This is a genomic window from Anaerolineales bacterium, from assembly GCA_016928575.1.
GTDB lineage: Bacteria > Chloroflexota > Anaerolineae > Anaerolineales > RBG-16-64-43 > JAFGKK01.
The window spans coordinates 57,672-114,507 of the sequence record JAFGKK010000015.1 but is presented as its reverse complement, the minus strand read 5'-3'; the positions used below and the strand labels follow the sequence as shown (position 1 = coordinate 114,507).

Sequence of the window (56,836 nt, the reverse complement as noted above, 5' to 3'; positions counted from 1 at the left end):
GTCCGTTGGTCGTCTGAACATCCGTGGATCGGCAGCGCGCCCGTCCGGCCACGCCGGCGCGCAGGACAACGGATCCGGAGATCTGCGCCCGGCGCCGATCGACGATCGTCCGCGCCGCACAGCGGGTGAGACGCCGACGGCGGAAACCCGACTCGGCCAATACGAAAAACGGGAACGCCCGTCGTTGCTTGCGGTCTTTCGCAGGCGCCGGCCAGGGGACGATCAGCACGGATCCGGCGGCGACGCCGGCGCCGCGTTCGGTTTCCGCGATCCGGGAGGAGACCGCGACGGAAGCCGTCGCCGGAAACCCGACATCGCGGGATTCGGATGCAAAGGAAAAGCAGGCGGAGGAATCACCGACGCACATTTCGGAAAACATCCCCGGGCGGTGACGGAGGATCGCCGGGAAATCAATCGTGGTTCCGCGGCGGATACGGATCGCTTCCGACACTACCAACCCCGGCCAGCGATTAATTCCTCTTTCGCCATGGCGGCGATCTGTCGTCCGACCATCGGTTCGCCGAGATCGCGGCTGACTTCGGCGAGGATCTTGGGATCGCGGAAGTGGGTAACCGCCTTGACGATCGCCGCGGCGCGTTTGGCCGGATCGCCGGATTTAAAGATCCCGGAACCGACGAACACCCCGTCCATCCCGAGCTGCATCATCAACGCGGCGTCCGCCGGGGTGGCCACACCGCCGGCGGCGAAATTCACCACCGGCAGCCGGCCGAGCTGCTTGGTTTCCTTCACCAGCTCGAAAGGTGCGCCGATCGATTTGGCGAAGGCCATCAACTCTTCGTCCGGAAGGTTTTGCAGGCGGCGGATTTCGCCCCACACGGCTCTCGCGTGGCGGACCGCTTCGACGATGTCGCCGGTGCCGGCTTCGCCCTTGGTGCGGATCATCGCCGCCCCCTCTCCGATGCGCCGCAAGGCTTCCCCCAAATTCCGGCAGCCGCAGACAAAGGGCACCTTAAACTCGTGCTTGAAGATGTGGTGCTCTTCGTCGGCCGGCGTGAGGACTTCGGATTCGTCGATGTAGTCCACGCCGATGGCTTCCAGCACTTGCGCTTCCACGAAATGGCCGATCCGGCATTTCGCCATCACCGGGATCGACACCGCTTCCATGATCTGCAGGATCAATCCTGGATCGCTCATGCGGGCGACGCCGCCGTCGGCGCGGATGTCGGCCGGAACGCGTTCGAGCGCCATGACCGAGCATGCGCCGGCGACTTCGGCGATTTTCGCGTGCTCGGGAGTGACCACGTCCATGATCACTCCCCCCTTAAGCATTTGGGCCAATCCCTTCTTAACGGTGAAGGATCCGGTTGTTTTTTGAGTTTCCATGGGGCACCTCCGACTGCAATCGACAACAATATTCTACCATGCAGGAATCCGTCATCCCCGGCCGGGTGTGATTATAATGAAAGGATGCTTCCCGATCTGGCTTTGGGCGACGTCGTCCAACTGCGGAAACCACACCCCTGCGGAAGCCGGGAATGGGAGGTGGTCCGCTTGGGGGCCGACATCGGCATTCAATGCCAAGGATGCGGGCACCGGATCCTCCTGGAGCGCCGCGATCTCGCGAAGCGAATTAAAACCATCCTACGTCGAGGATCAAATGGCCATCCACCCGCCGACGGCAAAGCCTAGGATACTGGTTCTCTTTTCCGATACCGGGGGCGGACATCGAAGTGCCGCGCAAGCGGTGATCGAAGTACTGGAGGAAAAACACCCCGGAGAATTCGCCCTGTCCATGGTCGATGTCTTCAAGGCGTATGCTCCATACCCGTTCAACCGCGCCCCGGAGATGTACCCGACCATGGTCAAAGTCCCCAACCTGTGGGGGTTGGGCTACCGGATGGTGGACGGGCGGCGGCGGGCGGCGTTTATGATGGACACGCTTTGGCCGTGGATCCGCCCCGCCGCCAAACAGCTGGTCCGCGAGCATCCGGCGGATTTGATCTTCTGTGTCCACCCGTTGTTCAATGCCCCCGTCTTACGCGCCCTGGGGAAACACCGTCCGCCGTTCATCACCGCCGTGACCGACTTGGTTACGGCTCCGAACTACTGGTTCTACCGCCGGGAGGACGTCTGCGTTGTCCCAACGGATGAAGTCCGCCGCCGAGCGATTCTCAATGGATTAAAACCCGATCAAATCAAGCTTCTTGGATTGCCGATCAGCCGCAAGTTTTTAAGTCCGCGCGATCGGGCGGTCGTGCGGAAGGAATTGGGGTGGCCGCCGGACCGGCCCATGGTCCTGATGGTCGGCGGAGGAGAAGGGATGGGGCCGTTGTTCGACACCGCCCGCCAAATCATGTATACCAGCCCGGAATGCGCCTTGGTGGTGATCACCGGACGGAACGACAAGTTAAGACGGCAGATGGAAAACGCGGACTGGAACATCCCAATCTTCATCTACGGATTTGTGAACAATATGGCGGATTACATGAACGCCGCCGACATTCTGGTAACGAAAGCCGGTCCGGGAACCATCAGCGAAGCCTTGGTGTGCGGCTTGCCGATCATCCTCAACAGCCGGATCCCCGGACAGGAAGACGGAAATGTGCGTTACGTCGTACAGGAGGGGGCCGGACGATGGGCTCCCGGTACGGAACGCACGGCCAGGGCCGTCCGGCGCTGGATCGCCAATCCGAAGCTTCGCGAGAATGCGGCTCTTGCCTGCAAACGGATTGCCAAACCGCATGCGGCGGAGAACATCGCCGATTTAATCTGGGAATGGCTGCCTTATAAAGTGAGCGGTTCTTTAAAGTCGTAAATACCGTTGCGGATGGGGTATCGCCTCCGACAAACACGGCAATTCAGAGACCTTCCGGAGGAAGAATCCGCTTCCTCGAGATCGGTATGTCCGCATTCCGGACAGCGGAAGAAGCCGGCGGGGGTCGGCGGGCCGGAGGAATCCGTCCGCGAGAGGACAAACACGCTGGGGGACAGTTGCCAGAGGTTGCCGGTATAGCCAAGCAGGAGATCCAGGAGGGACAGCAACCGGGCAGGAAAGCGGCGTTTTAAAAAGCCGATTCGAAAATGGGATACGGTTGCCTGGTTGAGGATCGAGAAGCCGGTTTGGGCAAGCCATCTGCGAACCGAAGCTGGATGGAAGTTGAAGTTCAGGGGGAGGTATTCCACGGCTTCCGGCGAAAAAGGATTCCACATTTGACGGTGCAGGAAATACCGAAGGACCGCTTTGGTATTGCGCTTGTTCGCGTACTCCAAGAGAAAATGGGATTTCGGCCGTAGGACTCGTCGGATTTCCCGGAGGGCGGCAGGCGGGTCGGATAAATGGTGCAACGTGCGGATCATGGTGGCGGCATCGAAGAGGCTGGCGGCGAAAGGTATGGCGTAGACGTTGGCCGCGACGAAAAGGAAGCGCCGGGATTCGCCCAACCTTTCCCGGGCTTGGAACAACTGGGTGCGGGAGTAATCCAGGAGGACGATCCGCTCGAAGCCGATATACCGCAAGGTGTTGCGGCCCGCCCCGGCCCCCGCTTCCAAGAGCAACCGGCCTTGCTTGGGCATCAACCGAGCCAACACCCGGGATTCGCACTGGTCCTCATACCGGCGCGTGCCGCTGTCCCAGAACGTACTCTGATAATCGGAGTTTTCGTAGTCGCAAATCGGATGTTGGGTCATAGCCTGCCCGCGAACGCCGATGAGCCCCAGGACGGAAAAATCCGGCGGATTCCACGGCTCGCCGTCTTCGACGAACCTCCCTTAAGTTTCACGTGAAACACGGCCGGATCCTTCCCCTCCCGTTGCAGATTAAGGGCGGGGCGCTCCCCGGACAATGTCTGCGTCAGACGGCGCTCGTCGGAGGGTTGAAGTAATTGTAGACCGCCTTGGAGATATCCGCGATGGTCTTGGATCCGATGTCCCACAGCAGCCAATCTGCCTGCCAGAGGAAGATCGACAATACGTAGTTGCCGCCGGGAGTGTAGACGATGGCCGCGTCGCCGAAGGTATGGAAGATGCTCGGATCCCAACCATGCTTGTGGACCACTTTTGTGCCCTCGGGAACGCCTCCTTGGATGAACACGCCGATGGGATCCTTCGCCAGAAGATCCAGCATGGTCCCGCATTCCTGAGGCGTGATACGGTCAGGATATTTCAGCAGCAATGTTCCGCCCCCAAGATAGCATTGATAGATGTCCTGCATTAAAAGCCCCAAATCCTCCGGGGTCGTCTGATTGTATGGGTCGAGATCCGTCTGGATGTCTTTCCGCTGGTTGGCGGGGGTTTGGATCGGCTTGAGCAGCGGCGAACCCGGCTTGAAATAGCCTGCAATAAAAGTGTTCACCAAGCCGATCTCCGTCATAACCTGGGTGACCAAGAGCGGCCCCTGGGCCGGATCCAGGCTCTGCATCAGCCAGTCGGCGGGGTCGTTTCCGGATTGCACCCCCAGCATATCCTCCAGCCATTTTTCTGTTTCCGCGTCCAACGGCAGATCCCGGTACACGAAAGTGGCGAGAAGAATCGGGATTTTAATCGTGCTAACAGCCGTAAAGGCTGCATCCGGTTCGGTTGGAAAATCCTCGCCGCTCATGTGGATCAGGTGCAGATCCTGTCCGTTCTGCAGGTTGACCATGTAGACGTCCAACAGGCCGTAGAAGTCATCAACGGCCGCCAGCTGTTTGATGAGGATCTCCAGAGAGTCAATGGAAGGCAGGCTGCGCTGGTTGGAAATAACCGGCAAGTTCACCAACCGATGGTCCGGCGAAAACAAGGCCTCCACGATCAATTCAGCCGCTCTCTCCTGATCCAGAACCGTGCCCGGTGTGCCGGCATTAAAAAACGGCCTTCCGGGTTCCGGCTGGGGGGGGATGGGGGGCAGGTCGTACCGTGCGGCGATGTTTTCCACCAGAGTCTGCAGCTGGGTGCGGGAATAATCCGCCATCAAATGGATGGAATATTCTTCGACGGGGGAGTTCCAGAGGTAGTCCCAAAAACCTTCCCAGGACGGCAGCTGAGTCTGATACCTATCCACCTCGGCAAGCATGCTTGTGGAATTCAGAAGGAAGCCGACCTGAGAAGGTTGGATAAAAAAGACGCTTTCGCGGTAATGGGCTTCAATCGGCTGGCTGTAAACCTGTAAAAGCGTTTGCATGGCCTCTTGGGAGGTCATCCCGCCCAAGGATAAGCCGGCGACCGTCACCCCGCGGGGGATCCGCGTTTGATCCCGGCTGTAGCTGACCAACTCGAAAAGGATCATGGCGGCGGTCGCCAGCAGGATCGCAATCGAAAACCAACGGACGAGCATACCGGAAGATCGCAACGACGCCTCCCAGGAAAACGCTTGCAGTATACCAAAGCGTCCGGGCGGAATCGGCCGCCGGCGGAGGGGGGTTCCGGATGCGCGGAAGAAGGTTGGGACCGGCCGCTTTGACTTTGACCACCCCGCGTGCTATGATCAATGCATCATTTTCCATTTATTGCAGCTGGCCTTATCGCGTTTTTTTCAGACTTGGCTTGCCTCTCAATCCCTGAAATCCGCTCCTCCGGGGAATGTTGGTATGCTGGGCGAAAGCGGCCATCTGCTTTCGTTTTTTTGTTTATAAAGGGTTTTCCATGAGCATAGAATTCTTCCTGCGCATCATCGGGATGGTGGTTCTGGTCGTGGTCGGCGGATTTCTGGGAATCCGGTTGGCCGACTTGGCTGAAGTGCCCCGCGAGCAGTGGGCTTCGCTGTTTGCTTCCCTGGGAGCACTGACCGGATTGATCCTGACGCCCTATCTGACCACCCGCCCGTTGCGAGCCCTTCGCCGGAATCTATCGCTGTTGCCGGCGACCACTCTATCGGCGGCGATGATCGGCCTGGTGGTCGGGTTGATCGTCGGGGCGCTGGCCTCGCTGCCGCTTTCGCTGCTGCCGGCGCCCTTTGGAAATCTCCTGCCCGTTCTCGGGGCGCTTTTCTCCTGCTATCTCGGCGTGACCCTGTTTGTGGTACGCCGCGACGACCTGTTCGCCGTCTTCGGCGGCAAATTCTCCGGATCCGCGCCGGCCCTGGAAGAACGCACAATCCTATTGGACACCAGCGTCATCATCGACGGACGGATCGCGGACGTTGCGGCGACCGGATTTCTGCAATCCACCATGCTGGTCCCGCGGTTCGTCTTGAACGAACTGCAGTACATTGCGGATTCCTCGGAACCGATCCGGCACCAGCGCGGACGGCGCGGCCTCGAGGTTCTCAACCGGCTGAGGAAGGACACCCGCACTCCGCTGCGGGTCACGGATTTGGATGTGGAGGAGATTCACAGCACGGATGAAAAACTCATCGTTCTGGCGAAACAACTGCACTGCCCGATCCTCACGAACGACTACAACTTAAACCGGGTCGCCGAACTTCAGGGTGTGGTGGTCCTGAATTTGAACGACCTGGCCAACGCGATCCGGGTGATCTTCCTGCCCGGAGAAACCCTGCCGGTATACCTGATTCAAGAAGGAAAGGAGCCGGGGCAGGGGGTGGGGTACCTGGAGGATGGAACGATGGTGGTGGTCGACGAAGGGCGAAGGTTCCTCGACCGGACGGTGACGGTCGTGGTCACCAAAGTACTGCAGACTTCCGCGGGGCGGATGATCTTCGCCCGGATCGACAACAGCGCTCCCGTGCAGGGCAAGCCGCATTAATCATCCCCCGCAGACAGGAATGGCTTATGGCCCTTATCGTGTACAACAGCCTGGTCCGCAAACTCGAGCCCTTTCAACCCATAACCGAAGGGCGGGTTCACATCTATGTCTGCGGACCGACGGTATATGCCAGTACGCACATCGGACACGCAAAGACCTACGTCTCCTTCGACGTGATTGTCCGCTACCTGCGCTACTCTGGATACCGGGTCCGCTACGTGCAGAACATCACCGACGTCGGCCACCTGCTCGACAGCGGAGAGGACCGGATCCTCAAAGGATCCGCACGCGAATCCATGGAACCGATGGAGCTCGTCGAACGGTACACGCGGGAGTATTTCGAAGGGATGGACGCTTTGGGAGTGGTCCGGCCCGATATATCGCCGCGCGCCTCGGCCCACATTCCGGAGCAGATCGAATGGGTCAAACGTCTTCTGGAAAATGGGCATGCCTACGAGCAAGACGGCTCGGTGTATTTCGACGTCCGTTCGTTTCCGGAATATGGAAAATTATCCGGTCGTCGGGTGGAGGAGCAGGAAGAAGGCGCGCGGGTGGAAGTCCGTGAAGAGAAGCGCCACCCCGCGGATTTCGCCTTGTGGAAGAAGGCGGAGCCGGAGCACATCCTGCGCTGGCCTTCGCCCTGGGGGTGGGGGTTCCCAGGATGGCACATCGAATGCTCGGCGATGAGCACCAAATACCTCGGCGAAACCTTTGACATCCACGGCGGCGGCGTCGACAACATCTTCCCCCACAACGAGTGCGAGATCGCCCAGGCGGAAGCCGCCACCGGCAAGCCGTTTGCCAGGTATTGGCTGCTGACCGGATCGCTGACCGTGGGCGGCGTGAAAATGAGCAAGAGCCTGAACAATTTCGTCTCGCTGCAGGATGCGCTGGCCCGATTCCGTCCGGAGGCGATCCGCTTCTTCATTCTCTCTGGAAATTACCGCAGTCCGCTGGATTATTCCGAAGAGGCGATGCGGGGGGCGGTCCGCGGATGGGAGCGTCTGGTCGGGCCGTATGCCGCGCTGGTCCAGCGGCTGGCGGCGCCGGAGGCGGGGGATCCCACTCAAAGCTCAGCGGCATCCGCGCTGGCGGAGGACGTCCGCCGCCGGTTCCGGGAGGCGATGGATGAAGATTTCAACGCGCCGGCGGCGATCGCGGCCCTGTTCGAGTTCACCCGCGAGGTGAACACCGGGCTGGGAACGGACAAGGGGTTTCGCCGAAAGGATCAGGAGCTTTTCGCGGCCCTCTACCGCGAGTTGGCCGGCGATGTGCTCGGGCTGCTGCCGAGGGGCGACGGCGGTTCTTCGCCCGACCGGGAGGCGTCGTTGATTCGATTGCTGGTGGGGTTGCGCGACGAGGCCCGCGCCCGCAAGGATTGGACACTTTCGGATTCGATCCGCAAACGGCTCGAGGACATCGGAGTAATGCTGGAGGACGGCAAGGAAGGCACGACCTGGAAGATCCAATAAATCCGCCGGTGAGGTTCCCCGCTCAATGCCACGCAATCCTCTCGGCCAACGCCTTCATCCGGGGAACACCCCGGCCTTTTTCTACCGGCGGAGCCGACCGCCGGTGCTGAAGGCCGATACCTCGGCAGGGAAACCGTGAACCGGGAGTGGATCTACGGCCGCCAAGCCGTGCGCGAAGTGCTGCGGTCCGGACGCCGGACCGTTTTCCTCGTCCGCCTGGCGCACGGGGCGCAGGCGCAAGGTGCTTTGGGGGAGATCCTCGGGCTGGCAGGCAAGAAAAACCTACCCGTGGAAAAGGTGGCCAACGAAATCCTCGACCGCTTGGGAGGAAACCATCAGGGGGTGGCCGTCCAAACCGAAGCGTATCCGCTCGCACCGCTGGAGGAAATCCTCGCCCGGGTGGAGCGGGAAGGTCCGCGGGCGTTGGTGTTGATCTTGGATCAAATTCAAGACCCGCAGAACCTGGCCGCGCTACTGCGCACGGCGGAGGCCGTCGGCGTGCAGGGGGTGGTGCTACCGCCGCGGCGGGCGGCGGGAGTCACACCGGCGGTGGTGAATGCGTCGGCGGGGGCGGTGGAGCATCTGCAAATCGCCCAGGCCAACCTGGCCCAAGCGATCGCGGAGTTAAAGCGGCGGGGGATCTGGGTGGCGGGATTGGACGCCGACCCGGCGGCGGAATCCATCTTCGAGGCCGGCTTAGACGGCCCGCTCGCGCTGGCGGTCGGCAGCGAAGCAGAAGGTTTGAGGCCGTTGGTGCGGAAATCCTGCGACCGGCTGCTGCGACTTCCGATGCGCGGAAAAATCCAATCCTTAAACGCCGCCGCGGCCGGATCCGTCGCACTGTATCTGGTTTTCCGGCGGATGGCCGAACCTCCTTCCGGATGATCCGCCGGCTTGCGGCGGTCCTCCGATTGCGGCGATGCGGAAAGAGACGCAGGATGTGGGTTCTCGGAATCGCGCTGGCGTTGTTGATCTGCGCCCTGGTCCTATGGGGAATCTCGGCTTGGCAGCGCAGGCGTCTGGCGCTTCCGAGCGGGCGCGTGATCCATATCGACACCGGGCATCTGCGGAAACCGGAAGGGACTCTGTTTTCCCCGAATTACTCGCTCGTGGGCCGGCCGGATTATCTGATCAACCAGGGCGGAAGGATCATTCCGATCGAAGTGAAATCGGGCCTGGCGCCCCTTACGCCCTATCCCTCGCACCTCTTCCAATTGGCCGCCTACGCCATCCTCGTCCGGGAGCATTTCGGACGCGTCCCGCCGTACGGAATTCTCAAATACCGGGATCGGGCCGTGGAAATCCCCTTCACCCAGAATCTGCTGGATGAGGTTGCGGCGATTACGGAGGAGATGCGCAGGGATTTATCCGCTGCGGTGGTGGACCGCTCCCATTCGGAAGCCAACCGCTGCCGCGCCTGCGGATACCGGGATTCCTGCGACCAGCGGCTGGCGTAATTGGCCTCCGTTTCTCCTGCTATAATTTATTCATCCTATGACGGACCAATTGCCGCGCCCCATCCCCCAGCGGATCGCGCTGGTGTTCAATCCGGTGATTTCGGATGCTGAATCCATCACCCGGGAAATCGGCGGATTCATAAAATCCGCCGCGCCCGCATCCGCCGTGGGAAGCTGGTCGCAGAAGGATTTTCCGGCTGCGGTAAGGGCGGAAGGCTTCGACATGGTGGTCGCCCTTGGGGGAGACGGCACCATGCTGAGGGTCAGCCACGCCTGTGCACGGAAAGCGATCTCGGTCCTGGGGGTGAATCTCGGCCGACTGGGTTTTCTGGCGGAGTTCGAGCGCAACAATTGGAAATCCGGCTTGGAGCGGGTTCTGGCGGGCAGATACTGGATCGAGATTCGGATGATGCTGCATGTGAAACAGGAACGGGATGAAGAATGCCTGGGGGAGTGGGATGTGATCAACGAATGCTCAGTCAACCGCGCGGGCGGGTTAAAGGTGGTCCGGATGGAAACCACGGTCGACGGCCAGCCGCTCACCACCTACGCCGCGGACGGATTGATCACCGCCACGCCGACCGGTTCCACGGCGTATGCGCTGGCGGCCGGGGGGCCGATTCTTCCGCCCGAACTGCGCAACATCCTGCTGATCCCGGTAGCCCCGCACTTATCGGTGGAGCGCGCCATCGTTCTGCCCGACGGGGCCGAGGTGCAAATCCGGGTCCACACCGGATCGCCGGCGGTGCTCTCCTGCGACGGCCAGCATCAGGAGGAAGTCTTGGACGGCGACCGGATCGCCATCCGGTCTTCCGAACTGTCGGCGCGGTTCATCCGCGCCCAGGGGCGGGGGTATTTTTACCGCAACATCGCCGCCCGATTGAACAGGAATCCGCAAACCGGAAGATAACATCGGAACGACGCCATGGACGAACAAACGTTGACTTGCGCATATCATCCCGGGCGACCCACTTCACTGCGCTGCAACCGTTGCGGTCAGCCGATCTGCACACAATGCGCCGTCCGAACCCCGGTCGGGTACCGCTGTCGGCAATGCGTCCGGGAACAACAGAAGATCTTTGATACGTCGAAATGGTACGATTTTCCTGTGGCGTTCGTCGCGGCGGCGTTGGTCTGCGGGGCAGGTTCCATTCTGAGTGCCTTCATCGGTTTCTTCATTTTGTTCGTCGCCGCATTTGCCGGCTCCATCGCGGCCCGGGCCGTTGCTTGGGCGGTCCGGCACCGGCGCAACAAATACCTCTGGCTGGCGGCGGTGGCGGGCGGGGTCGCGGGAAGCCTGCCGATCATGATTCCAACCTTGGCGCTGGTCTTGGTCTCCTGGGGGCAGGTCGGCGCCGAGGGATTGTTCGCACTGGGATTTCAGCTGTTGTGGCCGGGGGCATACATGATCATCGCGGTCGGGGTCTTGGCGGCGAATATGAAGGGCGTTCGAATCCTATAGGGAGGAAGGGGAGGCGCAAATATGGGACCCAGTCTAATCATCTTCGGCGTGGTGATGGTTCTGCTCGGAGCCGGTGTGTTCTTCCCCGCCCGCAAGGCGCGTATGCTTGACCAAGCTCGGGAGGCATGGCCGCAGGTTCCGGGGACCGTGACCTCGTTGGAGGTCGTGCCGCAGCCGCCGCTGAAGATTCGATCGGGGAAGGAAATCATTCAATACGACATCTCGATAAACTATCAATTCCGCACCGGCGGCCAATTGCATTTCGGCTCCGCGGTTTCCCTGCCGCGCCATCTGTACAGCAAGGACGAGGCGGACCGGATCGCCGCGCGCTACCCGGCGGGAGGGGCGGTGACCGTCCGCCATCATCCGGAGAACGTCCGCGAATGCTATTTGGAGATCGAGAAAACCGCGAAAAACTACAGGGCAAGCATCGCCTGGATGGTGTTCGGCGGACTGCTTGCCCTGTTTGGATTGTTGTGGGGAGCGGGATAGGCGTTTTCCGGGAAGGAGCCGGCACCGCATATGCTGCGGGAACTCCGCATCCGCAATTTTGCGATCATCGAGGAACTGACCCTGCGGTTCGAGCCGGGGTTGATCGTACTCACCGGCGAGACCGGCGCGGGCAAATCCATCATCGTCGACGCGATTGAATTGCTGCTCGGCGGACGGGGCGACGCCAACGTGATCCGGTCCGGCGAGGAGACCGCCTCGGTGGAGGCGGATTTCCAACTCCAAGGCGGGATCCTCGACGAAGTCCGCGGAATTCTGGAAGCCGAAGGGTTGTGGGAGGGGGACAGCGCCGTCACCCTCGGCCGGGAGGTCCGGCGCGGGGGGCGCAACATCGTCAGGGTGAACGGGCGGGCGGTGAACTTGGCCATCCTCCGCGAAGTAAGCCAACTGCTGATCGACGTCCACGGCCAATCCGAGCATCTTTCCCTGCTGCGCACGCGCGAGCACCTGCGGCTGCTCGACCGGTTCGCCGGCTTGGAGGAGCGGCGAAGGGAATTCTCCCTGCAGGCGGAAATGCTGAAGGCCGTTCGCGAAGAACTCGAACAGATCCGGGCCGGGGAGCGCGACGCCGCCCGAAAAACCGACATGCTCACTTACCAGATCGGCGAGATCGAGGCGGCGCGGATTCGGCCGGGGGAGGAAACCGGCCTGCTGGAAGAACGCACCCGCTTGGCGAACGCAGAACAATTGGCGACGCTTTCCGACCAAGCCCTCCTTGCGCTGGATTCCGACGAGGAGGAGCTTCATCCGGCGACCACATCCCTCGGCCAGGCGGCGCAGGTCCTGGCGGCCTTGGCGAAGATCGACCCGGCGCTGAAGGGGGAGAGTGAAAACGCCCAGGCGGTTTTGGATCAGGCCGCCGAGCTTTCGAAGGGGCTTCGCGCCTACCGGGATTCGATCGAATTCAACCCAAAGCGCCTGGAGCTGGTGGAAGAGCGCGTCGAACTCCTGCGGACCCTCAAACGCAAGTACGGCGATACGCTGGAGGCGGTGCAAGCCCACGCCGAACAAGCCAAGCGCGAGCTGGAAAGCATCACCCACGCGGACGAGCGGCGGGCGGAGTTGGAAGGCCGCGAGCAGGCCCTGCTTCGGGAAATCGGCCGGCAAGGGGCGGAGCTTTCCGAGTTGCGGGCCCAGGCGGCGGAAACGCTGGCCCGCGGCATCGAAGCCGAACTCTCGGAACTTCGTATGGAAGGGGCGAAGTTCGCCGTGGACCGGCACTGGACGGAAAGCCCGGACGGAGCGATCGTCGGCGGAAAGCGAATCGCGTTTGATTCCACGGGATTGGACAGCGTGGAGTTCCTGGTCGCGCCCAATCCCGGCGAGGGACTCAAACCGCTCGCCAAGGTGGCCTCCGGCGGAGAAACCTCGCGCTTGATGCTGGCCTTAAAAAGCGTGCTGGCCCGGGCGGACCGCACGCCCACGCTGATCTTCGACGAGATCGACCAGGGCATCGGCGGCCGGGTGGGGATGGTCGTCGGCCGCAAGCTTTGGCGGCTGGCGCCGCGGCACCAGGTCTTCTGCGTGACGCACCTCCCGCAACTGGCCGCCTACGGCGACCGGCATTTGCGGGTGGAGAAATCGGTGCTGGGAAAACGCACCCAAACGCAAGCGAAGCTTCTGCACGCACGGGATCGCATCGCCGAGCTGGCGGCGATGCTGGGAACCCTTTCGGAAACCACCCGCGAATCGGCTGAAGAAATCCTTCAATTGGTTGAGCAGGAGAAGCAGGCTTCCCGGCAGGCGGGATAGCCGCCGTGCGCGTTTCTCCGGATCGGAATTCCACGGTACGGCCATTGCGACCGGCGTCTGCCTCCGGTCCAACGGGAGAACCGAACAAGGAGGATATGCGATGTGGGATATCTTCATCGCCTTCATCATGATCGGCGCCGGGATCATCCTGGCCTTCTACCAACTCCGGCGATGGATCGCCGCCAAACGCTGGATCCATCTTGTCGTCATCCTCACCGTAGTGGTCAGTGAATTCGCGCTTGTTCGAGGGTTTACCGAATCGCTGATCGTGATGGTCTTTGCGGTCATCCTGGCTTTCGTGGCGGAAAATAAACTTGGCCCCGGAGGGGCTTCGTAATCCCCCGGGTTGGAAATGGGCGGCTTCGGACCGCCCGGCAGGCCGGCACAGCAAGCGGATGGTATAATCGGCACAAATCCATATCCTTCGGGGCCGGGTGAGGGCCGCAGGCTGGCCCAATTCCCGATCGGCGGTAAGCCGGCGAAATGCCGGCAAGCCCGCGAGCCGGTGCGGAATTTCCGCACGGGCATGATCCGGTGAGAAGCCGGAGCCGACCGTACAGTCGGGATGAAAGAAGGTCGTTTCTGCACGGATGATTTCCGGACCCCGAAGCCCAAAAGGTTTCGGGGTTTTTTCTTAAGCAATCCATCGCAACGAACCGGAGTGCCGCCGAAAGAGGAAACGAACCTTCCACCGCGAATCGGCGAAGGCCGCGAGGAAGCCTTCTTCCATAGTTGCCACGGCGCTCTTTGCGCCTTGGCGGTGTAAGGGAGGCAAACGGGAACGCAAGATGTCAGGATTCGAATTGGGAAAACCCACCGCGGTGCGCGTTAGAAAATCCTCCGCAATCCGAGCGCTCCCCGTTATGGCGGCGATCGCTGCCTGCGGAATCGCCTGGCAGGCGGCTGCCGCGTTATCCGGATTGCCCGCCTTCATCCTTCCCGGACCGGCCGGCGTGGCCGAACGCTTCTTGGAGGCGGCGGCCGACGGCAGCCTGCTGCGCCACGCACTCTATACGCTGGAGGAAGTGCTGGCCGGGATGGCGCTCGGCGTGGGAGCCGCCGCCCTGATTGGGTACCTGTTGAGCAAGTCGCGGCTGGCTGAGCGGATTCTCGCGCCGTATATCGTCGCCACGCAGGCCGTTCCGGTGGTGGCGATCGCTCCGCTGCTGTTCATCTGGCTGGGAAGCGGCCTGCCCACCAAGGTGCTGATCTGCGCGCTGATTGTATTCTTCCCGGTGCTGGTTAATACCGTGGTCGGGCTGCGGTCGGTATCGGCGAATCTGCGAGAGTTAATGCGTTCGCTGGGGGCGACGCCTTGGCAGAATTTTCTCCATTTGGAACTGCCGGCCGCTCTGCCGATCCTGCTCGGCGGATTGAAGGTGGGCGCCACGCTCTCGGTCATCGGCGCCGTGGTCGGCGAATTCATCGCTCCCGACCGCGGATTGGGTTTCCTGATCAGCGTCGCCCGCGGGCAGTACGACACCACAATGGTGTTCGTCGGAATCTTCGCCCTGGTGGCCATGGCCGTATCCCTGTACGCCCTGGTCGCCTGGGCGGAAGGAAGTTTTCTAAAATGGAGGGAGTGAAATACCGTCACTGTTCCGCCGTCAGCCGGGAAAGGGGTGGGGGAGAAGAGAGTAGAAAACCAGTGCGGGGAAACGAGAAACCATAATAAAAGGAGAGAAAAGAAAATGAAACGCATTTTGGTAGGGACAATCGGCATCCTCCTGCTGGCCGCCTGTTCGCCGTCCGCCGGAGAGAAATCCACGCCGACGCCGGACCAATGGCCGCTGGAAGAAATCCGATTGCCGATGGGGTACATACCCAACGTGCAGTTCGCGCCGTTCTATGTGGCGGTGGAGAAGGGGTATTTCCAGGAAGAAGGAATTAAGGTCGAGTTCGATTATAAATTTGAAACCGACGGGGTGGCGCTGGTCGGCGCCGGAGAACTGCCGTTTGCGGTGGTTTCCGGGGAACAGGTCCTGCTCGCGCGGGCCCAGGGACTGCCGGTGGTGTATGCCATGGCCTGGTGGCGGGATTATCCGGTCGCCGTCGCCGCCCTTGAAGAAACCGGAATTCGCACGATGGAGGACCTGAAGGGGAAAAAGGTCGGCATTCCGATCCTGGCCGGAGCTTCCTACGTCGGGTACCGGGCCCTGCTCAACGCCGCCGGAATCGCCGAGGAGGAAATCGCCTTAGAGGTGGTCGGATACAACCAGGTGGAGGCGCTGGTCGCCGGCCAGGTGGATGCCGCGGTCGTCTACGCCAACAACGAACCCGTCCAACTCGCCGCGCGCGGCTATGCGGTGAACGTGATCCGGGTCGCGGATTTTGTCGACCTGGCTTCGAACGGATTGCTGACAAATGAAAAGACGCTTGCCGGGCGCTCCGAGCTGGTGCGCGGGATGATCCGCGCGATCCTACGCGCCGTGGAAGACACGGTCGCGGATCCCGAGGAAGCGTACGGCATTTGCCGAAAGTACATCGAAGGCTTGGCGGAGGACGATCCGATCCAGAAGCAGGTCCTGGACGAAACGATCGCGTTTTGGAAGGGCGACCAACCCGGATGGAGCGATTTGGCCGCCTGGCAAAACATGGAAGATACGCTGCAGTCGATGGGTCTGTTGACGGAGGATATCGACGTCACCCTGGCGTTCACCAACGATTACCTGCCCGGGTGAGGTTTGAAAACCGGCGAGGAACCATCGACCATCGCCGACCGATCTTGAAAGGGCTTCCGGAGGCGGAGAGGCGTGAGACCCCCGATCATCGAAGCGATCGGCCTGACGGCAAAATTCATCGGGCCGGAAACGGAGCTGCGGGCGCTCAGCGATGTGTCTTTTTCCGTCCATCGCGAGGAATTCATCTGCGTGGCGGGGCCTTCCGGCTGCGGAAAAAGCACCCTGCTGCGCCTCCTCGGCGGATTGCTGCGTCCGACGGCAGGGCGGGTGTTGTTCGAAGGCCGGGGACTCGTCAATCCGTCGCCGCGGATCGGGTTTGTCTTCCAACGGGCGAATCTGATGCCTTGGCGGAGCGTCGAAGCGAACATCCGCCTGCCCCTCGAATTGGGCGGCACATCCCGCGCCCAAGCGGCGCGGACGGTCGCCGGCCTGACAGCGTTGGTCGGGCTGTCCGGTTTCGAGCACAGCCTGCCGCGGGAGCTTTCCGGCGGGATGGCCCAGCGCGTCGCCCTGGCGCGGGCTCTGGCCCATGATCCGGAGGTGTTGCTGCTTGACGAACCCTTCGGGGCGCTGGATGCGATGACCCGCGACCGGATGGGCGCCGAGCTGATGCGCATCACCCAAGCCCAGCGGAAGACGGTGGTGATGGTGACGCATTCGATCCCCGAGGCGCTCCTGCTCGCCGACCGGGTGCTGGTGCTCTCATCCCGTCCCGGTACGCTGAGGATGGAACTGGCCGTCGATCTGCCCCGGCCGCGACGGGAAGAGATGGCTTACACGCGCAGGTTTGGCAAGATGGCCGAAAGGATCCGGGCCGCGATCGGGGAGGCGGTATAATCTGAGCCCCGATGGTGTCCATCCTTCTCGGCGGATCGCGCCGGGAAGGCCCACGCCCCAGTAGCTCAATGGATAGAGCAGGGCACTCCTAAGGCCAAGGCTGGGGGTCCGATTCCCTCCTGGGGCACAAGAAAACGCCGGAAGCGAATCCGGCGTTTTGTTTTTCCATCCGGCTTCGGACGCCGGACAAACGCTCTATGCTATACTCACGGCGGCGGGCACTGGAGGTGAAATGGAATTATTGAAGGAACGCATTCTGAAAACCGGCCGCAACCTGGGCAACGGAATCCTGAAGGTCGACGGGTTCATCAACCACCAGGTCGATCCGATCCTGATGGACGAGTGCGGCAAGGAATTCGCAAAGCGCTTCCAAGGGGTCGGTGCCGCCAAAGTGCTGACGGCGGAAATTTCCGGAATAGCCCCAGCGCTGTTGACCGCGTTGGAACTGCGCCTGCCCGTCGTTTACGCCCGCAAGACCAAACCGATCACCATGCCGGATCAGGTGTTCCTGACCCTGGCCCCCTCGCACACCAAAGGACGGACGATCGAGCTGATCGTCTCTCCGGAATTCCTCGTGGAAGGGGATAAAGTCCTGATCATCGACGATTTCCTGGCCACCGGACAGACCATCCTCGGGTTGGTGCGGCTGGCACAGGCGGCCGGGGCGCAGGTGGTCGGCATCGGCGCGTTGATCGAGAAAACCTTCGACGGCGGCCGGGAGTTGCTGCGATCCGTCGGCGTTCCGATCGAAGCGCTGGCGGTGATCACTGATATGCAGGATGGGAAGATCGTGTTCGCGCCCTAGCGAGTCGATTACTTACGGATGGCAAATCCGGCGGTTCCCGTCGTCCCCCCTTCTTCATGGATCGTCGATCAATGGGGGGACATTGATTCACATGGGCGGGCCTGCGGAAGGATGCGCCCTTCGGCGCAAAGGTTTGGCCGTCGTCATAGAGGAAGGGGATTTTCCCGCAGGCGGCAAAAATGACCGCGGGATCGATCCGGGAATTTGGAGAGTCTCCATGGATTCCGTCTCCGTTCTGGATTTTGGATCGCAATACTCCCAACTGATCGCCCGCAGGATCCGCGAGGCGCAGGTGTTTTGCGAATTATTCCCCTTCGACGCGCCGGAAGAAAAGGTCGCAGCGCGAAATCCGACGGCGTTCATCCTCTCCGGAGGACCGAACAGCGTGTACGAACCGGGCGCACCCGCCCTGCCCCCCTACGTGTTGGCTTCCGGCAAACCCGTTCTGGGGATTTGCTACGGGATGCATCTGTTGGCCCGCGCGCTAGGCGGAAGCGTGGCGGCTTCCGATCGCCGCGAGTACGGCCGGTCGGAAGTCCGGCCGAACTCCGGATCGCTTCTGCTTCCCAAAGCGGCTTTTCAGGCTTGGATGAGTCACGGCGACCGTGTGGAACGGCTCCCGGAGGGGTTCCGCGCGACGGCTGTCAGTGACAACTGCCCGACGGCGGCGATGGAGGATCCGCGGCGGCGGCTTTTCGCGCTCCAATTCCATCCGGAAGTGAACCATACCGAGGGCGGGAAGGAAATGCTGGCCGCGTTCCTGCGCGCGGCAGGGGTGAAATCCGAGTGGACACCCGAATCGGTCGTCGAAAGCTGCGTTGCGGACATCCGTCTGCGGGTCGGCGAAGCGGCGGTGGTGGCGGGTGTGAGTGGCGGGGTGGATTCGACCGTAGCGGCGGCGCTGGTCCACCGCGCGGTTGGCGATCAGTTGACCTGCATTTTCGTCGACACCGGGATGCTGCGATCCGGCGAAGGGGAGGCGGTGACGGCCGCTTTCCGCGGAACGCTGGGCGCCCGGCTGATTGCAGTGAACGCCGCGGAGGATTTTATCGAGGCGCTGGCCGGAGTAACCGATCCGGAGCGGAAGCGGAAGATCATCGGAGAAAAATTCATCCGGACCTTCGAGCGCGAAGCCCTGCGCACGGCGGGCGGCGGCGGGCCCGCGCGCTTCCTGGTGCAGGGAACGATCTATCCGGACGTGGTGGAAAGCCGCGCCGCAGAGCGCTCCTCGGCCGATAAAATCAAAACCCACCATAACGTCGGCGGCCTGCCGAAGGATCTCGGATTCGACCTTGTCGAACCTTTGCGTTACCTGTTCAAGGACGAGGTCCGCAAAGTCGGCGCCGAACTCGGATTGCCCGAGGAACTCGTTTGGCGCCAGCCGTTTCCCGGGCCGGGCCTTGCGGTGCGCTGCCTGGGCGAAGTCACTTGGCCGCGGCTCGAGATCCTGCGGGCCGCGGAGAAGATCCTGTCCGATGAATTGGCCGCGGCCGACATGATGCGCAACGAAACGTCGCAGGCCTTCGCGGTCCTGTTGCCCGTCCGGTCGGTGGGCGTCATGGGCGACGGACGGACCTATCAGGAAGTCTGCGCCATTCGGGCCGTGACGACGGAGGATTTTATGACCGCCGACTGGGCCCGTCTGCCGCACGGACTTTTGGCGCGCATCTCCGGTCGGATCGTCAACGAAGTGAAGGGGATCAACCGGGTCGTCTACGATGTGACCAGCAAACCGCCGGCGACGATCGAATGGGAATGAGCGCAGCTGCGTGACGCCCTTCCGCATCATCCGCGAAAGCGTCCGCATCACCTTCCGCTCGCGGTCGTTGTGGATGCTGGCTTTGCTTCTCTACCTGGTCATGATCCCGGCGTTGATTCTGACCGGAGGGCTGGGCGCCGCCGCGTCGACCGTGATGCTCCACGCGCGGCAAAACCCGCTCGGCGCGGCCGCGGTTCCGCTCCCGGCTTTTTCCGCGGTCGAAGGGATTCTCTTGCTCCTGGCTTTGCTGTTTCTGCTGACCGTCACTTCGCTGCTTTCGTGGGCGGTCCAGGCGGCGATGGTCCGCGCCGCGGATGCGGCGGCAAACGGGGAAACGGTATCGGTCTGCGAGGCGCTCAACCTGGGCCGGGAACGCTGGGTCGGTCTTCTCAAGCTGGCCTTCACGCTGGGTTTCCTAATCCAGGCTTTGGGAATTCTCCCCGCCCTGTTCGCAGTCCTGCTGCGCGACAACACGGCCTGGGGCTCCGCGGCGGCGCCGCTGATCCAAACCTTCCTCTCGCCGTTCAACGTCGTCCTGGGGGTGGCGGTGTTCCTGCTGATGATGTCAATCGCGCTGGAAGGCGCGCGCCCGCGGACGGCCTTGGGGAGGATCGGCCAACTTGTCCGCGCGGGATGGCGTGGGTTCCTGCTCGCTTATTTGGTGCAAGGCGCCCTTGCCCTGACGGTGGCGTTCGTGTTCGCCTTCGTTCTGGCGCTCGTGCTGATCCTGATCGCCGCGGCCTGGCTGAGCGGATCGACCGCCGGAACCGCGATCGCGGTTGTGATCTGTCTGCTTACCGCCCCCGTCGGGGCGGCGTTGATGACTTTTGTGCTGGTGTTCAGCACGGTCTACTTCACGCTTACCTACCGGGAGGCGGCTGCGGCGGCAGCTTACAAAAAGACTGCATAATCCGAAGGCGCTGGCTTTACCCGTTTTCCTGGGAGGAGAAAAGCCGCGCAGACGGATTCTGCGTCCGGGACAGCGGTGCGATCCTATTAATGCCGTGCGGCTTGTTGTGCGGGAAGATGGGCGGAAGACGTCGGAAAAGAGGACCCCATGAGAGTCAGCTTATCCAAACTGTTCTCCAAGGCGTGGAGCATTACTTTGAGAAACAAGGCTCTGTGGATTTTCGGCTTCCTGGCGGCTCTGGGGGGCTGGGGCGGAAGTCCGAACATCGATATTAATTTTTCCTTGGGGTTTAGGGATTTGGATGTGAAATACCGGAGCGTCGATTACCCGTACGCCGTTTGGAATTCCGCCGACTCGTTTGAGGCCGTCGAAATCGGCCCGGCCATGGAAACGGCAATGGTTGTGATCTGCCTCCTGGTTGTCGCCCTGGCTGTCGCCCTGGCTGTCGCTGCGCTGGGGCTGTGGCTCATAACCATCGTCGGGTATGGAGGCTTGATCGGGGGGATTCTCAAGGCGGATGCGGGCGAATCCATCCACGTTCGAGAGATCTGGGATGCCGGAGTTCGATTCTTCCCGCGCCTGCTTCTTCTCCGCCTCTTGGCAATCGCCGTTGTAATCGTCATTGCGGTGATCGTCGTCTTGCTGATGATCGCTGCGCCGGATGCGTCCATGCTGATCTTTCTCTGCGGATTCGGTTGTCCGCCGTTGTGCTGTGGGTTCATTCTTTTGGGATTCGTCATCGCCGGGTTGTTTGGACTGATGGATTATGCGGTCGTGGTGGAAAATGCAAATGCGGGCGAGGCCATCCGCCGGGCTTGGGCGGTGCTTCGGACCCACACCATCACGGTGCTGGTCTTATGGCTGATCTTGTTCGGAGTTTCTTTGGGCGCGGCAATCGGGCTTTTCGCAATGGCCGTCCCGGCGTGGAGTATGCTGTCCTACGGATTGTCCGGCGGGATGGAGGCCCTGAACGGCGCGAAGGCCTTGCCGTTGCTCATCGGCCTGTTGCTGATGGCGCCCACCGTGTGGGCGGCGATTTTGATCCAATCGATCTTGGCGGTATGGAAAACCGCTTTCCTGGCGCTGGGTTATCGGGATCTCGCCAAGGTCACGCCGCTCATCGAGAGCGCGTTCCGGACCGACTCTGGCCGACCGGAGCAATGAGGCGCGTTCGACGCAATCCGTCTGATGACTGCGCGGCCTGGAGAGCCTCACACCGGCAACCGCCCTCGGCGCGTTCTTCGCCGGCGGCGAAAGCGGACGGCATCCAACATCATCGAAAGCCACAGGACTCCGGCTAAGGAACTCCCGCATTGCAGGGGCGGGTGCACCCATCGCCCGCGCCGGCCCTGGAAAGCGGTCGGCGGCGGGGAGGCCGTCGAATTGGAGTTTAGCGGCAACTCCCGTACCTACAACCGGGCATGTATCGACCTCCATCCTCCGCACCGTGAGAATCCGCTGACGCTCCTTTGCGGAATGATGCGCGGACTGCGCGATCCTGAAAAAAACCGTGAATGGTGTTACAATTACCAAAGGTCGATACGTCGGCACACCCGAAGTTTTTCCGTTCACGGTAATTAGAAAGGATTTGACATGGGCCTCTTCGATTCAATCCTCGAAAAGCTCGGCATCAAGAAGGCTCCGGAGGCAAAACCCGCGTCCAAGGTCGTAGAGGGGGGAGCCTCAGCGACCGCGGCGGCTGCGATGGCCGCCTCGGCGGCGGCCGCCAAGAAGGCAATCCCGGTGGTGGACGTAGTCACCAAGCTCGAGGGAATGGCCAAGAAGTATCCGATGAAGCTGAATTGGAAGGAATCGATCGTGGATCTGCTCGTGCTCCTCGATCTTCCACACGGAGCGGAGGATCTGAAGAATTTGGCGGTGGAGTTGAACTGCCCGGCCGCCATCGTCGACGATTCCTTCAAGCGGAATATGTGGCTTCACAAAACCGTGTTGAAGCTGATCGCCGAAAACGGCGGGAACATTCCGCAGAACCTGCTTGACTAGTCCCCGGAAAATACAATTCCATAGAGAGCTCCCGAGCGGACCGCAAAACCAGGGCCGGATCGGGAGCTCTTTCTATTCAGCGCCGCATGCTGTCTTCCGGCGCCAACGCGACGTTAATGGTTCCGGAGTAGGATAAGGCCATCCGGGCGCCGCTGGCCGGTGAGGATATAATCGTATACGAACCGGACGGGGAAGACGCGGACGGGGAGGGATACCGAGCCATGATGCGATTCGACCGATTCACCGAACGCGCCCAGGACGCCGCCCAGCGGGCCGCGGAAATCATCCAGCGCTACGGCCACAACCAGATCGACACCGAACACCTCCTGCTGGCTCTGCTCGAACAGCCGGACGGGGTGATCCCGCAGATCCTCGGAAAGCTGAGCGTCAACGTGGACGCGCTGTCCCAACGGCTGGATTCGGTCCTGCGCGGAAGCCCGAAGGCGAGCATCTACGGACAGGGGACCGGACAGATTTTCATCACGCCGCGCGTCAAACGCGTGATCGACCTGGCCAACGAAGAGGCCAACCGGCTGAAGGACGAGTACATCTCCACCGAGCATGTGTTCCTGGCGATCATCACCGCCGAACACAACACGAGCGCCGGGCGGATCCTCGTAGAGAGCGGCATCACCAAAGAAAGGGTGATGGACGCCATCCGCGAGATCCGCGGCGGGCAGCGGGTAACCGATCCGCAGGCGGAAAGCCGCTACCGGACGCTGGAGAAGTATTCCCGCGACCTGACCCAGATGGCGAAGGAGGGAAAGCTGGATCCGGTGATCGGCCGCGACGACGAGATCCTGCGGGTGGTGCAGATCCTTTCCCGGAGAACGAAGAACAATCCGGTGCTGATCGGAGAGGCGGGGGTGGGCAAAACGGCGATCGTGGAAGGGCTGGCCCAAAAAATCGCCGCCGGGGACGTTCCGGAAATCCTGATCGGCAAACGCGTGGTGGCCCTCGACCTGAGCGGCATGATCGCCGGGTCGCGGTTCCGCGGCGAATTCGAAGAGCGGCTCAAGGCGTCGATCGAGGAAATTCAGCGAGCCAGCGGCGAGATCATCCTGTTCATCGACGAATTGCACACGGTGGTGGGCGCGGGCGCGGCCCAAGGCGCCCTCGACGCATCGAACATGTTGAAGCCGGCCCTGGCCCGCGGCGAACTGCAGTGCATCGGCGCAACCACCCTCGACGAATACCACAAGCATATCGAAAAAGACGCAGCCCTCGAAAGGCGCTTCGCCCCGGTCTATGTGGACGAGCCGAGCGAAGAGGAAACCGCCGCCATGCTGCGCGGCCTGCGCGACCGCTACGAGGCGCACCATAAGGTCCGCTTCTCGGATGCGGCCCTGGTGGCGGCGGTCAAGCTCTCGCACCGCTACGTGACCGACCGGCGCCTGCCGGACAAGGCCATCGACCTGATGGACGAGGCGGCGGCCAAATTGCGCGTGGCGCTCTATTCCCTTCCTCCGGATCTGAAAAAACTCAAGGCCGAACTCTCCCGCCTGCAGGCCGAGGAGGAACAGGCCGGCCTGGCCCGCGATTACGAACACGCCGCCCAAAAGAAGGCCGAGAGGCTGCGGACCGAAGAGGAATTTAACGCCAAACGAAACCAATGGGAATCCGAACACCGCCTCGACGAAGTGGTGGACGAGAACGACATCGCCGAAGTGGTGGCCCAGTGGACGGGAATCCCGGTGACCCAAATGCTGGAAGCCGAATCCGAAAAACTCCTGCACATGGAGGAGCGGCTGGAGGAGCGGATCATCGGACAGGACGACGCGATCCACGCTCTGGCGGACGCCATCCGCCGGGCCCGCTCCGGGTTGAAGGACCCGCGCCGACCGATCGGCTCGTTCATCTTCCTCGGTTCCTCGGGCGTGGGCAAAACCGAATTGGCCAAAGCCCTGGCGCAATTCCTCTTCGACGACGAGGACGCGCTGGTGCGGGTGGACATGTCGGAATACCACGAACAGCACACCGTCAGCCGGTTGTTCGGCGCCCCGCCCGGATACGTCGGATTCGAAGAAGGCGGCCAGCTCACCGAAGCGGTCCGGCGCCGGCCGTACCGGGTGGTGCTGTTCGACGAGATCGAGAAGGCCCATCCGGACGTGTGGAACGCCCTGCTGCAGATCCTCGACGACGGGCGCATGACCGACGGGCAGGGACGGGCGGTGGATTTCCGCAACACCGTGCTGATCATGACCAGCAACTTGGGAACGGAATTCGTCAAGAAATCCGGGTCGCTGGGCTTTTTGCGCAAGGGGGAGGACGGCGAGGAGGAAGAGTCGAACGAAAAGATCGAGAAGGCCCTGAAAAACACCTTCCGGCCGGAGTTCCTCAACCGGATTGACGAAATCATCATTTTTTCGCCGCTCAAATTGGAGGATATGGAAAAGATCGTGGATTTGCAGATGAAACAGATTCAGCAGCGACTCTCCGAACAGGGGTTAACCGTGACCCTTGGCGAAGGCGCCCGCCAATGGTTGGCCAAAGAGGGGTACGATCCGGCCTTCGGCGCCCGCCCCCTGCACCGCGCGCTGCAAAAGCACATTGAGAGCCCGATCTCGGTGAAGCTGCTGCGCGGCGATTTTAAAAACGGGGATAAAGTCGTCGCCAGATACGAGGAGGGAAAGGGCCTTCTCTTCGACAAGCAGAAATGAGCCGCCGCGCGGCCAAATCAGGACGCCGGAATTGGGAGATCCCGGATTGGCGCAGCGTGTACCGCGGGGAATTCCCGATCCCGGAAAAGGTGCCCCCCAAATTCACGGGTCTGTTTTGGTTGCGGAAGTTCAGGACCATGACCGGATTTCGTCGCTGTTCGGGTTTATAATGGGAAAACCGGTGTATCTGCTCAGCCTCAGTAATATTGAAATGAAATCCTGCTCTTTTCCATCCTCACCCCTATCCCCTGGCCCCCCCCCCTCGCTCCGCTCGAGGACAGGCTTTCCCACTCTCCTGGCATAAGTCAGGAGAGGGGGAAGGGGGGTTGTGGGGTTGGGGGTGAGGAAAGGGCAGGGACGGGGGGCTGAGGAGATACAAACCGGTAATGAATTCCAAGTTGCTACATGCAGCATAGAGGTTTTTTCTCGAAAGGAGAGACCATGGACGCAGTAACCCAACTGATCATGCAGCAGATAACCGGAAAAGCCCTCTCGGGTGTCGGCAAAAAACTCGGCGTCGACCAGAATACCCTGCAAACGGCGCTCTCCATCGGCATGCCGCTTTTGGTCACGGCGCTCGCCAAAAACGCATCTAAACCAGATGGTGCGGAGGCATTGCACAAGGCCCTGTCCAAAGACCACGACGGCTCCATTCTGAACAACGTAAACGGCTATTTAAAGAAACCGGCGGTGTCCGAAGGAGCCGCAATTTTAGGCCACGTCCTGGGAAACCAGCAGGGCGCCGTCGCCCAGGGAATGGCGCAGCAAACCGGCATGTCCAACGACCAGGTGGGGCAATTGCTGAAGATCGCCGCGCCGCTGGTGATGGGCGCGCTGGGATCGCAGACCCAACAGAACCATCTGGATTCGCAAGGGCTGGCGAGCTTTCTCGGCAATCAACAGCAGGCGGCCCAACAATCCCAGCCCGATATTCTGAGCTCCCTAAATACGCTTTTGGACTCCAACAAAGACGGTTCGGCTTTGGATGACGTGCTGGGATTGGCGGGGAAGTTGCTGGGCGGCGACGAAAAAAAGTAAACCGCCGCCGGGCAGGCAGTATGGCGTCAACCAATCGCGGCGCCGAAAAATTTTCGACAGTCATCGTCCCGAGAAAGCGGGAGAAGACCGCATCGCAGTTGATGGCGAGATGCCAACCGCCCCGCGCAGGCGAAGTGCGCCGGAGTGATGCGGCGCAATCGGGTTTCTCCTGAACGCGGATTCCCGGAGAAGGAATCCCATCAAGCGATTCGGCCGGCGGTGGAGATTAACCGTCGGCCGCGTTATGTTCATGGATCCGGATGCCCGCGCCGACGCTCTGTTTCGCTCGGAGAGGAGCGGAAACGGCTGAGGGTAATCCGCCGCGGAGCCGGACGCGATCTTGGAATCCGGCCGCACGGAAGGCGACCCTTCTGAAAGGATGGCGAGGTACCCGGAAGCGAAGGACCTCTTCCTCCGCAAAGCCTCCGTCCCATTCGGCGATCGCGCAGTTTCCCATAATCCGTCAAGCCGGATGTGAGCGGCTGTACGTATGCGCCGATCTCCATACCTCCATACGGCTCACGCGGTATCCGTTGGTTGACCCTTGCGAACCGTAGGATTTCTCAAATGGATTGATCGCACCCTGAGATTTTCGGAGGCGCGAGTTTAAGCGGCCCCCGGGTTTATTCCCCAAAAATTCCCTACGACGCCAATTCCGCGACGAGCGTCTCCATCGCCGCATCCAATTCAATCCGCCCGCTTTTCACCGACTCGTCGATGTCGCGCAGGCGGCGGAAGGCCTGCTCCAGGGAAGATAGATTGAAGTTCCGCGCTTGAAGGGCGAGTTTCTGCGCCACGAAGGGATGCACATTCAGGGCGGAGGCCAAGCGGGCGGCGGGGATGCCGGAATCCAGCGCTTCGCGCGAGAGCAGCAGGAGCCGGAACTGGCGCACGACCATTGCGAACACGCCGCCGACATTTCCTTGGTCCACCGTTTTCCGCAAAAGGCGCAGGGCGCGCGACCCGTCGCGGCCGCCAATGGCGTCCACCATGTCGAAGATGCCGGTCAGCACGCTCTCCGGTGTCAGGACGGCGATGTCTTCCGGCGTGACCGCCCGGGCGAATCCGGCGTGGGTCAGCAGTTTGAGGATTTCCTGAGACAACAGGCGCGGATCGTCGCCGACGACCGAGGCCAGCATTTGCGCCGCCTGGGGCGTAAATTCGCCGCCCTCGGCCTGCGCCCGGCGGAGGATCCAGGCCGGCAATGCAGATCCCTTTGGCGGCAGGAATTGCTTGACGTAGGCCAGGGCTGGATTTTCCCCTGCCCAGCGGAGCGCCGGATGGGTGGGAGGAAGAGGTTTTTTTTCCAGCAGAACCAGGGCCGTGGAGGCGGGAATCTCCGGGAGGAATTCCAGGAGTTGCTTGAGGATTTCCTTTCCCTGAACCGGCGGATCGGAGGATTCCTCCCCGTCCGACGGGGGCTTGGTTTTTCGAGAAGAAAACCCCGAGAGGAAGCCTTCGACGATCACCAGCCGCCGCCTGGCGAGGAAGGGGGCGGTCAGACAGGCCGAACGGAGTCCGGAGAGGGAAAGAGCTTTTGATTCCAAACGGGTGGTGTTCATCCCAGCCGTCGCGGGATCGCCGAGTTTGGAGGTCAGTTGGGAGAGAAAGGCATCGATGGCAAGGTCGTCATCGCCGTGCAGAATGTAGACCACCGGCGGCGTAGTGAATGGCATGCGGGGAATTATAAAATAGAACCGGGGCTGAATGTGCGATTCCCGCCCGGGTTCCGCTTGCGGCCTTCCGAAGCGCTATGCACCTGGAGGGGGTAATCCCGCTTTCGCGGGACGGCCAAGTCCCCGCGCCTGCCCCCGCAATGCAGGGCAGGCCGCGCCCCTCGTGGGGGCGGGACTCCGGGATGCCGCGCGGCGATTTATTTTTTTCCCAGAAGGATCAACAATTTTTCAAAAGCCGCGCCGGAAGGCATGCCCTCCTTGGGCCACAGACGTTTGATGAATGCCGCATAAAATTCGGAGAATCCCAAACGGTCCTTGGCGACTTCCCGGGCTTGGGCGTAACCCCGCCGATCGCCTTGGATCGCTCCCAGCACGATCACGCCCAAGCCGATGACGATTCCTCCCCAGATCATGACCCAGGTCAACGGAACCGGCTGGGGCTTTTTCTCGAATACCACCAATTGCTCCTGCCATGTGAGGAAGCTGGCGGCGAGGCTTGCAATGGGGATGATGATCCCCAGCGCGAGATAGGGATAGAAGGCGCGCCTTGCGCCGGCGCGGACTTCCCTGGCGGATTGCAGGTAATCCTGATACAGCGGCTCGATGGATTTGGCGCTGGGAGGCGCCGGGGGAGCGGGCCGCGCCGCCTTCCCCGCTTTGGAGGCCGACTGCCTGCGTGCGGTTGTTTTGGGGGCCATCTTCGCCGTACGCTTGATCACCGCCGCGCCGGTTCGTGCAACCGGCGGCGGATCCTTCCGCGCCACCAGGCCGTTGCAGCTTGGGCAGGTGCCATCCGGCCGGGGGATAATGCGCATTTGGCAGTGCGGGCATGTGGTAATCGTCATGGACTACACCGTCTCCAAAAGGTGTATTTTCTAATTCGTTTTGACGCTTGCCGGACGGATCAGAGGATTTCTTTCAGGGCCTTAACGGGCGCGGCTTTCACCACGCGCCGCTCGGGTTTGGCCGGCACCATTTGCATCTGCTTGGTGAAGGGGTTGAGCCGTTCACGCTCAGGAGTGGCTTTCCGGATCGACACACGGACTTTAATCAATCCCGGGATAGTGACCTCGCCGTGAGTTTTTAATTCCTCGGTTACGATCTTCCCCACGGCCTCGAGGTAGGCAGCCGCTTCCTTCTTGCTCAGGTTCGTAACCTCGGCCAGTTTCCCAATGAATTCCGCCTTGCTCAATCCTTTAGCCATCGGTGGAACTCCTTTCTGAAATGCAAATGGTATGGTTGTCCGGGGGAAGACCCCTCTCACGGGCTCAAATGTACGCGATTTTTTCGATTCCCGCAAGTGGGAAACAAGAAGGAGCGCAAGCGGATGGTATACTCCTCCCATGCCGTGGGACCTTTTCGGGCACGAGTGGGCGGTCGACCTGCTTCGCAAAGACATCGCCTCCGGCCGTCTGGCGCATGCCTACCTTTTCACCGGGGCGGATGGCATCGGGAAACGGACGCTCGCCCTGCAGTTCGCCCGGGCGGTGAACTGCGAAGCCCCTCCCGAGGCAGGCGGCTTATGCGGCACCTGCCGATCCTGCCGGCTGATCGGGGCGGAAAAGCACCCGGACCTATTCCTTCTGAAGCCGAAAGGGCCGGGCGCTCGCATCTTGGTGGACGCGGCCCGCGAGGTCGCGCACGCGGTGATGCTGAAGCCGACCGAGGCCGCGCGACGCATCGCCCTGTTGGCGGATTTCCACCGAGCGCTTCCGAATGCGGCCAACGCCCTGCTTAAGACCATCGAAGAGCCTCCCCCATCCGCGATCCTTCTGTTGACGGCGGAAAGCGCCGACGAGTTGCTCCCGACGATTCCGTCGCGGTGCCGGGTGCTGGCCCTGCGCCCGCTGCGTGAGCAAACCGTGGCGCAGGCTCTGCGTGACCGGTGGCAGGTGCCCACCGGGCGGGCGGAAATGCTGGCGCGGCTTTCGGGCGGGCGGCTGGGATGGGCGGTCGAGCAGGCTTCCTGGGAGGATCTGGCGGCCGAGCGCGAAGCCTTGTTCCGTGAGTGGGCGGCGATTCTCAGGGGCGGCCGCGCCGCGCGGTTCGCCGCCGCGGAAAAGGCGGCCGCCGACCGCGACCGTTTGCGGAATGCCCTGCAATGCTGGGAATCCTTCGGGCACGACCTGCTGATCCGCACGCTGTCGCAAGACGCCGAGATCGCCAACGTCGATTTTCGCTCGCAGATCGACGAGCTCGTCCGGCGCGTCCTTCCGCGCCAAGCGCGGGATTGGCTGGCCGCCTTGCGCCGGGCGGAAGAACAGATCGACCGGAATGCCAATGTGCGGCTGGCCCTGGAGGCCGCCTTCCTGGATGCGCCGAAGGTCTGAGCAAGCCGCCGCCTCCCGCGGGCGGACCGGCCTCCTTAGCGCGGCTCGACGACCAAGCGCAGCGCCGTGCGTTCTTTCCCGTCGATGACCACTTCCACAAATGAGGGGATGCAGACGATATTCATTCCGTCCCCCTCGAGGTAGGTTCGCGCGATCGCGCAGGCCTTCACGGCTTGGTTCACCGCGCCAGCTCCGATGGCCTGGACTTCCGCATGCTTGAGTTCGCGCATCACGCCGGCGATGGCGCCGGCCACCGCGCTGGTCTTGGATTCAGCCGAGACCTTTATCACCTCCATGGCGGCACCTCCCCGGGCCGTTCCCGGCCCGATCGGCAGCAAACTTCCGCGCAAGAATGATTGTATAGGAGGGAGGGCGGGCGGCGCAAACGGCACTTTCGCCGGCGGAGGGGAAACCGGGGATCGGGGCCGCAAGCGGGGGCGGAGAGCGGGAAGGCCGCCACGAACCGGAACGCATCGGCCGTGTCCGCCGGGCAATCCGATCCGCGGTTGCATAATAAGGGGCGGGCGGCGCAACGGATCCGCGGATCGCATCCGTCCTTCCCCGTTGCGGCGTTCCTTCCCTTGCCCCTGCGGGACGGGAACATTATACTGGTACGCCGAACCCGGATTGATCCTGTGGAAGAGGGCCCCATGACGAAGCGACTCCCACTGACTCTCCTCTGCCTGCTGTTCACGGCCGCCTGCCTGACCACCGCCGCGCCCGATACAAACCAAGTGGGGACCGAAGTGGCGTTGAAACTCACTTCGATCGCCGCCCTCACGCAATCCGGGGGAACGCCGATCGGTCCGGTGCCGGACGGCGGCGGTTCGCCGGACGAACTCCCGACGGTGACGCCGACCGGATCGCCACCGCCTTCGGCCACCCCGACCGTGACGCCGACAGTCACGCCTACTCCGTCCTTCACGCCGCCGGCGGACGACCCGGCCCTGACGCTCGGGGCTCCCGACTACCAGACGGATTTCCCCGACGGAACCAACTGGTACCTCTACGAGGATTCCGGCGTCCGTTTCGCGGTGGTCGATCACAAATTCGTCATGACCGCCAAGAACGCCAATTCTTACGACGGATGGACCTTGACCGCCTGGAAGCTGACCGATTTTTATCTGGAGATGACCGCCGTGCCCGACGCCTGCTCCGGCCGCGATCGCTACGGACTGGTTGTGGGACAACCGGGGCCTGGGGAAAACCCCGCCTTTCTGTTTAAGGTTTCGTGCGATGGATACTACTCCTTCGGCTTCTTCGATTTCGACATCGATGACAAATTCCATTACCTGAAGGACTGGACGAAGAGCGCGTACATCCTCGCCGGTCCGAACCAGACCAACCGCGTCGGGTTCATGGCGGAAGGCGCGCACCTGTCGTTGTACGTCAACGGCCATTTCCTAACCGACCTGAACGAACCGACGTTCGGCGAAGGGGTGTTCGGATTGTTCGTCGGCTCCGTAAACACCGTGAATTTCACCGTCAGAGTCAGCAAGGTCGCCTATTGGATGCTTCCCTGAGCGGATGCGGGTTCCCGACGGACGGGAGCGGAGGATGAATTTCCAAACGGGCGCTGTCAAACCTGAGGCGGAGAGGCTCCGCCGGATAAGGGTCTCCGAGTTTTTTTATGCCGTGATCGCGGCCGGGATGCTCTCCGCTTGCACGATTGAAATGATCACGCCCACCGTCCGGCCGACGAACGCGGCGACCGTTACGCCCGAACTCCCGCTCGCGTCCCTGCTCCCGACCATCGCCGCGGAACCCACCGAAACGGCGACCATTCCCCCGACCGTTACCCCCGATGTCCTCCGACCCGCCGAGGCCGGACAGCGGATTTTCCACGACGCGCTCGATAATTCCGACGCCGGATGGAGTGTGGCGACGACCTCCGCCGGAACCGTCGATTTTTCCAGCGGAATGCTGGTTTTCGCGCTTAAAATCCCGTACACCTCCCTGGTCTCGGAATTATCCGTCGTGTTTCCGGCAGACGTATATATCGAGGCGACTGTTCAAACCCTGCTCTGCGGGGAGGGATGGGAAACCTTCGGGATTATTTTCCGCAACGGCAAGGAATATAGCTACCGCTACGCCGTCACCTGCTTCGGCCAGCTGCGCTTCGAGCGGTACAAGGGAACATCCTTGGATGGGCCGAGCGCCTGGCGGGAAACCCTCGGCCTGCTGCAGGGCGCGCCGGCGACCAATCGCATCGGGGTGCTCATCCAGGGCCGGCTCTTCCGCTTCTTCGTCGGCGGGATCGAGGTCTTCGCCGGGCAGGACCCGATGAGCGATTCGGGCGGTGCGGGGTTGTTCATACGCACCGACAAGAGCGGCGTTTTCTCGGTCGGATTTGACGATTTTTCCGTATATGCGCTGAACGAATCTCCGTAGGACGGCTTGCACCCCCGCTACAAAAGCAAATCCCTCTTGACAAAATCGCAAATAGAGTTATATTCTAAATAAGTTTGTAGTGCAAAATTATTTGTAATCGGGAGTAAAAATGGCAGATTTGCAGAAAATCCGATATTTAGCGGCTAACCTGCCGGAATTGCAGGGATTGAAAGCCGTCCCGGTCGGATTGCTCGCTTTCTATGTTTTCATCAAAGAGCCCGGGAACTGTACGATGGATATTCTCCTCCTTCCCGCCCTGATCGCGCTGTACGCCTTCATGCACCGGCATTATCGGAAAACATTCGGATGGGTGGAAGCAACCAAGGAATATAAACAGCAATATTACCGGCTGTCCCTGGCTGTGATGGCGGTAGCGGTCGCGGGGTTCGCCGCGGACGCATACTTCCGCCCGCCGATCTCCATGGTCGGACTCGCGTTCGCATCGATCATGCTGTGGACCCAAGCTTGGATGGTCCGACAGGCCGGCGGTTGGGATTGGACGATCTTCCCCGGCGGATGGATATGCATCGCGCTGGTTTTTTGTTCGGCGTTCCTGCCGCTATTAGGGGAGGAGACGATCGGCCGGCTGGGATTCGCAGCGGGATTGAATCTGGTCGGGGCGGCGATCGGAATCCTGTATGCGTTGTACGGGGTGTTGGAGCACTTCTTCCTGGCTCGCTCGCTGCCGGCGCCCGCGGAAGAAGCTGCCCGGCGATAAAACGCTTGAAGGGATGCGCGAACCGGAGCAACCGGTTCGCTTTCCGGAAAAGCCGGATTTCTTGCCTGATGCATCGGCCGACGCATTCGGAATTAAAAATGCCATGCGGATGAAGGAACGTTTTTTTAGGAGGAAGAATGACCAACCTGGAAAACATCCGGTTTATCGCGACCAATTTTTCGGTCTTGTATGGGCTTCGGGCTGTCCCGATCGGCATGTGTCTTTCGTATGTCTTCGCAGAGGGTGCGATAGAGGAATTCACTCCCGACCTGCTCATACCGATTTTGTTGATCGTTCTGTCTGTATGCGCACACATTTATTATCAGAGGACATACGGGCGGGTGGAAGCCACAAAGGAATTCCGAAGGGAATATAGCCTATTAACCTTTGCGGTTATGGCGGTTGCGATGGCCGGAGTCGTATTTGACACATGGAATCTGATCCCGGTTTCCGTATTTGCAATCGCTTTCGCGCTGACCATGCTATGGTCTCAAATGTGGATGGTCCGGCAGGCGGGCGTTAAGAATCCGTTTCTCTTTCCGGCCGGACTGGTGTGCATCGCCTTGGTTTTTCTCTCGGCGTTTCTTCCCCTTTTCGGAGAAAACACCTTCGGCACGTTCGGTTGGGGGGGGGTCAACCCGGCATTCCTTCCGCTGTTGGGGGATAAGGTTTTTGGAGCGTTCCATCTCCGGTCAAGTATCTCCTTTGTTTACGCTACGGTCGGCGTCCTGTATGCGCTCTACGGGGTGATGGAACATTTCTTCATGGTCCGTTTCCTGTCGCCCGCCGCGAAGGAAATCCAAAGACAACCGGTTTGATCGATCCGTCGGTTGGGATGGAAGGAACTCTCCCTGCGAACCGAACGGATCGGACGGATTGCCGTACGGAGGAAAAATGTCTACCTTGGAGAAAATCCGGTTTCTAACGGTCAATTATTCCCGCCTGCAGGGATTGAAGGCCATTCCATCGGGCCTGTTGCTTTTCCTGGTGGTTGTCTGGAGCAACGGGCAGGAAGGACCGGCGCGGGATCTCACCTTGCCCCTGCTCTGGCTGTTCGCGGGAATCCTTCTTTACGGATTCATCGATTGGTATTACCGCAGGACCTACGGCCGGGTGGAGCCGTCTTCGCACGCGAAATGGGTGGACGTCCTCCTGTCGACCGCGTTTTCCGTTGTTGGAATCGCCGCATTTTGGGCGGATGTATCTTTGGGAATTCCGATTTCCCTATTCGCACTTGTCTTTGCCCTGGGATTGCTTCTGGACTACGTCCGGATGCTGCGCTTGGCCGGCGTGAACAATCTGGCCATATTCCCGGTCGGGCTGCTGTGCATCGCGGCGGTCGCCCTCTCGGCCTTCCTGACGCTGATTGGAGAACAGACGCTGGCTTCGTTAGGCTTGCGCGATCCCTTCTTCCTGGTATACGCGATCAGCGGGCTCGTCATTATCGTATACGGCCTGGCGGGGCATCTCTATCTGGTCCGGTCGATGCCACCGGCCGGGGAGGCCTCCCATGGATAACCTGTTTGAGGAATTGGCCGGGCTCGACCGCCTGATCCACGAGCCTTCGCGGCTGGCGATTCTCACGGCGCTCGCGTCGTGCAAATCAGCGGATTTTCTCTTCCTGCAGCGCCTGACGGGGATGAGCGGGGGAAATCTTTCCAGCCACATTTCCAAACTGGAGGAGGCGGGCTTGGTGCGCGTGGAAAAGCAGTTCGTCGACAAGCGACCGAACACGCGGATTGAGATCTCCGAACAAGGCCGCAAGGCCGTCCGCGAGCATTGGAAAAAGCTTGACCAGCTCGGAGGGAAAGCCAGGGAGTGGAAAAAGGAATAGCGCTGGGGCGTGAGTCCCGCCGGATGCCATCGTCCGGGAACATTTTTTGCCTGCTCAGCGAATTCAATCATAAAAAGAAATCAAGTATTTTCTCCGCCTGAGGTAAGGATTGGAAAAATCGCTGAAACCCCGTTCCATTTTTCTCACCTCATCCCATCCTCCCGTCACTGTCCCGCGCGGAGCACGGGACAGGCCTTCCGGGATACCTTCTCCCAGTCCATCGCTTAAGATGGAGGCTTCGAATAAATACTTGACTTCATCCGAAGATGCGGGGCTGGGAGAGCGTGCCCGAAGGGAGGATGAGGGGAAGGCTGAGGAAATGCGTAATCATGCACATATTCATTCCCGTGGCCGCGAGCGGTCCGTCCCGAGCCTAGCGAGGGAAAGCGAGGCGAGGGAGCCGGGGTTGGGGGTGAGGAAAGCACGGGAGGCTGAGGAGATACAGGCCTTTTGTATCCGGCGGACGGGGGACTGCGGTAGCGGAGGACCAGAATGAACGCAATCGATGCGATCAAGCTGAATCGATGGTTTTCCGGCCGGCGCGCGGTCCAGGATGTCAGCTTTTCCGTTCCGGAGGGCGAAGTCTTCGGGCTGCTCGGTCCCAACGGCGCCGGGAAAACCACCACGATCCGGATGCTGACCGGACAATTGCATCCAACCGCCGGAGAAGCCCGGGTGGCCGGATGCGATGTGGTGAGCGGCCGGCAGGCGCTAAAAGCTCAGATCGGCGTGGTCTTCGAACACCAAAATTTGTACGAACGCATGACGGGCGGGGAGAATCTCGTTTTCGCCGCCCGGTTGTTCGGCTGCCGCCGCGGCCGAATCCGGGAGATTTTGGAAAAGGTCGGGTTGGAGGATAGGGCGAAGGACGCAATCCACAGTTATTCCAACGGGATGAAACAGCGGCTTCTGATCGCCCGAGCGCTGGTGCACCGGCCGAAGATCCTCTTCCTGGACGAGCCGACCAAGGGGTTGGATCCGACCGCAGCGCGTCAAATCCGGGATTTGGTGAGGGAACTTGCCGACCAGGGGGTGACTATACTTCTGACGACGCACTATATGGAGGAGGCCGATCAGCTTTGCCAGAGGATGGCCTTCCTCAACGAAGGGCGGATCGTGGCCATCGACACTCCACAAAACTTCAAGATCGCCCACGGGGAACGCCGGGTCCGAATCCTGTGCAAGGACGGCTCCTCCCGGACGGCCCGGCTGGACGATCCGGAAGATGGGAAACGCCTCGGCGACTGGGCGGCGCGGGGGGAAATCCTCACCGTACACTCAGCGGAGGCGACCTTGGAGGAGGTTTTCATCCGCCTGACCGGGAAAGGACTGGATGCATGAACGCCCAAGCCGTTTTGGCGATCGCCTGGAAGGATATTCTCGACGCGGTGAAAAACCGCTACCTGCTGATGAGCCTGATTTTGCCGGTCGGAATGTCGGTTGTCTTCCAACTGGTCTTCGGCCGGATTTCGAATATGGACGCATTGCGGGTGGCGGTGTTCGACGCCGGCGGGTCCCGCCTGACGGAATGCCTGCGAGCCGTCCCGAACCTGACCCTTGTGGTGGTCGAATCGCAGGATCGGCTGTCGGAGGAAGTGGACGGGGAAGCGGTCGGAGGAATCGCGGTCCCGGCGGGTTTCGATTCCGATGTGGATCTCGGCCGTCGGCCGAAATTGACGGTCTGGTTGAACGGGAACAAAGGCGGCGGTGAGTTGGCGCTCTTTCGCGAGATCTTAATTCGGCAGGTCTGGGCGATGAAGACGGATTCGGAGCCGGTGGAAATCGTCTGGTCGCAAATTCCCGATCGGCCGGAGGCGGCCCGGGAGGAGGGTTTCCGCAAGGAGGGCTTCCGGATGGATTGGTATTTGCTTGTGATGTTCCTGGTCATGTCGTTGACCATGACCGGCAGTTTTGTGGTGCCCTTGCTCATGGTGGAGGAAAAAGAGAAACACACCATGGAATTCCTGCTGGTCGCGCCGATCACACCTGCGGAAATCGCGGCGGGCAAAGCCCTCACCGGATTGATCTACTCCGGCCTTGGAGCGGCGGTTTTGGTGGCGCTCAACCGGGGATGGACCGGTGCTTGGCCGGTGACCTTCCTGGCGTTGCTGGTAGGGGCGCTGTTCATGGTTTTGACGGGCTTGCTGATGGGAACCCTGCTCCATGCCACGATGCAGGTCAACACCTGGTCGACCGTGGTCGTGTTGATTCTGCTGGCCCCCAGCTGGCTGAGCGTATTGGAGCTGCCCACCTTTTTGGAATCCGCCCTGCGGGCCGTCCCGACGTATTACTTGGTGGAGATGCTCGGACAATCCATCGCCGGACAGGTCGCTCCGTTGGATGCCGCAGTCCGACTCCTCTACCTCGCGGCTTGTACGGCGGCGCTGTTCGGGATCGTGGTCTGGGCGATGCGGCGCCAGGAAGCGTGATTGGGAAGGTGCGGTTCACGGGGTGCCGCGGCCGGGTCAAACGGTCTTCGGGCGCCTGGGCGCGAGCGCGGCCGCTTGGGCGTCGGCGCGGTAGGAGGACCGCACCAAGGGGGATGATTCGACCCAGCGGAAGGCCAGCTCTTCCAGCCCGATCCGTTTAAGTTCGGCGAATTCCTCCGGCGGGTAATAGCGTTCCACTGGCAGATGGCGCCGTGAGGGTTGCAGGTACTGGCCGACCGTCAGGATGTCCACGCCCCACGCGCGCAGCTCGCGCATCATGGCGACCACTTCATCGAACGTTTCTCCCAGACCGACCATGATTCCGGATTTGGTGATTTGTTGCGGATGGAACCGCTTGGCGCCCCGCAAAACGGCCTCCGCCCATTCGTAGCGGTCCTGCGGCTGGATCGCGCGGAACAAACGCGGAACCGTCTCGATGTTGTGATTAAGGATCTCCGGAGACTCGGCCAACACGGTCTGCAACGAAGAGGGATCGCCTTTGAAGTCCGGGATCAGGACTTCGATTGTGCATTCCGGAAGCGCGCCGCGGACGCGGCGAATCGTTTCCGCGAAGAAAGCCGCTCCGCCGTCCGGCTGATCGTCGCGGTTCACCGAGGTGATCACCACGTGGCGCAGGTTCATCGCCTCCGCCGCGCGGGCCACCCGCTCCGGTTCGGCGGGATCCAACGGGCCGGGACGCCCGTGTTTGACGTCGCAGAAACGGCAGGCGCGGGTGCACACGTCTCCCAGCAGGAGGAAGGTGGCGGTGCCGCGGCTCCAGCATTCGCCGAGATTGGGGCACATCGCCTCTTCGCAAACCGTATGCAGGGAAGCGCCACGCATGAGCGAACGCAGCGCTTGCACCTGCTCCTCGGGAGGTTTGGACAGGCGGATCCATTCCGGCCGACGGCGAGGGCGGGGAAGTTCGCTTCCTGAGGGCGGCCGGATCCGGCCGCGATTGGGTTCGGCCATGCGCAAAGCCTCCTTGCGCGGGAGTGTAATGCGCTTCGCGGGGAAAGACAATATTGGTTTTTTCGACGGGGGGCGGGAAGGGTAATCCAAGAAATTCCGAAAAACGCCAAGCATGATAAACCTCGGCGTCTCGGTGATATGCGGATTTCCCTTCGCGCCTTTCGTGGAAAAAGCGGCGGCTCCGATGCGCCGGCTTGGGATACAATATCGGAATGGCGCCGTTTGCGAACAACTCTGTCTCCCTGCGGACCGCCGTACCGGAAGATGCGGTTCCGGCGGCGGCGTTGATCTACGAGACCGCGCTTTCGCTGGGGGACTACGTGTTCGGGCAAACCGGTCCGGAAGGGACCATCCGGATCCTTACGATATTGTTCCCCGAAAAAAGCCACTTGTTTTCCTATCAGTACACCACGCTGGCGGAAGAAGGGAATGAGGTCGTTGGCCTCCTGCAGGCCTTGCCGGCGGAGGAACTCCAGCGGGCGGGAGTCGGTATTTTCCTCGCCTGCTTAAAAACTTTAGGTTTGCGGTCTACGATCCGCGGCATTCGCAGGGCTTGGCCTCTGGCTTTCGAGCCGGACGCAAAGCGGGGTGAGTTTTATATCAACACGCTGGCCGTCGCTTCGGCGCACCGCAACCGCGGGATCGGCGCCGGCTTGCTCCGCGAAGCCGAGCGGCAGGCGCGCGAGCGTGGAATCGGAACTTGTTCGCTGTCGGTGATGCTGCACAACACGGCCGCGCTGCGGTTTTACCTGAGGGAGGGGTATTGCGAGGATCTGCGCTATGAGACAAAACTGCGAGCGCCGGGCGTACAATATGCGGGCTTCCACCGGATGATAAAGCCGCTCGACGGCGGACGCGCTTCGCGGAAAGGCAAACCGGCGACATGACCCATATCCTGGTCACCAACGACGACGGGGTGCACGCGCCCGGCCTGCCTGTGCTGGCGGACGCCCTGCGCGCCGTCGGCGATGTGACCGTCTGCGTCCCGGAACATAACTGGTCGGCCGGCGGGCATGTGAAAACCCTCCACAAACCGCTCCGCGCGTGGGCCGCCAGGCTTTCGGACGGATCGCCGGCGATCGTCACCAGCGGCGCTCCGTCCGATTGCGTCGCCTTGGCGATGCTCGGATTGGTGCCGATCCGCGTGGATATCGTCGTCTCCGGGATCAACACCGGTCCCAATCTGGGGTATGACCTCACCTACTCGGGGACGGTGACCGCGGCGATGGAGGCGGTGATCAACGGCGCGCCGGGGATCGCCGTGTCGCTTTGCGTTCAGGACACCGCGACGGAGGACGCCTACCTGCCCGCGGCGAGGTTCACCGCCCGCGCCGTGGCGGCCGTCCTGCGCAATACGCTCCCGGAAGGAATTCTGCTCAATGTCAACATCCCGAACCTGGCGGAGGACGCCGTTCGCGGGGTGCGGATCACCAAGCTGGGCTTGCGGGTCTATCGCGACGAACTGATCACCCGGATGGATCCGCGCGGGAAGCCGTACTACTGGATCGGCGGCGGGCCGCCGGATGGGATCCTGGAGGAGGATTCGGATTTTTGGGCTGTCACCAAGGGGTATATCTCGATCACGCCGGTGCAGCTGGATCTGACCGCGTACGACACCCTGCGTTCCATGCAAGCGTGGCGCTGGGAGGAACAGACGGCGGGAGGTGGAAAAGATGCTTGAAAACAGCACCGTGGCCTTTATCGGGGCCGGGGTGATGGCCGAAGCGATCATCCGGGGTCTGACGGACCGCAAGCTGATCGACCCGGCGCGGATCGTCGCCGCCGACATACGACCCGAGCGCGGCCGGGAGCTCCGCGAACGCTACGGAGTGGGTTTTTCCATCGACAACCGCGCGGCGCTCGATGGGGCGGATACGGTTGTGCTTTCGGTGAAACCGCAGATTCTCCCGCAGGTTCTCCCCGCCCTTTCGGGCGGCGTACCACAGGATGCCCTGGTCCTTTCGATCATCGCCGGCGCGCGGATCGCCACGTTGTGCGACGGTCTGAGGCATGCTTCCGTGGTTCGTTCGATGCCCAACACTCCCGCGCAAATCGGCCGGGGCGTGACGGCCTGGACGGCCTCCCCCGCCGTCACCGAAAACCAGCGCGCCAAGGCCAAGGAACTGCTCGGCGCCCTGGGCGCCGAAGTGTACGTGGAGGGGGAAAACCTGCTCGATGCCGTCACCGCGGTCTCCGGATCCGGACCGGCGTACGCGTTTCTGTTCATGGAGGCGCTGGTCGATGCCGGGGTCGGGTTGGGATTCGAGCCCGATCTGGCCAAGCAGCTGGTGCTGCAAACCGTCCGGGGAGCCGCGGAATACGCGTTGGGCGCGGAATCGGATCTGGCCCAACTGCGGAAACAGGTCGCCTCGCCGGGCGGAACCACCGAGGCGGCCTTGCGCTCCTTCGAACGGGACGAATTCCGCAATGTTGTCCGGCGGGCGGTTCAAGCCGCACATCAGCGCTCGCTGGAGTTGGGATCCGGCCCGATTCCGGGATCGAAGCCGGGCTGATTCCCGCAAGAGCCATGACCGCGCGCAGACGGACGGGTGCTTTCGGTTATCGGGATATTCTCCTGGCGTTCCGCCGGATCGGGTTGGAAGGCGGATCGCGGGTGATGGCGATCGGTCCGACCCAGATTCCGGAAAGCATTCGCGGCGGGGCGGCGGCGCTGACGGCGGCGCTGGCCGCTTCCTGTAAAACGGTGATCGTCCCGGCGTTTACCTACCAAACGATGGTGTATCCGGCGGAGGGCCCGGAAGACAACGCGGTGGATTATCCCGAGGCGAGCGCGGCGAGCGTCGAGGCGGATTTCTACCGGCCCTCGATCCGGGTTTCCCCGCTGCTCGGCCCGCTGCCTGAAAATCTCCGCCGGATGGAAGCCGCTACGCGTTCGGATCACCCAATTCTGTCGTTTGCCGGGCTGGGGGCCGAAGACATTTTGAAAATGCAGACGATGGAAGATCCGTTCGCTCCGATCGACGCCTTGGCGAAAGCGGGCGGGGACGTGGTCGTTCTGGGATCCGATCCGCCGGCCAACGCGGCGCTGCACCTGGCGGAGCGGCGCGCCGGAAGGCGGCAGTTCATCCGCTGGGCGCTGACTCCCGACGGGGTGGTGGAGTGTCCGGGATTTCCCGGATGTTCGCGGGGCTTTGGCGCGATCGATGCGAAACTTGCCGGCGTGATGCGGTCGACCAAGATCGGATCCTTCCCCGTCACCCGGATTCCGCTGCGGGACCTCCTCAACACCGCCGCCGCCTGGATCCGGGAGGATCCGCAGGCGTTGTTGTGCCGGGATCCAAAATGCCCGTTTTGCATGTCCGTACGGAAGGCCGCCAAGCTGCGCTCCTCCGAGGGGGCATGACCCCGCTCCACCGTTCAAACCCATGCCGATAACGCAACGTGGATACCGATATCGGATTGCGATTGGATTCCCCCACCTCCTATGGTATGATGATATTAAAATAGAAAAGCAAGACTGATTCCGTTATCATCATCCATTCCCTCGAGCACGGCCCGTTTCCGCGTACGGCTTTTAGCCTCGGCAGGCACCAGGAACAAACCCCCAGCTGTTTCATACCCCAACGGGAAGGGATTTTTTCCGCCGCCGGATTCCGGGAATGGGATACGGCCGTCCTCGGCACACCGCGCGTTCCGTCGACTGAACACTGCCATACCGCGGGAGGGAAAAATCCTGCAAAGGAGTCGAACATACGAACGAATACCTAATGAGAAAAATCCGATCGCCGTTTTTACAGACTTTAAAGGGGAGGATCAACCTCGAAAGCGCTCCGTTCACCGACCGCGGCTCGCGTCTGCTGGTCTTCCGGAAGGGGAATTCCCTGGCAATTCGCCTGGCGGAACGCTGGGCAAAATGGGAACAGGAAGTGGGCGACTATCATCAGCGGACGCCGATGGTGGACGGCCTTACCATCTCGGATGCAAGCGGCACACCGCTGGAAATCCGGCCGACGGCCTTCCCGCAGGCAATAGATATCGACACCCGCCGGGGGGAATTCTGGCTGGCATTTTCGGATGACGAAACCCTGTTCTTAAGGCTGCCGGATGGGGAGTTTATTATCACCTTCCGGGTGTTGGCCGGCGAGGGTTCTCCGGACCGGCGCGGGGGACAGTTCCGAGGGGATCCGGAACACCGGCGGAACCACCGGAACGTCGCTTACACGACCAACGCGCGCGTGCTTTCCAATGACATCAACGGAGATTCCGACGGCTGCATCCGCGTGCGGATGCGGATCCGGTCGGAGGCGGATTCGGGATGGACCCTCAACATCACGCCCCGCCTCGGCCTGAATCGCAGCGTGCCGCCGGCCAACGGCGTCCTGAGGGAGGCGGAGCGCCGGTGGCACGAATGGTTTGCCGGCGTCCCGCCCGTGAAAGACTGCTATCGTCCCCACTATTATTATGCATGGTGGGTTTTGCGGGCGGGGTTGATTCACTCGCGGTTCTTTCTGACCCGCGAGGCGATGATCCCCTCCAAAACCCAATACATCGGCGCTTGGCAATGGGATTCCTTCTTCCACGCGCTGGCCTACCGGCATGTGGACCGGACTCTCGCGGAAAATCAGCTGCGGATCATGCTGGATCATCAACGCGAAGACGGCATGATACCGGATGCGGTCCATGACGAGGGCGTCGTCACCGAGATGCCTCTCCCGAATTCCTTGGCCGTCGCGGAGGTGACGAAGCCCCCGCTGATCGCCTGGACCGCCTGGCAGCTCCATTCGGTGACGGGTGACAGGGATTTCCTGGACGAAATCTACGAGCCGCTTTGCCGCTGGAACCGGTGGTGGTTTGAAAAAAACGACGACGACCGCGACGGTATTGCCCAATACAACCACCCCTACTCATCCGGACTCGATGACAGTCCGATCTGGGACCGGGGAATGCCGGTTGAATCGCCGGATCTGAACACGTATTTGGTGATGAGCATGGATGCCCTGGCGAAGATCGCCCGCACCCTGGGTTTCGCCGAGGAAGGGAGGAAATGGGAAGCGCAGGCCGAGGCCCTGGCTGACAATATCGTCCGCCATTTTTGGGATCCGCGCTCGGGAGTGTTCTGGCCGACGCGCAACCATGAGCCGATCCGGGTATTGACGCCCTTCAGCCTGTTCCCCCTGCTGACGGGGAGGATGCCCGCCGCCATTGCAGGGGAACTGCTCCGGCACCTCTTTTGCCGGGAAGAATTCTGGACGGAGTATCCCATTCCGTCGGTGGCGAAAAACGACCCGCGGTACGCGCCGACCGTCATGTGGCGCGGACCCACCTGGGTGAACATTAATTATCTGTTCATCCTCGGGCTGGAGCAGGCCGGCTGCGTTCGGGATGCGCGCCGGCTGCGCAAAAAAACCCTCGACCTGATCATGCGCAACAAGGACATCTACGAGTATTACCACCCTGAGACCGGTAGGAATTGCCCCCGCGCGGCATCGGTGTTCGGATGGTCCAGCGCCGTCTTTGTGGATTTGGCAATCCGGGCATCGCGGGAAGGAAATGCGGGATGAGCGACGTGCGCGCGGCGAATCCCAGGGTGTTGTTGCTGCATTACACCGCGTTTCCGGTTATCGGCGGCGTGGAAAAGGTCATGGCGCAGCATGAGCGCCTGTTGGCCGAAGACGGTCATCCGGTGCGCGTACTGGCGGGCCGGGGAGACCCGTCCTCGCAGGTGATCCTGCGGGAATTGGATGCGGCACATCCGGAGGTCCGGAAGGTTTTAGCGGATTTATTGCGCGGCGAGCCTGCCGCGGATTTTGCGGCGCTGCAACGACGAATCCGGGAGGCGCTGTTCCCGCACCTCGAGTGGGCGGATGTGGTGATTCTGCATAACGTCATGCACCTGCACCTTAACCTTCCGTTGACCGCGGCTTTGCACGAGTGGCTCGATCGCCGGCCGCGAAAGCGGGCGATCTCCTGGTGCCACGACCTTTCCCGGTATATCCGCCCCTCCCGGAAGAGCCCCCCGAAGGAGGGGTTTCCCTGGTCGCTGCTGAAGAAAAAAAGATCTCAGGTTGCCTACGCCGCGGTCTCCGGCGCGCGGCGCGACCTGTTGGCGAAAACCTTCCGGTGTCCGCCTGAATCGATCCGGATCATCCCCAACGGCGTCGATCCGGAAACACTGTTGGGATTGTCCGAAACCGGCCGCCGGATTGCGGGGCGTATACGCTGGGCCTCGGCGGATCTGATCCTGTTCATGCCGGTCCGGATAACCCGGGCGAAAAACATCGAATTCGCCTTGCGGCTGACGGCCGCCGTGCGCGATGCCGGCGTGGAAGCCAGGTTGGTCGTCAGCGGGCCCCCGGATCCGCATGCGGCGGATATCCGTACCTATGTCGGCCAGATCAAGGATTTGCGCAAGAATCTGAATTTGGATCGGGCGGCCTATTTCTTATTTGAGGAGTTGCCTCCCAAACCGGATTCGCCGGGATTGGACGACGGTGTGATGGGAGAGTTGTATAGGTTGTGCGACCTGATGCTGATGCCAAGTCTGCGGGAGGGTTTCGGCATGCCGGTCCTGGAGGCGGGATTGGCCGGCCGGGCGGTGTTCGCCTCGCGAATGCCCGCCATGGAGAACATCGATCCGGAACTCGTTCACGTGCTTGATCCCGGCGGAACGCCGGAGGAGGCGGCGCGGCGGATCCTGGACTGGATGGCGGCCGATAAGGAATTCCGGCTTCGCCGGAGCATCCGCCGAGAGTTAACCTGGGAAGCCGTATATTGCCGGTCGATTCGGGAGTTGGTTTGCCCCGCAAGGGAAACGAAGAGGCGATGAGATGAGCGGAGAAAAGCTGATTGTGGTTTCAAACCGCGGCCCCTTTAAATTGGCGCGGACTAAATCCGGCGTTAAGCGGAACAAGCACATCGGCGGGCTGGTGACATCCGTCCTTCCGATGATGATGCAAAAGGGCGGCGTGTGGGTCGCTTGGGGAGAACCCGAAGGACGGTTTCCGGACACCGCCGGACGTTCGAACTTCACCCTTCGCCAGCTTGGGCTTTCCCGCGAGCAGGAACAGGGTTTCTACAGGGGGGTTGCCAATTCAGCTTTGTGGCCGCTTTGCCATTCCTTTCTCGGACGGGTTCGCTATGACGCAGCCGAATGGAAATTGTATGAAGAGGTCAACCGTTTGTTCGCCGCGGAGACTCTGGCGGAAATGGAGGAGGGGGACTTGGTATGGGTCCACGACTATCAATTGGCGCTTGTCCCGCGGTTTCTTCGGGCCGACCGTCCGACTGCGCGCCTGGCGTTCTTCTGGCACATCCCCTTCCCGCCGCCCGAAATCTTTCGAACCTTCCCCTGGCGCAGGCAATTGCTTGAAGGCCTGCTGGCCAATGGATTGGTCGGATTTCACATTCCCGAATACGCGGAAAATTTCCGCGAAGCGGCGGCCGAATTGCTGGGCGCGGAAGTGGACGGCGAATTCATCCATTGGTCCGGCCGGTGGACGCGGGTCATGGCCCGGCCGATCGGAATCGACTACCAGGGAGTGGAACGCCTGGCGCGGCAGGAGCGGGTGCAGAAGCGGGTGCAGGGATTGAAACAAGCGCTTCCCGGGCAGGTGGTTCTGCTGGGAGTCGAGCGCATGGATTACACCAAGGGGATCTTGGAGCGGCTCCGCGCCATGGAAAACCTCCTGGACCGGAATCCCGGATATATCGGGGCGGTAACCCTGATCCAGATCGTCACCCCATCGCGCCAGACGGTCACCGCCTATCAGCAGAAGAAGCGGGAAATCGACGAAACCGTCGGCCGGATCAACGGCCGATTCAGCAACGACGTATGGATCCCCATCCGATACCTCTACCGCTCCTTCACCCTAAACGATCTTGTGGCGTATTACTGCCTTTCGGATGTCGCGCTCATCACCCCGCTGCGCGATGGATTGAACCTGGTGGCCAAGGAGTTCGCCGCTTCGCGGTTGGACGGGGACGGCGCCCTGATCCTCAGCGAGTTCGCCGGGGTGGCTAAACAGCTTCCGGAGGCGATCCCGGTCAATCCATACAGCATCGAGGAGATGACCGATGCCATGGAGCGGGCGATCCGGATGCCAAACGAAGAACAACGGCGGCGGATGCGGAAGATGCAGGATCGGATCCGCGCGCAGGATATCGCCTGGTGGACGGAGGAATTCCTCGACGCGATGCGGGGGACGCCGGCCGGAGATCAATCGCCGTGGATGGAACCCATCAAGTCCGCTCTGCAGACAGGAGGCCGGGTTTGGATTTTCCTGGATTTTGACGGAACGCTGGTGCCGATTGCCCGTTCGCCCGAGGAGGCCGTGCCGGACCGGGGGTTGCTCGACCTGCTATCGCGGCTGGCGGGCAACGGGATGTTCCGCCCGGTCATCCTCAGCGGACGCCCGCTGTCGTCCCTACGGAGGATGTTCCCCATCAACGGCTTGATGCTGGCAGGAACATACGGGATTGAAATCCAAACGGCGGACGGAACCCTCCTGCGGCGGCCGGACACGGAACGCCTGAGGCCGGCGTTGGAAACGATTGCGCGCGAGTGGAAACACCTGACGAAAGATCGGGCGGGCTTCCTGATCGAAGACAAAGGGATGGCGGTGGCATTGCACGCACGCTTTGCCGATGAGGCGGACGCCCAAGTTGTGTTGAAAACCGCCCGGGCTGCGGCCGAAACCTTTCTCGATGGAAGGGACTTTCGGCTCTTGGGCGGAGATCGCTTCCTTGAGGCGGCGCCGGCGAACGCGAGCAAACGCCGTACGGTGGATTGGCTTCTGGATGGGTATGGAAGCCCTCGAATGTTGCCGGTGTATTTCGGGGACGACGACAAGGATGAGGAAGCGTTCGGCGCCGTTCGGCGCCGGGGCGGAATCCCCGTCGTGGTGGGATCTCGTCAACCGGAGACCAGAGCGCTCATACGTTTGCAAAATCCCCAGGCGGTCCGGGAACGGCTGGAAGCGTTTCTCGATTGGGCGGCCCGGTCCCCGGATCGGACGTCGGGCGGTTAAAAGCGATCCCGGCGCCTGCCGCCCCCGGAGGAGGGAACAGACACGAGTCCGATGGTTCCCGTTCCATCCGCGGAGGCGGATGCCGCTCCCATGATATGATTCATTCTGCGGCGCCGGGAATCCGAATCGTGGATTGCAGGCGGTTCCATCTCGGCCGAGCAGGGCAGTCTGTTCCATGGCTTACGGCGGCTCCGAAACCGCCGGAATGGGAAAGATTTGTGGACTGCCCCCTGCTCCATCCGCACGAAGGTCGTTGCCGGACAAGCAGCTGGAGGGCTTCATGTCATCGGTGATGCTTGCGGCGATCGCCGCCGGGTTTGTCCTTTTGTTATTCCTGCTCGCGGCGACGATCCTATGGGGAATCCGCACGCGGCGCGGAGAGAGCAGTACCGTTCCCGCGCCGAAGGAGCGGAAAAAGATCCGGGCGGATATATCCGATCCGCCTGACCTTTCCGGATCGTACCGGCAATGGTTGGACGAGCGGGCAGAGATACCGGCCGTTGCCGCGCAACAACCCGTATCGGCGCGGATACGGGAGGAAGCCCACGCTGTTTTAAAGACGGCCGGATCCAATGTGCCTTTCGGGAAGGAATTGGAATCGCCGCTTCAAAAAATCCTGTGCGGCGTAATGCCGGAACTGTCCGCCCTTATCGAGGTCGGCAAGCGTGTCCAGATGGCCGCGGCGGCGGACGCGGAAAGCGGATCCGCCGAAGAGCGCCAAGCAATCCTGCGCCGGGTGGTAGCCGAGATGGCAAACCGGCAACCGGAGAACGGCTTTCTTCGACAGGTGCTCGAAACGCTGGAAGTTGAAAGACCGGAGGCCGGCCGCGGTGATCCCCGGGAGCGGATAACGGTCGTGCAGATCCCCGGACGGAACATCGTTGAAGTGGACGGCGTCGAGTATTATTCCGTCACGGATATCCCCGATCCGCAATTGCGCGAGGAAGCTCGGCGGATGGTAAATCCGCCGGACTGATCACCCGAGCCGCGATCCGCCGCCCCAGCCTTTATAAAAGAAATGTATCTCCTCAGCCCCCCGGCCCTGCCCTTTCCACACTCCCAACCCCAACCCCCACACCCCCTTCCCCCTCTCCTGACTTATGTCAGAAGAGGGAGAAAGCCTGTCCTCGAGCGGAGCGGGGGGAGGGACAGGGGATAGGAGTGAGGATGGAAAAGGGCAGGATTTCTTTTAAATCCTCCTGAGGCTGAATGGATACGAAGTAATTAACAATTGCTCAGCCGGCGATCGTCATCCCGGTGCCTGTCCTCTGCGTGTTCTTCGCTGAGGGTGATGTTAGGCGGCATCGGTCGAATTATTAAAAATCACTAAATCACGGCTTCGAGCACCCCCCGCTCCGCGAGGGCGGGCCCCGGGATGGAGAAAAAAACCAAGAACGCCGGTGATGCTTTTTTTCACCAGCATATACAGACTGCGCAAGTACAGAAATTTCAGAAAAGGTAAACCTTCCCCGCCGGAGTGGGAAGAAAAGCCCTGGATGATGTAGTTGCTGCAAACGGCCGAAGGGGATAAGGCCGCCATTCTTATCCGAAGAAAAAGAGAGGGCTCTATCCGCTCCGGCAAGCCCTCGGGCGGGCCGAGGCCGCATCGACCAACAAAAAGTCAGGACTCTTTCCGCACTCGGCCAAAGCGCATCGAGCGGGGAGTTGCACGCCGTTTTTACAGTCGCACGATTCCCGACCGGCGTTTGTCCTCCGATCACCCGATGCGCGCCAACCCCCTCACCGACCGGGTTCCGTGTGTGATACAAATATGCGGTTCTGCGCGGGCATGGAACACAACGGCCTAGGATATCGGACAGTATAATCACGGAGATCCGGCGGAGTCCGCAGGACGTACTTTATGAAGATCCGAAAGATCATAACCCTGGCGCTGATCGCGATAATCGCGGTGGAAACGGCGCTGTTGGTTTATCAGATTCCGGCGGTGAACGAACGGCTTGCCTGGCGGATTGACGAGGTGCGCGCCCGGCTTCGGGATTGTTTCTTCCCGCATCCGGATACGATTGCGACGGCCGATCCCTCGCGCGTGATGATGATCCAAAGCACCCTTACCGCGGTTAAAATCGCCGAAGCGCAGTCGACGATTTCGCCACCGTCCGCGTCTCCGGACGCCGAGGAGGATCTGCCGACCGTCACCCCGACCGCTTCCAGGCCGGCGATCCCGAATGCGGTCAGGCTGCCCTTCGAGGGGCACGAATTTCAAGGATGGAACAACTGCGGTCCGGCCAGCCTTTCGATGCTGTTGAATTTTTGGGGCTGGGACGGCAACCAAACCCGGATTGCCAATGCCGTCAAGCCCAACCGGGAAGACAAGAACGTCATGGCGTACGAATTGGAACGCTACATTATGGAGAACTCGGCGTACGGGGTCTTCCTCCGCTCAGCCGGAACGCTGGAGGATGTGCGGCAATTGATCGCGGCCGGATTCCCGGTGCTGCTTGAGAAGGGATTGGTCGTGCCGGGTCGTTCGGATCTGGGATGGATGGGACACTACACCCTGGTGGTGGGCTACGACGACTCGCGGCGGGCGGTTCTGACACAGGATTCCTACCACGGCCCCGATTATTCGGTGGACTACGATGCCCTGATGTACGATTGGCGGACGTTCAACTACCTCTACCTGGTGGTGTATCCGCGGGAGCGGGAGGCGGAGTTGGCGGGCATCCTGGGGCCGGATGCGGATCTCGATCACAACCGTCTGGCAGCATTGGATCTGGCCCGCTTGGAGGCGGGGACCCTGAAGGACGAAGCCCAGGCGTTCGCCTACTTCAACCTCGGAACGGCTCACGTCGCCCGCCTGGAATACGTCGACGCAGCCTACGCCTATGATATGGCGCGCTACATCGGGTTGCCCTGGCGCATGCTGTGGTATCAGACCGGACCCTACTTCGCCTATTATTACTCCGGCCGCCACCAGGACGTGGTCGATCTGGCGAACGCCACCTTGTACGTCCAAGAGAATCTGGAAGAATCCTGGTATTGGAGGGGTATGGCCCGGTATGCGCTGGGGGACCGCCCGGGAGCGATTGACGATTGGCGCGAGGCTTTGGTCCGCCACCCCGGATTCGCCCCCGCGCTCGAACAACTCACCCTGCTTGGAGAGGTCGCTTGAAATCCAACCTGGTTCGTTCGTTTCTGCTCGTCGGTTTTCTCTTCGCCGCCGACAAGCTGATTGCGCTTGTCAGGCAGATTCTGATCGGCCGGACGTTTGGAGTCGGCACGCAGCTGGACGCCTTTAACGCCGCGAACAACCTCCCGGACATGATCTTTGCGCTTATTTCCGGCGGCGCGATGGCCGTGGCGGTGATCCCCGTGTTGACAGAGACGCTCGACCGCGAGGGAAGGCAAGCGGCCTGGGCGCTGTTCTCGCGCTTGGCGAACTGGGCGTTCCTGGTCACCGCCGCGCTGGCCGCCGGATTGGCGGTCTTCGCGGATTCGTTTGTCGCGCACGTCGTGGTGCCGAACTTCGACGCCGAACACCAGGCGCTGACCGCCAGCCTGATGCGCCTCGACCTGTTCGCCCTGCTGGTGTTTTCGATCAGCGGATTGGTGATGGGAAGCCTGCAAGCCCACAAGCATTTCCTGCTGCCCGGGCTGGCGCCGATCCTCTACAATTGCGGATTAATCATCGGCGTGCTGGTGCTTGTCCCGGCTTACGGGATTTACGGTTTGGCGTACGGAACGATCCTCGGGGCGGTGATGCATCTGGCGATCCAGATTCCGGCGCTGCGGCGTTTTCAATTCCGGTGGACCCCTTCACTCGACTTGCGCTTTCCGGGTGTGCTCAAGGCCGCCGCATTGATGGGCCCGCGGATTCTGACCGTGGCCGCAATCCAGACGATCTTCGTCGCCACCGACAACTTCGCTTCCGGCCTGGGAGTCGGCGCGATCACGGCGTTGGCATATGGCTGGCTGATCCTGCAGGTGCCTGAAACGATTCTCGGATCCGCGCTGGGGACGGTCCTCCTGCCGACCCTTGCCGAGCAGGTCGGCCGCGGGCAGGAGGCGGAATTCCGCCGGACAATCCGCCGCGCCTTCGCTTCTACGCTGGCAATGACGCTTCCGATCCTCGCCCTCGGAATTCCATTCATGGAAGTTGCCGTCCGGCTGGTTTTCGAAGGCCGGGCTTTTACGGCCGAGGGATCTGCGATGGTGGCCGCCGCGGCGCGCATCTTTCTTCTCGGCCTGCCCGCCCACGCCCTGATCGAAACCGCCGTCCGCTCGTTTTACGCCCGCCAGGATGCGAAGACCCCCCTCGCCGCGGCGTTCGCCACCGCAATATTGTTCATCCTCCTTTGCTTTCTGCTGACGCCCCGGTCCGGCTACTTGGGAGTCGCGATCGCCAACACCTGCGCCTATTCCTTTGAGGCGGTTCTTTTACTGATCCTGCTTAAGCGAGAGGCAATACTTTGAAGCGTCGGATGGCGTCTCATCCCGTAGGAAGGACGAAGAAACGGATATGAACGATCCGATCCCCGAACTGTACCGGCTGCGGAAGAAAGACATCGCGGAGGCAAGCGCCATGTTGGCAAGAGCCTTCCGGGAGGATCCGGTCTGGAACGCGGTTTTCGGCGCGGAAGCGACCCTTGTTCAAAGGGAGGCGGTCTTCTCCATGCCGGTGCGATACTGCTTGAAATACGGAGAGGTGTTCGCGGCCTCGGAAAAACTTGAAGGGATGATCGGATGGACCCCGGGCGAGCAGGCGGAGATGACGGCCTGGAGACTGATCCGCTGCGGGGGGATCCTTTCCGGCATGAAAATCGGGTCTGTATTATCGAGCCGGATGGGCTCCATCTTCCGCCAGCTCACCCTGGATCAGAAGGAGCAGCTGCAGGGCGGGCGGTTCCTGTACGTTCAGATTCTTGGCGTGGAGCCGGCGCACCAAGGGAAGGGGATCGGTCGGCGGCTGATCGGCGAGCTCATCGAAGCCGGCCGGCGCCAGAAACGGTCTGTCTATTTGGAGACGGAAACCGAGCGCAACGTGGCGATGTACGAAAAATATGGATTCCGGCTTATTCGAACCATCACCCTTCCCGCGTTCGGCCTGCCGATGTACGAGATGATTCGGGATCCGCTGTGATGACCGCGGATCAACGAGCGAAGGGGCGGGAACGGATCGCAGACCGGAAGATTGTCTGGACCACCCAGACGGGCGAAGATCGCGGCGGGGCGTATAATCCGGGAAAGCGGAAGAAGCCCGGAGAAGGAGCGCCGAAGCGGTGTCGTCGATCTTCACCGGAAGCCGGGGCCAATACCGATGGATCGTCTGGGAATCCCGGCTCCTGAGCGAGTTGATATCGACCGTTCCGCACATCGTCCGCGGAAAATATGCGGCGGTAACATCCTTCGACGGCGGACCGTTCGTTCCCTCCGGCGGAGAAACGGAACGGGGATGGTCGTTGCGGGCGGGCGTGGCGTATAGCCCGCGGATCGCCCGGGCGGCTGAGCTCCCGCGTGCCGGGTTCGACGAGTGGTACATCTTTCCCTCACCGCGCAAAATCGATCCCCTCGAGGTTTTCGTTAACTACACCGGCTTCCGCCTGCGCTACTACGCCGCGGACGTCGCCCGGCACGGCCTGCTGGAGCGCTTCTGGGAACAAATGGAAATCCTCAAGCCGGAATCATATTTGGCGGAAGGGGATTCCCTGGTCTTCGCGACGGCGAATTCGGCTTTGTATGAGCATGCCATAAATCTGAAAATCCCGGGCTGCGGAGGACGGAGTTGACCGGCTGCTCCGCGCCACACGCCGTCCTCTTCGATCTCATGGGCGTGCTTTTGTTCCTGCGGAAGGATTGGCCGGGGGAGAAAGCCGTCGACGCGGTGGACGATATGATCGGCGGGGTGACGGACGACAACGCGTTCCGAACGTCTGTGCGGGTGCGTTTCGGAATCGGGGAAGTGGAATTTCAGAAAATTCTTGCAAGAATACCTGAAAAATATGAAGCCTATCCGCCGCTGTGGAATTTGCTGCCGGCTTTGCGGAAAAAATGTAAATTGGGAATCATCAACAATGGAACGCGGTTGACCTTTCCGTATTTCGACGCCAAATTTAATTTCTCGGAACAATTCGATGCCGTCCTTTCTTCGGGTGCGGAGGGTTTGCGCAAGCCGGAAAAGGAAATCTATCTGCGGGCGGCGGATCGCCTGGGCGTGGATCCGGGCAGGTGTTTATTTCTGGACGATTCCAAAGCCAACATCCAGGGCGCCGAGCGGGCGGGGATGCAGGCGGTTTTTGGGGGGAGCCGGGACAAGGGATTCGCGGAGTTCAGCAAACGGATGAGAGTGTAAATTTTTTCTCGAGTACAGAATTCGCGCCTCGCTTCCCGCCAAGGCACAAAGAATAACCATAGGCAGTTTTGATAGCGTATTATTTTTGTGACGAGTACTCCCCGCACGGCCATTAATCGGCGGTTCAAGATTTCACAATCGTCCGTCGAGGAGAAGTACTACGGCTCCGGGAGGAAAGCGATCCCCTTCCCATGGGAATGAGATTGCTTCGTCGTGCCGGCAAAAACAGATGCCGCTGGCAATGCTCGCAACGACGTCATCCTTGGGGATCTTTCGTAGATGGCTACGCCGTCGGTTCCGAAGTTGGCGGCTCTGACGGCGGAGCTTCCGCCGTCGTCGGTTCCGCCGTCGGAGGTTCCGTCGTCGCGCTGGGCTGCTGCGGCCCGGGCGGCGGCGGCTCCGTTGTGCGGATCGGCACATAGGTCTTCGATGCGGTCGGCGTATCGGTAGCGGTCGCTGTCGGCGTCGCAGTCGGCATCACCCACGCCGGATCCCCGCCGCCGAGCGCAATCCATAGCTCGTAGCGCGCGCCCTCGATCGGGCCGAGGTTTTTTTTATCCGCCCAGGAACGCTCGCCGCCGGTCAGCTGGAGGACTTCGCCGCCGTTCGCGATCAGGCAGACGCCTTCCAGGCAGTCCATCTCCAGGCGGGCTTTTCCTGAATCGTACGCCACCCCCATCACCGTGCCGGACACCTGTGCGCGCAGGTTCTCAGGCGCGATCACCGAAGGAGAAAAATCGGAAGGCGGAGAAGCGACGATCAGCAGGCGGCCTTGTTTGAGGGTCAGAATGGTGTTTTGCGATCCGTTCCGCGGGTCCGCCAGTCGGGTTAGCGAAACCTCGGAGAACCGGTCGAGGTAAACCCGAGAAGAATCCGGAAGGGTGAATTGGACGGTTCCTTCGAGGGTTTGCAGGGCTGCCCCGGATTTCACCGCCATTGAGGACCCCGACGCCAAGGCTGACGGCACCTGGCCGGATTCCTTGTACAGCGCCTCTCCCATAACCGCCCCGATCAGGATCGAATCCTTCGGCGGCACGGGTGTCTCGGGTTTGGATCGAAGCAGGGGCGGCAATAACGCGGCGCCCGCAAAAGCCAGGCCCGAGAGCAACGCGAGTGTCAACGCCCAGCGGATACAAGCCTTGCCCGCGGCGGCGGAGCCGGCCGGCTTTTCCAGAACGACCGCCGAAACGTTGTCGTTGGCGTTGCGCCCCATCGCCTTGCTCACCAGGGTGCGGGCCGCCTGGAGCGGGGGATTGCGGGAAACGATCGGCGGAATCTCCGTCGTCTCGACGAAATGCCCGCGGCCGTCCGGCCGTTCCTTGATCAACCCGTCGCTGCACAAAAGGATGTGGTCGCCCGGCTTAAGCGGCGTTCCCTGCCGCGCGCGGGCGGAGGATTCGTCCTCGCGCGCGTTCCAATACACGCCAAGGTCGGCCTGCACGTCCGGTTCGTTCCCGATCGAACGCACCAGCAGGGCGGCGCGCGGGTTGCGCCCCGCCTCCTGCGGACGCAGCTTGCCCATGCGGATCATCTCCTCCCCCCAGTTATGATCCGTCGTCAGCTGGATGACCTCGTTTTCGCGGATCAGATAAGCGCGGCTGTCGCCCACGGAGGCGAGGTACATCCGGTCTTTGTGGACGATCACCGCCACGGCGGTGGATCCCATGTCGCGCTTGTTTTCGTCTTGCTGGGCCTCTTCATACACCGCGCGGTTGGCTTGTTCCATCGCCGTCTCGAGGATCCTTGGGAAATCCTCGCCCAAGGAACCGCGCACGGAATCGACGATGGTCTCCACCGTCAGATTGGAGGCCCGCTCGCCCGAGGATGCGCCGCCGATCCCGTCGGCCACCACCGCCAAAGCAAGATCCGCACCGCCGGCGGTGCGCAGCTCTTCGGCGAAGGAGGCATCCTCCATCGAGCGCCGTTTCGGCGAGGCGCCGATGTTCTGGTCCATGCCGATCCGGATGGCGCGCCGGCCGCGTTTGGAGGTGGATTGTGAAGCGGTGGATTCTCCCATGGGATTTTCCTGTGGTCGATTGTCCCTGCGCGTGCAGGCCGAGAAAAAACCATCCCGAGAAAACGCCTTTGCCGTCCAATCGCCCGGCGCAAAGGTAAAAATCTCTTTGCGTCCTCACCGTCTTGGCGGTTCGAAACGGTTGGTCTCCTCCATCAAAGCGAAGCAGAAGCCGATTATTCCCGGCTCATCCGGTTGGTGGATTCGGTATCCGCCCCGCCCCCGAATCCCCCGCCGCCCTGCCCGCGGAATTGCAGGCGGACCCCGCTTCGCTCCGGATTGGCGAGCTGGATTTCATCCCCGTCCTTCAGCGGATTGCGGTCCATCGGCACCAGGCGCACCCCGTTCAGGTAGGTGCCGTTAGCGCTTTGGTCGTCGCGCAGGAAGTAGGCCCCGTCCTCCTCGAGGATCGTGCAATGCAGGCGGCTGATCGGGCTGTCGGGCTGATTGGCCTGGAACACCAGGTCCGCGTTCTTCTTCGAGCGGCCGATCGAAGTGGTGCCGTACAGTTCGAAGGAGGAGCGCCCCGTGCCGGTGTTGCCATCCAGATCGACGAGCATGGCTTTCGAGGCGCCGGGCCGGCTCTTGAAGCGCAGGGTCTCCCCCACTTCTTGGATGAATTCCGTCGCCGCGCCGACCGCCTGCTGGGCCGTCCCCGCGATCGGCTTGCGGAACACGATCACCAGAACCAGCGCAGCCAGCGCGATCACCAACGAGAGGTACGGCAGCACGCCTCCCAGGGAGAGGCTGCACAGCGGCGAATCGCTGCCGGGCGGGCAGAGGTTGAATCCTCCGGCGGAGGAGGCTTCGATCCGCACGACGATTTGATCGCTGAGACCGAACAACCCCAACTCGTCCTCGATTTGAACCTGCAGGGTGGCCGGGCCGTCGAGGTACTCCTCGGTCGGATTCCAAACAAAGGTCAATTCTTCGGAAGGCTCATCCAGCACCGTCTGCGGCGTGTTGTTCACCAGAAGCGTGGCCCGCAGGATTTTTCGCGGATAGCTGTCGGGCCAGGAGACCGATGCGGTGACGACGATCCCGGTGACGGGCGTAGCCTGTGTATCCTCTGTCGGCCGGTAGGACTCCGGGGAAATGGTCTGTTCGTCGCCCGGCGATCGAATAACGGCTACCGGCGGCTCCACCTCGATATCGTACTGGGCCAGGACGGGTTTTTGCCCCTGCC

Annotated in this window: 55 protein-coding genes, 1 tRNA gene and 1 riboswitch (2 of these 57 only partly in view); of the genes, 44 read left to right on the top strand and 12 right to left on the bottom strand. The window is 61.6% G+C overall.

Annotated features, from left to right (window positions below):
- Both JW929_02710 and pdxS read right to left on the bottom strand, forming a co-directional pair.
- Nucleotides 1-367, bottom strand: the 5' portion of a protein-coding gene (locus JW929_02710) for a hypothetical protein (protein ID MBN1438295.1). The gene continues 26 nt to the left of window position 1, outside the view; the window shows 367 of its 393 coding nt (coding positions 1-367); the start codon lies at nucleotides 365-367; the stop codon falls past the left edge of the window.
- Nucleotides 368-450: 83 nt separating this feature from the next.
- Nucleotides 451-1,344: a pyridoxal 5'-phosphate synthase lyase subunit PdxS gene (gene pdxS / locus JW929_02705; GenBank protein ID MBN1438294.1), complete on the bottom strand. Its 894-nt coding sequence runs from the start codon at nucleotides 1,342-1,344 to the stop codon at nucleotides 451-453.
- Nucleotides 1,345-1,428: 84 nt separating this feature from the next.
- Between pdxS and JW929_02700 the strand changes: the two genes are divergently transcribed.
- Both JW929_02700 and JW929_02695 read left to right on the top strand, forming a co-directional pair.
- The gene (locus JW929_02700; GenBank protein MBN1438293.1) at nucleotides 1,429-1,650 is read left to right on the top strand and encodes a DUF951 domain-containing protein; all 222 of its coding nucleotides are present in this window, start codon (nucleotides 1,429-1,431) and stop codon (nucleotides 1,648-1,650) included.
- Between the two features lie 55 nt (nucleotides 1,651-1,705).
- Nucleotides 1,706-2,776, top strand: a complete 1,071-nt coding sequence (locus tag JW929_02695; GenBank protein MBN1438292.1) for a glycosyltransferase — start codon at nucleotides 1,706-1,708, stop codon at nucleotides 2,774-2,776.
- Here the strand turns inward: JW929_02695 and JW929_02690 are convergent.
- Together JW929_02690 and JW929_02685 are read right to left on the bottom strand one after the other, a co-directional pair.
- Nucleotides 2,746-3,648 (bottom strand): methyltransferase domain-containing protein, encoded by a 903-nt coding sequence (locus JW929_02690; protein ID MBN1438291.1) that lies wholly within the window; start codon nucleotides 3,646-3,648, stop codon nucleotides 2,746-2,748. The genes JW929_02695 and JW929_02690 overlap by 31 nt on opposite strands.
- Before the next feature lie 163 nt (nucleotides 3,649-3,811).
- On the bottom strand, nucleotides 3,812-5,287 hold the full coding sequence (locus JW929_02685) for a serine hydrolase (GenBank protein ID MBN1438290.1): 1,476 nt from the start codon (nucleotides 5,285-5,287) through the stop codon (nucleotides 3,812-3,814).
- A 293-nt stretch (nucleotides 5,288-5,580) separates the two neighbouring features.
- Here JW929_02685 and JW929_02680 point away from each other — a divergent pair, with 293 nt between their 5' ends.
- The 20 genes from JW929_02680 (at nucleotide 5,581) to JW929_02585 (ending at nucleotide 25,989) form a co-directional block, all read left to right on the top strand.
- Complete coding sequence (locus JW929_02680; GenBank protein ID MBN1438289.1) at nucleotides 5,581-6,642, top strand: PIN domain-containing protein; 1,062 nt, start codon at nucleotides 5,581-5,583, stop codon at nucleotides 6,640-6,642.
- 26 nt (nucleotides 6,643-6,668) lie between these two features.
- Nucleotides 6,669-8,114 carry a cysteine--tRNA ligase gene (locus tag JW929_02675; protein MBN1438288.1) on the top strand — a complete coding sequence of 482 codons (1,446 nt, stop codon included), beginning with the start codon at nucleotides 6,669-6,671 and terminating at the stop codon, nucleotides 8,112-8,114.
- A gap of 135 nt (nucleotides 8,115-8,249) precedes the next feature.
- Nucleotides 8,250-8,999, top strand: coding sequence for a 23S rRNA (guanosine(2251)-2'-O)-methyltransferase RlmB (gene rlmB / locus JW929_02670; GenBank protein MBN1438287.1), 750 nt, complete (start codon nucleotides 8,250-8,252; stop codon nucleotides 8,997-8,999).
- Between the two features lie 53 nt (nucleotides 9,000-9,052).
- Nucleotides 9,053-9,571 carry a Dna2/Cas4 domain-containing protein gene (locus tag JW929_02665; protein MBN1438286.1) on the top strand — a complete coding sequence of 173 codons (519 nt, stop codon included), beginning with the start codon at nucleotides 9,053-9,055 and terminating at the stop codon, nucleotides 9,569-9,571.
- A gap of 37 nt (nucleotides 9,572-9,608) precedes the next feature.
- The gene (locus tag JW929_02660; GenBank protein ID MBN1438285.1) at nucleotides 9,609-10,481 is read left to right on the top strand and encodes an NAD(+)/NADH kinase; all 873 of its coding nucleotides are present in this window, start codon (nucleotides 9,609-9,611) and stop codon (nucleotides 10,479-10,481) included.
- A 15-nt stretch (nucleotides 10,482-10,496) separates the two neighbouring features.
- Nucleotides 10,497-11,033 carry a B-box zinc finger protein gene (locus JW929_02655; protein ID MBN1438284.1) on the top strand — a complete coding sequence of 179 codons (537 nt, stop codon included), beginning with the start codon at nucleotides 10,497-10,499 and terminating at the stop codon, nucleotides 11,031-11,033.
- Nucleotides 11,034-11,054: 21 nt separating this feature from the next.
- Nucleotides 11,055-11,525, top strand: a complete 471-nt coding sequence (locus tag JW929_02650; protein MBN1438283.1) for a DUF3592 domain-containing protein — start codon at nucleotides 11,055-11,057, stop codon at nucleotides 11,523-11,525.
- Nucleotides 11,526-11,555: 30 nt separating this feature from the next.
- Complete coding sequence (gene recN / locus JW929_02645) at nucleotides 11,556-13,295, top strand: DNA repair protein RecN (GenBank protein MBN1438282.1); 1,740 nt, start codon at nucleotides 11,556-11,558, stop codon at nucleotides 13,293-13,295.
- A 100-nt stretch (nucleotides 13,296-13,395) separates the two neighbouring features.
- Nucleotides 13,396-13,632 carry a hypothetical protein gene (locus tag JW929_02640; protein MBN1438281.1) on the top strand — a complete coding sequence of 79 codons (237 nt, stop codon included), beginning with the start codon at nucleotides 13,396-13,398 and terminating at the stop codon, nucleotides 13,630-13,632.
- 79 nt (nucleotides 13,633-13,711) lie between these two features.
- Nucleotides 13,712-13,876: riboswitch (FMN riboswitch) on the top strand.
- A 207-nt stretch (nucleotides 13,877-14,083) separates the two neighbouring features.
- The gene (locus tag JW929_02635; protein ID MBN1438280.1) at nucleotides 14,084-14,881 is read left to right on the top strand and encodes an ABC transporter permease; all 798 of its coding nucleotides are present in this window, start codon (nucleotides 14,084-14,086) and stop codon (nucleotides 14,879-14,881) included.
- Nucleotides 14,882-14,986: 105 nt separating this feature from the next.
- Nucleotides 14,987-15,976 carry an ABC transporter substrate-binding protein gene (locus tag JW929_02630; GenBank protein MBN1438279.1) on the top strand — a complete coding sequence of 330 codons (990 nt, stop codon included), beginning with the start codon at nucleotides 14,987-14,989 and terminating at the stop codon, nucleotides 15,974-15,976.
- A 72-nt stretch (nucleotides 15,977-16,048) separates the two neighbouring features.
- Entirely contained in the window at nucleotides 16,049-16,813 is a 765-nt protein-coding gene (locus tag JW929_02625) for an ABC transporter ATP-binding protein (protein ID MBN1438278.1), read from the top strand.
- A gap of 54 nt (nucleotides 16,814-16,867) precedes the next feature.
- Nucleotides 16,868-16,940, top strand: a tRNA-Arg gene (locus tag JW929_02620).
- A gap of 105 nt (nucleotides 16,941-17,045) precedes the next feature.
- Nucleotides 17,046-17,618 carry a xanthine phosphoribosyltransferase gene (gene xpt, locus JW929_02615; GenBank protein ID MBN1438277.1) on the top strand — a complete coding sequence of 191 codons (573 nt, stop codon included), beginning with the start codon at nucleotides 17,046-17,048 and terminating at the stop codon, nucleotides 17,616-17,618.
- 217 nt (nucleotides 17,619-17,835) lie between these two features.
- Nucleotides 17,836-19,377: a glutamine-hydrolyzing GMP synthase gene (gene guaA, locus JW929_02610; GenBank protein ID MBN1438276.1), complete on the top strand. Its 1,542-nt coding sequence runs from the start codon at nucleotides 17,836-17,838 to the stop codon at nucleotides 19,375-19,377.
- 10 nt (nucleotides 19,378-19,387) lie between these two features.
- Nucleotides 19,388-20,287 (top strand): hypothetical protein, encoded by a 900-nt coding sequence (locus tag JW929_02605; GenBank protein MBN1438275.1) that lies wholly within the window; start codon nucleotides 19,388-19,390, stop codon nucleotides 20,285-20,287.
- 195 nt (nucleotides 20,288-20,482) lie between these two features.
- Nucleotides 20,483-21,451, top strand: coding sequence for a hypothetical protein (locus JW929_02600; GenBank protein ID MBN1438274.1), 969 nt, complete (start codon nucleotides 20,483-20,485; stop codon nucleotides 21,449-21,451).
- Nucleotides 21,452-21,880: 429 nt separating this feature from the next.
- On the top strand, nucleotides 21,881-22,291 hold the full coding sequence (locus tag JW929_02595) for a DUF3597 family protein (GenBank protein ID MBN1438273.1): 411 nt from the start codon (nucleotides 21,881-21,883) through the stop codon (nucleotides 22,289-22,291).
- A 224-nt stretch (nucleotides 22,292-22,515) separates the two neighbouring features.
- Nucleotides 22,516-24,951, top strand: a complete 2,436-nt coding sequence (locus tag JW929_02590; GenBank protein MBN1438272.1) for an AAA family ATPase — start codon at nucleotides 22,516-22,518, stop codon at nucleotides 24,949-24,951.
- A gap of 441 nt (nucleotides 24,952-25,392) precedes the next feature.
- Nucleotides 25,393-25,989, top strand: a complete 597-nt coding sequence (locus JW929_02585; protein ID MBN1438271.1) for a DUF937 domain-containing protein — start codon at nucleotides 25,393-25,395, stop codon at nucleotides 25,987-25,989.
- Nucleotides 25,990-26,630: 641 nt separating this feature from the next.
- Here the strand turns inward: JW929_02585 and holA are convergent.
- The 3 genes from holA to JW929_02570 form a co-directional block, all read right to left on the bottom strand.
- Nucleotides 26,631-27,665, bottom strand: coding sequence for a DNA polymerase III subunit delta (gene holA / locus JW929_02580; GenBank protein ID MBN1438270.1), 1,035 nt, complete (start codon nucleotides 27,663-27,665; stop codon nucleotides 26,631-26,633).
- Nucleotides 27,666-27,862: 197 nt separating this feature from the next.
- A complete protein-coding gene (locus tag JW929_02575) occupies nucleotides 27,863-28,510 on the bottom strand; it encodes a hypothetical protein (GenBank protein ID MBN1438269.1) in 648 nt (215 codons plus the stop codon).
- A 59-nt stretch (nucleotides 28,511-28,569) separates the two neighbouring features.
- Complete coding sequence (locus JW929_02570) at nucleotides 28,570-28,869, bottom strand: HU family DNA-binding protein (GenBank protein ID MBN1438268.1); 300 nt, start codon at nucleotides 28,867-28,869, stop codon at nucleotides 28,570-28,572.
- 139 nt (nucleotides 28,870-29,008) lie between these two features.
- On the opposite strand from JW929_02570, the gene holB reads away from it, so the two are divergent.
- On the top strand, nucleotides 29,009-29,995 hold the full coding sequence (gene holB, locus JW929_02565) for a DNA polymerase III subunit delta' (protein MBN1438267.1): 987 nt from the start codon (nucleotides 29,009-29,011) through the stop codon (nucleotides 29,993-29,995).
- A 35-nt stretch (nucleotides 29,996-30,030) separates the two neighbouring features.
- Here holB and JW929_02560 read toward each other — a convergent pair whose 3' ends face one another.
- Nucleotides 30,031-30,291 carry a stage V sporulation protein S gene (locus JW929_02560; protein ID MBN1438266.1) on the bottom strand — a complete coding sequence of 87 codons (261 nt, stop codon included), beginning with the start codon at nucleotides 30,289-30,291 and terminating at the stop codon, nucleotides 30,031-30,033.
- 354 nt (nucleotides 30,292-30,645) lie between these two features.
- On the opposite strand from JW929_02560, the gene JW929_02555 reads away from it, so the two are divergent.
- The 8 genes from JW929_02555 (at nucleotide 30,646) to JW929_02520 (ending at nucleotide 37,367) form a co-directional block, all read left to right on the top strand.
- Entirely contained in the window at nucleotides 30,646-31,518 is an 873-nt protein-coding gene (locus tag JW929_02555) for a hypothetical protein (GenBank protein MBN1438265.1), read from the top strand.
- A gap of 34 nt (nucleotides 31,519-31,552) precedes the next feature.
- Nucleotides 31,553-32,386, top strand: coding sequence for a hypothetical protein (locus JW929_02550; GenBank protein MBN1438264.1), 834 nt, complete (start codon nucleotides 31,553-31,555; stop codon nucleotides 32,384-32,386).
- Between the two features lie 109 nt (nucleotides 32,387-32,495).
- Nucleotides 32,496-33,104, top strand: coding sequence for a hypothetical protein (locus JW929_02545; GenBank protein ID MBN1438263.1), 609 nt, complete (start codon nucleotides 32,496-32,498; stop codon nucleotides 33,102-33,104).
- Nucleotides 33,105-33,241: 137 nt separating this feature from the next.
- Nucleotides 33,242-33,922: a hypothetical protein gene (locus JW929_02540; GenBank protein ID MBN1438262.1), complete on the top strand. Its 681-nt coding sequence runs from the start codon at nucleotides 33,242-33,244 to the stop codon at nucleotides 33,920-33,922.
- Between the two features lie 76 nt (nucleotides 33,923-33,998).
- Entirely contained in the window at nucleotides 33,999-34,622 is a 624-nt protein-coding gene (locus JW929_02535; protein ID MBN1438261.1) for a hypothetical protein, read from the top strand.
- Complete coding sequence (locus tag JW929_02530) at nucleotides 34,615-34,938, top strand: transcriptional regulator (protein MBN1438260.1); 324 nt, start codon at nucleotides 34,615-34,617, stop codon at nucleotides 34,936-34,938. Before JW929_02535 ends, JW929_02530 begins: the two co-directional genes overlap by 8 nt.
- Before the next feature lie 492 nt (nucleotides 34,939-35,430).
- A complete protein-coding gene (locus JW929_02525) occupies nucleotides 35,431-36,279 on the top strand; it encodes an ABC transporter ATP-binding protein (protein MBN1438259.1) in 849 nt (282 codons plus the stop codon).
- Nucleotides 36,276-37,367, top strand: coding sequence for an ABC transporter permease (locus JW929_02520; protein ID MBN1438258.1), 1,092 nt, complete (start codon nucleotides 36,276-36,278; stop codon nucleotides 37,365-37,367). The genes JW929_02525 and JW929_02520 overlap by 4 nt, the downstream gene beginning before the upstream one ends.
- A gap of 36 nt (nucleotides 37,368-37,403) precedes the next feature.
- On the opposite strand, the gene lipA is transcribed toward JW929_02520, so the two are convergent.
- Nucleotides 37,404-38,339, bottom strand: a complete 936-nt coding sequence (lipA, locus tag JW929_02515; GenBank protein ID MBN1438257.1) for a lipoyl synthase — start codon at nucleotides 38,337-38,339, stop codon at nucleotides 37,404-37,406.
- Between the two features lie 212 nt (nucleotides 38,340-38,551).
- Here lipA and JW929_02510 point away from each other — a divergent pair, with 212 nt between their 5' ends.
- The 8 genes from JW929_02510 (at nucleotide 38,552) to JW929_02475 (ending at nucleotide 48,302) form a co-directional block, all read left to right on the top strand.
- The gene (locus tag JW929_02510) at nucleotides 38,552-39,226 is read left to right on the top strand and encodes a GNAT family N-acetyltransferase (protein MBN1438256.1); all 675 of its coding nucleotides are present in this window, start codon (nucleotides 38,552-38,554) and stop codon (nucleotides 39,224-39,226) included.
- On the top strand, nucleotides 39,223-40,020 hold the full coding sequence (surE, locus tag JW929_02505) for a 5'/3'-nucleotidase SurE (GenBank protein ID MBN1438255.1): 798 nt from the start codon (nucleotides 39,223-39,225) through the stop codon (nucleotides 40,018-40,020). Before JW929_02510 ends, surE begins: the two co-directional genes overlap by 4 nt.
- Nucleotides 40,013-40,852 carry a pyrroline-5-carboxylate reductase gene (locus tag JW929_02500; GenBank protein MBN1438254.1) on the top strand — a complete coding sequence of 280 codons (840 nt, stop codon included), beginning with the start codon at nucleotides 40,013-40,015 and terminating at the stop codon, nucleotides 40,850-40,852. Before surE ends, JW929_02500 begins: the two co-directional genes overlap by 8 nt.
- Before the next feature lie 14 nt (nucleotides 40,853-40,866).
- Entirely contained in the window at nucleotides 40,867-41,703 is an 837-nt protein-coding gene (locus tag JW929_02495) for an AAC(3) family N-acetyltransferase (GenBank protein ID MBN1438253.1), read from the top strand.
- 364 nt (nucleotides 41,704-42,067) lie between these two features.
- Nucleotides 42,068-43,861: a hypothetical protein gene (locus tag JW929_02490; protein ID MBN1438252.1), complete on the top strand. Its 1,794-nt coding sequence runs from the start codon at nucleotides 42,068-42,070 to the stop codon at nucleotides 43,859-43,861.
- Nucleotides 43,858-45,126, top strand: a complete 1,269-nt coding sequence (locus JW929_02485; GenBank protein ID MBN1438251.1) for a glycosyltransferase family 4 protein — start codon at nucleotides 43,858-43,860, stop codon at nucleotides 45,124-45,126. Before JW929_02490 ends, JW929_02485 begins: the two co-directional genes overlap by 4 nt.
- Before the next feature lies 1 nt (nucleotide 45,127).
- On the top strand, nucleotides 45,128-47,326 hold the full coding sequence (locus JW929_02480; protein MBN1438250.1) for a bifunctional alpha,alpha-trehalose-phosphate synthase (UDP-forming)/trehalose-phosphatase: 2,199 nt from the start codon (nucleotides 45,128-45,130) through the stop codon (nucleotides 47,324-47,326).
- A gap of 253 nt (nucleotides 47,327-47,579) precedes the next feature.
- A complete protein-coding gene (locus JW929_02475) occupies nucleotides 47,580-48,302 on the top strand; it encodes a hypothetical protein (protein MBN1438249.1) in 723 nt (240 codons plus the stop codon).
- A gap of 318 nt (nucleotides 48,303-48,620) precedes the next feature.
- Here the strand turns inward: JW929_02475 and JW929_02470 are convergent, their stop codons facing one another.
- A complete protein-coding gene (locus tag JW929_02470) occupies nucleotides 48,621-48,866 on the bottom strand; it encodes a hypothetical protein (GenBank protein ID MBN1438248.1) in 246 nt (81 codons plus the stop codon).
- Between the two features lie 321 nt (nucleotides 48,867-49,187).
- Between JW929_02470 and JW929_02465 the strand changes: the two genes are divergently transcribed.
- The 5 genes from JW929_02465 (at nucleotide 49,188) to JW929_02445 (ending at nucleotide 53,636) form a co-directional block, all read left to right on the top strand.
- A complete protein-coding gene (locus JW929_02465) occupies nucleotides 49,188-50,459 on the top strand; it encodes a C39 family peptidase (protein ID MBN1438247.1) in 1,272 nt (423 codons plus the stop codon).
- Nucleotides 50,456-51,760, top strand: a complete 1,305-nt coding sequence (murJ, locus tag JW929_02460; protein MBN1438246.1) for a murein biosynthesis integral membrane protein MurJ — start codon at nucleotides 50,456-50,458, stop codon at nucleotides 51,758-51,760. The genes JW929_02465 and murJ overlap by 4 nt, the downstream gene beginning before the upstream one ends.
- 46 nt (nucleotides 51,761-51,806) lie before the next feature.
- Entirely contained in the window at nucleotides 51,807-52,427 is a 621-nt protein-coding gene (locus JW929_02455; protein ID MBN1438245.1) for a GNAT family N-acetyltransferase, read from the top strand.
- Between the two features lie 139 nt (nucleotides 52,428-52,566).
- Complete coding sequence (locus tag JW929_02450; GenBank protein MBN1438244.1) at nucleotides 52,567-53,073, top strand: hypothetical protein; 507 nt, start codon at nucleotides 52,567-52,569, stop codon at nucleotides 53,071-53,073.
- Entirely contained in the window at nucleotides 53,070-53,636 is a 567-nt protein-coding gene (locus JW929_02445) for an HAD-IA family hydrolase (protein MBN1438243.1), read from the top strand. Before JW929_02450 ends, JW929_02445 begins: the two co-directional genes overlap by 4 nt.
- Before the next feature lie 283 nt (nucleotides 53,637-53,919).
- On the opposite strand, the gene JW929_02440 is transcribed toward JW929_02445, so the two are convergent.
- Complete coding sequence (locus JW929_02440) at nucleotides 53,920-55,653, bottom strand: protein phosphatase 2C domain-containing protein (GenBank protein ID MBN1438242.1); 1,734 nt, start codon at nucleotides 55,651-55,653, stop codon at nucleotides 53,920-53,922.
- 173 nt (nucleotides 55,654-55,826) lie between these two features.
- On the bottom strand, nucleotides 55,827-56,836 hold the 3' portion of the coding sequence (locus tag JW929_02435) for an FHA domain-containing protein (GenBank protein ID MBN1438241.1). It continues 925 nt past the right edge of the window; the window shows 1,010 of its 1,935 coding nt (coding positions 926-1,935); its start codon lies off the right edge, out of view — the gene reads right to left on this strand; its stop codon occupies nucleotides 55,827-55,829.

Excerpts from the sequence above, each read along its gene's own strand:
- pdxS (MBN1438294.1), bottom strand. The coding sequence starts at position 1,344 with ATGGAAACTCAAAAAACAACCGGATCCTTCACCGTTAAGAAGGGATTG.
- JW929_02700 (MBN1438293.1), top strand. The coding sequence starts at position 1,429 with ATGCTTCCCGATCTGGCTTTGGGCGACGTCGTCCAACTGCGGAAACCA.
- JW929_02690 (MBN1438291.1), bottom strand. The coding sequence starts at position 3,648 with ATGACCCAACATCCGATTTGCGACTACGAAAACTCCGATTATCAGAGT.
- JW929_02680 (MBN1438289.1), top strand. The coding sequence starts at position 5,581 with ATGAGCATAGAATTCTTCCTGCGCATCATCGGGATGGTGGTTCTGGTC.
- JW929_02675 (MBN1438288.1), top strand. The coding sequence starts at position 6,669 with ATGGCCCTTATCGTGTACAACAGCCTGGTCCGCAAACTCGAGCCCTTT.
- JW929_02665 (MBN1438286.1), top strand. The coding sequence starts at position 9,053 with ATGTGGGTTCTCGGAATCGCGCTGGCGTTGTTGATCTGCGCCCTGGTC.
- JW929_02660 (MBN1438285.1), top strand. The coding sequence starts at position 9,609 with ATGACGGACCAATTGCCGCGCCCCATCCCCCAGCGGATCGCGCTGGTG.
- JW929_02655 (MBN1438284.1), top strand. The coding sequence starts at position 10,497 with ATGGACGAACAAACGTTGACTTGCGCATATCATCCCGGGCGACCCACT.
- JW929_02650 (MBN1438283.1), top strand. The coding sequence starts at position 11,055 with ATGGGACCCAGTCTAATCATCTTCGGCGTGGTGATGGTTCTGCTCGGA.
- recN (MBN1438282.1), top strand. The coding sequence starts at position 11,556 with ATGCTGCGGGAACTCCGCATCCGCAATTTTGCGATCATCGAGGAACTG.
- JW929_02640 (MBN1438281.1), top strand. The coding sequence starts at position 13,396 with ATGTGGGATATCTTCATCGCCTTCATCATGATCGGCGCCGGGATCATC.
- JW929_02635 (MBN1438280.1), top strand. The coding sequence starts at position 14,084 with ATGTCAGGATTCGAATTGGGAAAACCCACCGCGGTGCGCGTTAGAAAA.
- JW929_02630 (MBN1438279.1), top strand. The coding sequence starts at position 14,987 with ATGAAACGCATTTTGGTAGGGACAATCGGCATCCTCCTGCTGGCCGCC.
- xpt (MBN1438277.1), top strand. The coding sequence starts at position 17,046 with ATGGAATTATTGAAGGAACGCATTCTGAAAACCGGCCGCAACCTGGGC.
- guaA (MBN1438276.1), top strand. The coding sequence starts at position 17,836 with ATGGATTCCGTCTCCGTTCTGGATTTTGGATCGCAATACTCCCAACTG.
- JW929_02595 (MBN1438273.1), top strand. The coding sequence starts at position 21,881 with ATGGGCCTCTTCGATTCAATCCTCGAAAAGCTCGGCATCAAGAAGGCT.
- JW929_02590 (MBN1438272.1), top strand. The coding sequence starts at position 22,516 with ATGCGATTCGACCGATTCACCGAACGCGCCCAGGACGCCGCCCAGCGG.
- JW929_02585 (MBN1438271.1), top strand. The coding sequence starts at position 25,393 with ATGGACGCAGTAACCCAACTGATCATGCAGCAGATAACCGGAAAAGCC.
- holA (MBN1438270.1), bottom strand. The coding sequence starts at position 27,665 with ATGCCATTCACTACGCCGCCGGTGGTCTACATTCTGCACGGCGATGAC.
- JW929_02575 (MBN1438269.1), bottom strand. The coding sequence starts at position 28,510 with ATGACGATTACCACATGCCCGCACTGCCAAATGCGCATTATCCCCCGG.
- JW929_02570 (MBN1438268.1), bottom strand. The coding sequence starts at position 28,869 with ATGGCTAAAGGATTGAGCAAGGCGGAATTCATTGGGAAACTGGCCGAG.
- holB (MBN1438267.1), top strand. The coding sequence starts at position 29,009 with ATGCCGTGGGACCTTTTCGGGCACGAGTGGGCGGTCGACCTGCTTCGC.
- JW929_02560 (MBN1438266.1), bottom strand. The coding sequence starts at position 30,291 with ATGGAGGTGATAAAGGTCTCGGCTGAATCCAAGACCAGCGCGGTGGCC.
- JW929_02555 (MBN1438265.1), top strand. The coding sequence starts at position 30,646 with ATGACGAAGCGACTCCCACTGACTCTCCTCTGCCTGCTGTTCACGGCC.
- JW929_02550 (MBN1438264.1), top strand. The coding sequence starts at position 31,553 with ATGAATTTCCAAACGGGCGCTGTCAAACCTGAGGCGGAGAGGCTCCGC.
- JW929_02545 (MBN1438263.1), top strand. The coding sequence starts at position 32,496 with ATGGCAGATTTGCAGAAAATCCGATATTTAGCGGCTAACCTGCCGGAA.
- JW929_02540 (MBN1438262.1), top strand. The coding sequence starts at position 33,242 with ATGACCAACCTGGAAAACATCCGGTTTATCGCGACCAATTTTTCGGTC.
- JW929_02535 (MBN1438261.1), top strand. The coding sequence starts at position 33,999 with ATGTCTACCTTGGAGAAAATCCGGTTTCTAACGGTCAATTATTCCCGC.
- JW929_02530 (MBN1438260.1), top strand. The coding sequence starts at position 34,615 with ATGGATAACCTGTTTGAGGAATTGGCCGGGCTCGACCGCCTGATCCAC.
- JW929_02525 (MBN1438259.1), top strand. The coding sequence starts at position 35,431 with ATGAACGCAATCGATGCGATCAAGCTGAATCGATGGTTTTCCGGCCGG.
- JW929_02520 (MBN1438258.1), top strand. The coding sequence starts at position 36,276 with ATGAACGCCCAAGCCGTTTTGGCGATCGCCTGGAAGGATATTCTCGAC.
- lipA (MBN1438257.1), bottom strand. The coding sequence starts at position 38,339 with ATGGCCGAACCCAATCGCGGCCGGATCCGGCCGCCCTCAGGAAGCGAA.
- JW929_02510 (MBN1438256.1), top strand. The coding sequence starts at position 38,552 with ATGGCGCCGTTTGCGAACAACTCTGTCTCCCTGCGGACCGCCGTACCG.
- surE (MBN1438255.1), top strand. The coding sequence starts at position 39,223 with ATGACCCATATCCTGGTCACCAACGACGACGGGGTGCACGCGCCCGGC.
- JW929_02500 (MBN1438254.1), top strand. The coding sequence starts at position 40,013 with ATGCTTGAAAACAGCACCGTGGCCTTTATCGGGGCCGGGGTGATGGCC.
- JW929_02495 (MBN1438253.1), top strand. The coding sequence starts at position 40,867 with ATGACCGCGCGCAGACGGACGGGTGCTTTCGGTTATCGGGATATTCTC.
- JW929_02490 (MBN1438252.1), top strand. The coding sequence starts at position 42,068 with ATGAGAAAAATCCGATCGCCGTTTTTACAGACTTTAAAGGGGAGGATC.
- JW929_02485 (MBN1438251.1), top strand. The coding sequence starts at position 43,858 with ATGAGCGACGTGCGCGCGGCGAATCCCAGGGTGTTGTTGCTGCATTAC.
- JW929_02480 (MBN1438250.1), top strand. The coding sequence starts at position 45,128 with ATGAGCGGAGAAAAGCTGATTGTGGTTTCAAACCGCGGCCCCTTTAAA.
- JW929_02470 (MBN1438248.1), bottom strand. The coding sequence starts at position 48,866 with ATGGCGGCCTTATCCCCTTCGGCCGTTTGCAGCAACTACATCATCCAG.
- JW929_02465 (MBN1438247.1), top strand. The coding sequence starts at position 49,188 with ATGAAGATCCGAAAGATCATAACCCTGGCGCTGATCGCGATAATCGCG.
- JW929_02455 (MBN1438245.1), top strand. The coding sequence starts at position 51,807 with ATGAACGATCCGATCCCCGAACTGTACCGGCTGCGGAAGAAAGACATC.
- JW929_02440 (MBN1438242.1), bottom strand. The coding sequence starts at position 55,653 with ATGGGAGAATCCACCGCTTCACAATCCACCTCCAAACGCGGCCGGCGC.